Source organism: Pseudomonas sp. Pseusp3, assembly GCF_047304225.1.
Taxonomy (GTDB): Bacteria; Pseudomonadota; Gammaproteobacteria; order Pseudomonadales; family Pseudomonadaceae; genus Aquipseudomonas; species Aquipseudomonas fluorescens_CD.
The window spans coordinates 1-54,577 of sequence record NZ_JBGLYV010000042.1; the positions used below are offsets into that span (position 1 = coordinate 1).

At 59.3% G+C, this 54,577-nt stretch carries 49 protein-coding genes and 1 tRNA gene; 29 read left to right on the plus strand and 21 right to left on the minus strand.

Annotated features, from left to right (window positions below; genetic code table 11):
- Nucleotides 1-94: 94 nt before the first annotated feature.
- Nucleotides 95-1,984 carry a methyl-accepting chemotaxis protein gene (locus ACCD00_RS15880; RefSeq protein ID WP_413425945.1) on the minus strand — a complete coding sequence of 630 codons (1,890 nt, stop codon included), beginning with the start codon at nt 1,982-1,984 and terminating at the stop codon, nt 95-97.
- 188 nt (nt 1,985-2,172) lie between these two features.
- Here ACCD00_RS15880 and ACCD00_RS15885 point away from each other — a divergent pair, with 188 nt between their 5' ends.
- Nucleotides 2,173-3,660, plus strand: coding sequence for a helicase HerA-like domain-containing protein (locus tag ACCD00_RS15885; RefSeq protein ID WP_413425947.1), 1,488 nt, complete (start codon nt 2,173-2,175; stop codon nt 3,658-3,660).
- 133 nt (nt 3,661-3,793) lie between these two features.
- Here ACCD00_RS15885 and ACCD00_RS15890 read toward each other — a convergent pair whose 3' ends face one another.
- Nucleotides 3,794-4,249 (minus strand): DUF721 domain-containing protein, encoded by a 456-nt coding sequence (locus ACCD00_RS15890; RefSeq protein ID WP_057396259.1) that lies wholly within the window; start codon nt 4,247-4,249, stop codon nt 3,794-3,796.
- Between the two features lie 306 nt (nt 4,250-4,555).
- On the opposite strand from ACCD00_RS15890, the gene secA reads away from it, so the two are divergent.
- From secA to ACCD00_RS15910, 4 genes are all read left to right on the plus strand, one after another.
- Nucleotides 4,556-7,291 carry a preprotein translocase subunit SecA gene (gene secA, locus ACCD00_RS15895; RefSeq protein ID WP_413425949.1) on the plus strand — a complete coding sequence of 912 codons (2,736 nt, stop codon included), beginning with the start codon at nt 4,556-4,558 and terminating at the stop codon, nt 7,289-7,291.
- Nucleotides 7,292-7,411: 120 nt separating this feature from the next.
- Nucleotides 7,412-8,629 carry a bifunctional glutamate N-acetyltransferase/amino-acid acetyltransferase ArgJ gene (gene argJ, locus ACCD00_RS15900; protein ID WP_413425951.1) on the plus strand — a complete coding sequence of 406 codons (1,218 nt, stop codon included), beginning with the start codon at nt 7,412-7,414 and terminating at the stop codon, nt 8,627-8,629.
- A 160-nt stretch (nt 8,630-8,789) separates the two neighbouring features.
- Complete coding sequence (locus ACCD00_RS15905; protein ID WP_413425953.1) at nt 8,790-9,416, plus strand: glutathione S-transferase family protein; 627 nt, start codon at nt 8,790-8,792, stop codon at nt 9,414-9,416.
- Nucleotides 9,413-10,357 (plus strand): Nudix family hydrolase, encoded by a 945-nt coding sequence (locus tag ACCD00_RS15910; protein WP_413425955.1) that lies wholly within the window; start codon nt 9,413-9,415, stop codon nt 10,355-10,357. Before ACCD00_RS15905 ends, ACCD00_RS15910 begins: the two co-directional genes overlap by 4 nt.
- 106 nt (nt 10,358-10,463) lie before the next feature.
- On the opposite strand, the gene ACCD00_RS15915 is transcribed toward ACCD00_RS15910, so the two are convergent.
- Genes ACCD00_RS15915 through ACCD00_RS15925 form a run of 3 tightly spaced genes read right to left on the minus strand, consistent with a single transcriptional unit; the run spans nt 10,464 to nt 14,047 of the window.
- Complete coding sequence (locus ACCD00_RS15915) at nt 10,464-11,045, minus strand: cob(I)yrinic acid a,c-diamide adenosyltransferase (protein WP_413425957.1); 582 nt, start codon at nt 11,043-11,045, stop codon at nt 10,464-10,466.
- Nucleotides 11,046-11,047: 2 nt separating this feature from the next.
- Nucleotides 11,048-13,084 carry an ATP-binding protein gene (locus tag ACCD00_RS15920; protein WP_413425960.1) on the minus strand — a complete coding sequence of 679 codons (2,037 nt, stop codon included), beginning with the start codon at nt 13,082-13,084 and terminating at the stop codon, nt 11,048-11,050.
- A 45-nt stretch (nt 13,085-13,129) separates the two neighbouring features.
- On the minus strand, nt 13,130-14,047 hold the full coding sequence (locus ACCD00_RS15925; protein WP_413425962.1) for a putative 2-dehydropantoate 2-reductase: 918 nt from the start codon (nt 14,045-14,047) through the stop codon (nt 13,130-13,132).
- 135 nt (nt 14,048-14,182) lie between these two features.
- Here ACCD00_RS15925 and ACCD00_RS15930 point away from each other — a divergent pair, with 135 nt between their 5' ends.
- On the plus strand, nt 14,183-14,668 hold the full coding sequence (locus ACCD00_RS15930) for a YajQ family cyclic di-GMP-binding protein (RefSeq protein ID WP_007977344.1): 486 nt from the start codon (nt 14,183-14,185) through the stop codon (nt 14,666-14,668).
- A gap of 135 nt (nt 14,669-14,803) precedes the next feature.
- Entirely contained in the window at nt 14,804-15,646 is an 843-nt protein-coding gene (locus ACCD00_RS15935; RefSeq protein WP_057398966.1) for a mechanosensitive ion channel family protein, read from the plus strand.
- Between the two features lie 144 nt (nt 15,647-15,790).
- Here the strand turns inward: ACCD00_RS15935 and ACCD00_RS15940 are convergent, their stop codons facing one another.
- The gene (locus tag ACCD00_RS15940) at nt 15,791-17,119 is read right to left on the minus strand and encodes an OprD family porin (protein WP_413425965.1); all 1,329 of its coding nucleotides are present in this window, start codon (nt 17,117-17,119) and stop codon (nt 15,791-15,793) included.
- A gap of 910 nt (nt 17,120-18,029) precedes the next feature.
- On the opposite strand from ACCD00_RS15940, the gene ACCD00_RS15945 reads away from it, so the two are divergent.
- Together ACCD00_RS15945 and ACCD00_RS15950 are read left to right on the plus strand one after the other, a co-directional pair.
- Nucleotides 18,030-18,455 (plus strand): HIT family protein, encoded by a 426-nt coding sequence (locus tag ACCD00_RS15945; protein WP_413426002.1) that lies wholly within the window; start codon nt 18,030-18,032, stop codon nt 18,453-18,455.
- Between the two features lie 3 nt (nt 18,456-18,458).
- Complete coding sequence (locus ACCD00_RS15950) at nt 18,459-18,665, plus strand: SlyX family protein (RefSeq protein WP_322614660.1); 207 nt, start codon at nt 18,459-18,461, stop codon at nt 18,663-18,665.
- 64 nt (nt 18,666-18,729) lie between these two features.
- Here the strand turns inward: ACCD00_RS15950 and ACCD00_RS15955 are convergent, their stop codons facing one another.
- The gene (locus ACCD00_RS15955; protein ID WP_413425967.1) at nt 18,730-19,332 is read right to left on the minus strand and encodes a cold shock domain-containing protein membrane protein; all 603 of its coding nucleotides are present in this window, start codon (nt 19,330-19,332) and stop codon (nt 18,730-18,732) included.
- A gap of 592 nt (nt 19,333-19,924) precedes the next feature.
- Here ACCD00_RS15955 and ACCD00_RS15960 point away from each other — a divergent pair.
- From ACCD00_RS15960 to ACCD00_RS16040, 17 genes are all read left to right on the plus strand, one after another.
- Entirely contained in the window at nt 19,925-20,260 is a 336-nt protein-coding gene (locus tag ACCD00_RS15960; protein ID WP_413425969.1) for a ribbon-helix-helix domain-containing protein, read from the plus strand.
- Between the two features lie 136 nt (nt 20,261-20,396).
- Entirely contained in the window at nt 20,397-20,618 is a 222-nt protein-coding gene (locus tag ACCD00_RS15965) for an FmdB family zinc ribbon protein (RefSeq protein WP_007977333.1), read from the plus strand.
- Nucleotides 20,619-20,738: 120 nt separating this feature from the next.
- Nucleotides 20,739-22,514 (plus strand): aspartate--tRNA ligase, encoded by a 1,776-nt coding sequence (aspS, locus tag ACCD00_RS15970; protein ID WP_413425971.1) that lies wholly within the window; start codon nt 20,739-20,741, stop codon nt 22,512-22,514.
- A gap of 128 nt (nt 22,515-22,642) precedes the next feature.
- A complete protein-coding gene (locus ACCD00_RS15975; protein ID WP_007995641.1) occupies nt 22,643-23,389 on the plus strand; it encodes a YebC/PmpR family DNA-binding transcriptional regulator in 747 nt (248 codons plus the stop codon).
- 158 nt (nt 23,390-23,547) lie between these two features.
- Nucleotides 23,548-24,072 (plus strand): crossover junction endodeoxyribonuclease RuvC, encoded by a 525-nt coding sequence (ruvC, locus tag ACCD00_RS15980; RefSeq protein WP_008015799.1) that lies wholly within the window; start codon nt 23,548-23,550, stop codon nt 24,070-24,072.
- A 114-nt stretch (nt 24,073-24,186) separates the two neighbouring features.
- A complete protein-coding gene (gene ruvA / locus ACCD00_RS15985) occupies nt 24,187-24,795 on the plus strand; it encodes a Holliday junction branch migration protein RuvA (RefSeq protein ID WP_007995640.1) in 609 nt (202 codons plus the stop codon).
- Nucleotides 24,796-25,857, plus strand: a complete 1,062-nt coding sequence (ruvB, locus tag ACCD00_RS15990) for a Holliday junction branch migration DNA helicase RuvB (protein WP_413425974.1) — start codon at nt 24,796-24,798, stop codon at nt 25,855-25,857.
- Between the two features lie 127 nt (nt 25,858-25,984).
- Nucleotides 25,985-26,452: a tol-pal system-associated acyl-CoA thioesterase gene (ybgC, locus tag ACCD00_RS15995; protein ID WP_085714501.1), complete on the plus strand. Its 468-nt coding sequence runs from the start codon at nt 25,985-25,987 to the stop codon at nt 26,450-26,452.
- Entirely contained in the window at nt 26,442-27,137 is a 696-nt protein-coding gene (gene tolQ / locus ACCD00_RS16000; protein WP_007977321.1) for a protein TolQ, read from the plus strand. Before ybgC ends, tolQ begins: the two co-directional genes overlap by 11 nt.
- 23 nt (nt 27,138-27,160) lie before the next feature.
- Nucleotides 27,161-27,613, plus strand: a complete 453-nt coding sequence (gene tolR, locus ACCD00_RS16005; protein ID WP_162130292.1) for a protein TolR — start codon at nt 27,161-27,163, stop codon at nt 27,611-27,613.
- Nucleotides 27,613-28,692: a cell envelope integrity protein TolA gene (gene tolA / locus ACCD00_RS16010; protein WP_008015803.1), complete on the plus strand. Its 1,080-nt coding sequence runs from the start codon at nt 27,613-27,615 to the stop codon at nt 28,690-28,692. The genes tolR and tolA overlap by 1 nt, the downstream gene beginning before the upstream one ends.
- Before the next feature lie 17 nt (nt 28,693-28,709).
- Entirely contained in the window at nt 28,710-29,990 is a 1,281-nt protein-coding gene (gene tolB / locus ACCD00_RS16015; protein WP_177323544.1) for a Tol-Pal system beta propeller repeat protein TolB, read from the plus strand.
- 52 nt (nt 29,991-30,042) lie between these two features.
- Nucleotides 30,043-30,540: a peptidoglycan-associated lipoprotein Pal gene (gene pal, locus ACCD00_RS16020; RefSeq protein WP_003178634.1), complete on the plus strand. Its 498-nt coding sequence runs from the start codon at nt 30,043-30,045 to the stop codon at nt 30,538-30,540.
- Nucleotides 30,541-30,546: 6 nt separating this feature from the next.
- Complete coding sequence (gene ybgF / locus ACCD00_RS16025; RefSeq protein ID WP_413425977.1) at nt 30,547-31,386, plus strand: tol-pal system protein YbgF; 840 nt, start codon at nt 30,547-30,549, stop codon at nt 31,384-31,386.
- A 166-nt stretch (nt 31,387-31,552) separates the two neighbouring features.
- Nucleotides 31,553-32,200: a 7-carboxy-7-deazaguanine synthase QueE gene (gene queE, locus ACCD00_RS16030; RefSeq protein WP_413425979.1), complete on the plus strand. Its 648-nt coding sequence runs from the start codon at nt 31,553-31,555 to the stop codon at nt 32,198-32,200.
- Nucleotide 32,201: 1 nt separating this feature from the next.
- Nucleotides 32,202-32,894, plus strand: coding sequence for a 7-cyano-7-deazaguanine synthase QueC (queC, locus tag ACCD00_RS16035; protein ID WP_057398977.1), 693 nt, complete (start codon nt 32,202-32,204; stop codon nt 32,892-32,894).
- Nucleotides 32,895-32,957: 63 nt separating this feature from the next.
- Nucleotides 32,958-33,033: transfer RNA gene (locus ACCD00_RS16040), tRNA-Lys, on the plus strand.
- Between the two features lie 98 nt (nt 33,034-33,131).
- On the opposite strand, the gene ACCD00_RS16045 is transcribed toward ACCD00_RS16040, so the two are convergent.
- Nucleotides 33,132-34,088, minus strand: coding sequence for an alpha/beta fold hydrolase (locus ACCD00_RS16045; protein WP_413425980.1), 957 nt, complete (start codon nt 34,086-34,088; stop codon nt 33,132-33,134).
- Nucleotides 34,089-34,440: 352 nt separating this feature from the next.
- Between ACCD00_RS16045 and nadA the strand changes: the two genes are divergently transcribed.
- Nucleotides 34,441-35,499, plus strand: a complete 1,059-nt coding sequence (nadA, locus tag ACCD00_RS16050) for a quinolinate synthase NadA (RefSeq protein ID WP_008019227.1) — start codon at nt 34,441-34,443, stop codon at nt 35,497-35,499.
- A 150-nt stretch (nt 35,500-35,649) separates the two neighbouring features.
- On the opposite strand, the gene ACCD00_RS16055 is transcribed toward nadA, so the two are convergent.
- From ACCD00_RS16055 to arcD (ACCD00_RS16110), 12 genes are all read right to left on the minus strand, one after another.
- Nucleotides 35,650-36,138 carry an RDD family protein gene (locus tag ACCD00_RS16055; protein ID WP_413425982.1) on the minus strand — a complete coding sequence of 163 codons (489 nt, stop codon included), beginning with the start codon at nt 36,136-36,138 and terminating at the stop codon, nt 35,650-35,652.
- 95 nt (nt 36,139-36,233) lie between these two features.
- Entirely contained in the window at nt 36,234-36,446 is a 213-nt protein-coding gene (locus ACCD00_RS16060; RefSeq protein WP_007931076.1) for a cold-shock protein, read from the minus strand.
- Between the two features lie 402 nt (nt 36,447-36,848).
- Nucleotides 36,849-37,973: a glycine cleavage system aminomethyltransferase GcvT gene (gcvT, locus tag ACCD00_RS16065; protein ID WP_413425984.1), complete on the minus strand. Its 1,125-nt coding sequence runs from the start codon at nt 37,971-37,973 to the stop codon at nt 36,849-36,851.
- Between the two features lie 36 nt (nt 37,974-38,009).
- Nucleotides 38,010-39,386, minus strand: a complete 1,377-nt coding sequence (locus tag ACCD00_RS16070) for an L-serine ammonia-lyase (RefSeq protein WP_413425986.1) — start codon at nt 39,384-39,386, stop codon at nt 38,010-38,012.
- Nucleotides 39,387-39,587: 201 nt separating this feature from the next.
- A complete protein-coding gene (gcvP, locus tag ACCD00_RS16075) occupies nt 39,588-42,440 on the minus strand; it encodes an aminomethyl-transferring glycine dehydrogenase (RefSeq protein WP_413425988.1) in 2,853 nt (950 codons plus the stop codon).
- 11 nt (nt 42,441-42,451) lie between these two features.
- A complete protein-coding gene (gene gcvH, locus ACCD00_RS16080) occupies nt 42,452-42,835 on the minus strand; it encodes a glycine cleavage system protein GcvH (RefSeq protein WP_007996035.1) in 384 nt (127 codons plus the stop codon).
- Between the two features lie 430 nt (nt 42,836-43,265).
- The gene (locus ACCD00_RS16085; protein WP_413425991.1) at nt 43,266-44,774 is read right to left on the minus strand and encodes a sigma-54-dependent transcriptional regulator; all 1,509 of its coding nucleotides are present in this window, start codon (nt 44,772-44,774) and stop codon (nt 43,266-43,268) included.
- A gap of 203 nt (nt 44,775-44,977) precedes the next feature.
- Complete coding sequence (locus tag ACCD00_RS16090) at nt 44,978-45,340, minus strand: DUF5064 family protein (protein ID WP_008019233.1); 363 nt, start codon at nt 45,338-45,340, stop codon at nt 44,978-44,980.
- A 12-nt stretch (nt 45,341-45,352) separates the two neighbouring features.
- The gene (gene arcC / locus ACCD00_RS16095) at nt 45,353-46,282 is read right to left on the minus strand and encodes a carbamate kinase (protein ID WP_413425993.1); all 930 of its coding nucleotides are present in this window, start codon (nt 46,280-46,282) and stop codon (nt 45,353-45,355) included.
- 188 nt (nt 46,283-46,470) lie between these two features.
- Nucleotides 46,471-47,481 (minus strand): ornithine carbamoyltransferase, encoded by a 1,011-nt coding sequence (locus tag ACCD00_RS16100; RefSeq protein WP_413425995.1) that lies wholly within the window; start codon nt 47,479-47,481, stop codon nt 46,471-46,473.
- Between the two features lie 24 nt (nt 47,482-47,505).
- Complete coding sequence (gene arcA / locus ACCD00_RS16105; RefSeq protein WP_111279888.1) at nt 47,506-48,762, minus strand: arginine deiminase; 1,257 nt, start codon at nt 48,760-48,762, stop codon at nt 47,506-47,508.
- A gap of 33 nt (nt 48,763-48,795) precedes the next feature.
- On the minus strand, nt 48,796-50,223 hold the full coding sequence (gene arcD / locus ACCD00_RS16110) for an arginine-ornithine antiporter (RefSeq protein WP_111279889.1): 1,428 nt from the start codon (nt 50,221-50,223) through the stop codon (nt 48,796-48,798).
- Nucleotides 50,224-50,663: 440 nt separating this feature from the next.
- Between arcD (ACCD00_RS16110) and arcD (ACCD00_RS16115) the strand changes: the two genes are divergently transcribed.
- Nucleotides 50,664-52,091, plus strand: coding sequence for an arginine-ornithine antiporter (gene arcD, locus ACCD00_RS16115; protein ID WP_413426005.1), 1,428 nt, complete (start codon nt 50,664-50,666; stop codon nt 52,089-52,091).
- A complete protein-coding gene (locus ACCD00_RS16120) occupies nt 52,088-52,954 on the plus strand; it encodes a DNA-3-methyladenine glycosylase family protein (protein ID WP_413425998.1) in 867 nt (288 codons plus the stop codon). Before arcD (ACCD00_RS16115) ends, ACCD00_RS16120 begins: the two co-directional genes overlap by 4 nt.
- Nucleotides 52,955-53,083: 129 nt before the next feature.
- Here the strand turns inward: ACCD00_RS16120 and ACCD00_RS16125 are convergent, their stop codons facing one another.
- The gene (locus ACCD00_RS16125; protein ID WP_413426000.1) at nt 53,084-54,433 is read right to left on the minus strand and encodes a CoA transferase; all 1,350 of its coding nucleotides are present in this window, start codon (nt 54,431-54,433) and stop codon (nt 53,084-53,086) included.
- Nucleotides 54,434-54,577 lie beyond the last annotated feature (144 nt).

Here is a 54,577-nt window from a genome sequence, read left to right on the forward strand (position 1 = left end):
AATACACAGCCGCTATCGCGAGCAGGCTCGCTCCCACAGGTTCAGTGACAACTTTGTGGGAGCGAGCCTGCTCGTGAAGGGGCTGGTTCGATCGCTAAATACGGAAACTGCCTACCAACTGCTTCAGTCGTGCCGCCTGCTGCTCAAGGTCCGAGCACGCGCGCAGTGTCGATTGCAGGTTTTCCACACCTTCCTGGTTCAGCGTGTTGATCTCGGTGATGTCGACGTTGATCGACTCCACCACGGCGGTCTGCTCTTCGGTCGCGGTGGCGACCGACTGGTTCATGCCGTCGATTTCACCGATACGCAGCGTCACGCTGTTCAGGCGTTCGCCCGCGAGGTTGGCGATTTCCACGCTGTCCTGGCTGTGGCGCTGACTGTCGCTCATGGTGCTGACCGATTCACGGGCGCCGACTTGCAGCTCCTCGATCATGGTCTGCACCTGTTGCGCCGATTCCTGCGTGCGGTGTGCCAGGTTGCGCACCTCGTCCGCCACCACGGCAAAACCACGACCGGCTTCACCGGCGCGCGCGGCTTCAATCGCGGCGTTGAGCGCCAGCAGGTTGGTTTGCTGGGAAATGCTGGTGATCACTTCGAGAATCTGCCCGATGTTCACCGTTTTGCTGTTCAACGATTCGATATTGGTGCTGGAAGCGCTGAGCATGCTCGACAGCTTATTCATCGCGACAATGCTGCGATCCACCACTTGCTGGCCGTCTTCGGCCAGGCTGCGGGCATCGCTGGCCTGGCTCGAGGCCTGAGCGGCGTTGCGCGCGATTTCCTGAGCGGCGGCGCCGAGCTGGTTGATGGCGGCGGCGACGCTGCTGGTGCGCGAGGCTTGCTGGTCAGAGTTGAACATCGACGAGTTGGAAGCCGCGACCACGCGCAAGGCAACTTCGTTGACTTGCCCGGTGGCCGAAGACACTTCGCGGATCGAGCCGTGGATACGCTCCACAAAACGGTTGAACGCGGTGCCGAGGCTGCCGAATTCATCGTTGTTGACGATGGTCAGGCGCTTGGTCAGGTCGCCTTCGCCGTCAGCGATGTCGGCCATGGCGCGGGTCATGACGTGCAATGGCTGAATCAGGATGCGAATCAGCATGCCGAGCAGGGCGATGATGATGGCCACGGCAATGATGGTCGCGACAACCGCGGAGGTGCGGAATTCGCTGAGCTTCGAGAAGGCTTTGCCCTTGTCGACCGACAGGCCGATGTACCAGTTGACCGACGACAGGCCCTTGATCGGGGTGAAGGTCACGATGCGGGTTTTGCCGTCGACCTGGATTTCACTCAGGTCGCTGCTGATCGCGGGCGTATCTTGCGGGTAGACATCCTTGAGCGTCTTCATCGCCAGCGCTTTGTCGGGATGTACCAGGATCTTGCCATCGGCGCTGACCAGGAAGGCGTAGCCCATGCCATCGAAATCCAGCGCATTGAGGCTGTCGGCGATCACTTGCAAGCTCAGGTCGCCACCGACGACACCGATGTTCTGTCCATCCTTGATCACGCTATTGACGATGGAAATCACCAGTTGGCCGGAGGCCAGGTCCACATAGGGTTCAGTCAACGCCGAACCGCTGGTGCCTTGGGCGCTCTTGTACCAAGGGCGCGCACGAGGGTCATAGCCGTCGGGCATCTTGCTGTCCGGGCGAATGATGAAAGAACCGTCCTTGCTGCCCAGGTAGGCACCCATGAAAGTCGAAGTCACGGCTTTTTGCACCAGCAGACTGGATACGTTGCCCGCCTCGGGATTGAGTGCGACGGTTTGCGCCAGGTTTTCTATCAACAGGCTGCGCCCGTTCAACCAGGTCTGGATGTTGTTGGCAGTGACGCTGCCCATTTCCTGCAGGTAATTGTCCAGGTCCTCACGAATGGCATTGCGCTGCAAATAGTCGTTGTACAGCGTGAATGAGGCGAAGGCGGCAATAACGATGAGAGCGGCGGCAAGCAGGATTTTATGGCTGAAACGCAGATTTTTGTTCATGGCTTGGGGTTCCGCTAAGGTCTTTATGTCCAGCGCGTGCTTTTATGAAGGGACGCGCAACGGGCAAGGTTGAAAGCAAGTGAATTTTCCGACTCTCCTTAGGGAAATTTCTGACCAGATCGTGTCTGTCTGCTTTGTCGTTATTTCTATCGGCCGTGTAGGACCAAAGATTAATCATGGGTGACCAAATGCCTGATTCATTGCAACTCGTTATCGGCGCCGATCCCAAGGGGCAGCCAATCGCCCAGGCCATGCGCCTGGCGAACCGTCACGGTTTGATCGCGGGCGCGACCGGCACCGGCAAAACCGTCACCTTGCAACGAATGGCCGAAGCCTTCAGCGATGCCGGCGTGGCGGTGTTCGCCGCCGACATCAAGGGTGACCTGTGCGGCCTCGGTGCCGCCGGTAACCCCCAGGGCAAGATCGCCGAGCGGATTGCCGGGATGCCGTGGCTCAACTACAAGCCTCAGGCTTATCCGGTGACGTTGTGGGACATACACGGTCAGTCCGGTCATCCTTTACGCACAACCTTGAGTGAAATGGGGCCGCTGCTGCTGGGCAGCCTGCTGGAACTGACTGACAGTCAGCAGTCGGCGCTGTATGCGGCGTTCAAGGTGGCGGACCGCGAAGGTTTGTTGTTGCTCGACCTCAAGGATCTGAAGGCCCTGCTCAATCACCTGCGGGACAACCCCCAGTTGCTGGGCGACGATGCGGCATTGATGACCACCGGCTCCAGCCAGGCGTTGCTGCGGCGACTGGCGACCCTGGAGCAACAGGGCGCCGAGGCCTTGTTCGGCGAGCCGGCGCTGCAACTCGAAGACATCCTTCAACCCACCGCGGATGGCCGCGGGCGCATTCATCTGCTGGATGCCAGCCGTCTGGTGCATGAAGCGCCGAAAGTCTACGCGACGTTCCTGCTGTGGCTGCTGGCCGAGCTGTTCGAGCAACTGCCTGAGCGGGGCGATGCTGACAAACCATTGCTGGCGCTGTTCTTCGACGAAGCCCACTTGTTGTTCAACGGTACGCCGCAGGCATTGCGTGACCGTCTGGAACAAGTCGTGAGGCTGATTCGTTCGAAAGGCGTGGGCGTGTATTTCGTTACCCAGTCACCGGGTGACCTGCCGGATGACGTGCTGGCTCAGTTGGGCTTGCGCATCCAGCATGGTTTGCGTGCGTTCACCGCCAAGGAGCAGAAATCCCTGCGGGCAGTAGCGGACGGCTTCCGGCCAAACCCGGAGTTCGATGCCTTGTCGGTGCTGACTGAACTAGGGATCGGCGAAGCACTGGTCGGCACCCTGCAAGAAAAAGGTACGCCGGAAATGGTCCAGCGGGTGCTGGTAGCACCGCCGCAATCGCGGATCGGGCCGTTGACCGGTACCGAGCGTACAGCGCTGATTGCCGCTTCGCCGTTGCAGGGGCGTTATGACAAGCCGATTGACCGTGAATCAGCCTATGAGGTGCTGATGGGGCGCAAGGGCCTGGCACCGGATCCTGAAGCGGTGCCGGGCAAACCAGTGGCTGAAGAACCGAGCTTCACCGAGCAGGCCGGGGAATTCCTTGGCACGGCGGCAGGGCAGGCGTTGAAATCGGCGATGCGCCAGGCGGCCAATCAGCTTGGGCGACAGCTGGTGCGCGGGTTGATGGGGTCATTACTGGGCGGCAGTAAACGCCGCTAGCTTGAGCGGAAACAGTCAATGTGGGAGCGGGCTTGCTCCGGGCGGCGTTCCGACGAATGCGGTGTGTCATTCAACGAAAATGTCGACTGGTAAACCCATTCGCGAGCAAGCCCGCTCCCACATTGGTCCGATGTCAGGTTCTGGTTTTGGCGTGCGCCGCCAGTCGCTCCAGCGCTGCCCGCAGGTTTGGGTCGCTGATTCCGTCGGCCGTGGCCTGAATGGTCGCGGCCGCATCGTTCGACAGGTCCATGGTGTGCCCGGCTGCGCCCCGCTGGACGGTAGGCGGCTGCACCTTGAACAGGATTCGCGTGAGATTGTTGAACTCGTCAAACATCTGCAATTGCCGCTGCAGGCGCTTTTGCTGGTAACGCAGGCGAGTTGCCCAATGGCCGTCAGTGACAATCAGCAACAAACTGCCTTCGCGCCAGGAAGCCACGTGGCAATGCTCGCGAGCGGCGGGTTGCAATTGGCTTTCGAGCAAACGTTGCAGATGACCCAGGCGTTGAGCGTGGCCGAGAATGGCTTTCAGCGGCTTGGCTTCGCGTAGTAGAACGGCAGGTACTTTGGCCGTAAGTGGGCGAAATGCCATGATCAGACACCTGAAGTAACAGAGACGCCATGGTAGCAGAAAGCACCGAATGCACCCGCCCTTGCTTTTGTGGACGCTTTACCCATTAAATCAACAACTAACTTCTGCCTTGAACGGCTTGAAGTTGAGCAAAACGCCCTTATTTTAAGTGAGCCCCGTCAAAGCGCTGTGCCAGCATCGTGGAATATCGCCACTTTCCTCTCCATCGTTTCCGGGTAGAATGCTCGTTCGCATGCGGCCATGAGGGCTGCACGGGCGACTCACGGGGCCGCCCTCCATCCCTTTAGTGTGGAAGATCCTGCCGATATGTTTGCGCCTTTGTTAAAGAAACTTTTTGGAAGCAAGAACGAGCGTGAAGTCAAACGCATGCTCAAGACGGTGCAACTCGTCAATGCCTTCGAAGAGCAAATGGTGGCCCTTTCGGACGATCAATTGCGTGCCAAGACCAGCGAGTTCAAGGCCCGCATCGCCAAAGGGGAAACCCTCGACAAACTGCTGCCAGAAGCCTTTGCGGTTGCCCGCGAAGCCGGCAAGCGTGTCATGGGCATGCGCCACTTCGATGTCCAGCTGATCGGCGGCATGACCTTGCATGAAGGCATGATCGCGGAAATGCGTACCGGTGAGGGCAAGACCCTGGTGGCAACACTGGGTGTTTACCTCAACGCGCTGTCCGGCAACGGCGTGCACGTTGTGACGGTGAACGACTACCTGGCCCGCCGTGACGCCAACTGGATGCGCCCGCTGTATGAATTCCTCGGCATGACGGTCGGCGTTGTCACGCCGTTCCAGCCACCGGAAGAGAAGCGCGCTGCCTACGCCGCCGACATCACCTACGGCACCAACAACGAATTCGGTTTCGATTACCTGCGCGACAACATGGCGTTCAGCATGGAAGAAAAATTCCAGCGCGAACTCAATTTTGCCGTGATCGACGAAGTCGACTCCATCCTCATCGACGAAGCCCGTACGCCGCTGATCATCTCCGGTCAGGCCGAGGACAGCTCCAAGCTGTACATCGAGGTCAACAAGCTGATCCCGCAGTTGAAGCTGCACGTCGAGGAAGTCGAAGGCGAAGTGACCCAGGCCGGTCACTACACCATCGACGAGAAGACCCGTCAGGTCGAACTCAACGAAGCCGGTCACCAGTACGTCGAGGAAACGCTGACGCGTATCGGCCTGCTGGCTGAAGGCGAGAGCCTGTATTCGGCGCATAACCTGAGCCTGTTGACTCACGTTTACGCCGGCCTGCGCGCGCACAAGCTGTTCCATCGCAACGTCGAATACATCGTGCAGGACGGTCAGGTGGTACTGGTCGACGAGCACACCGGTCGTACCATGCCGGGTCGCCGTTTGTCCGAAGGTCTGCACCAGGCCATCGAAGCCAAGGAAAACCTGAACATCCAGGCCGAAAGCCAGACGCTGGCGTCGACCACCTTCCAGAACTACTTCCGTCTGTACAACAAGCTGTCCGGCATGACCGGTACGGCCGACACCGAAGCGTTCGAGTTCCACCAGATCTATGGCCTGCAGGTCATGGTGATTCCACCGAACAAGCCGCTGGCCCGTAAAGACTACAACGACCTGGTGTTCCTGACTGCCGACGAGAAATACGCGGCAATCGTGGCCGACATCAAGGAAAGCATGGCCGCCGGTCGTCCGGTGCTGGTGGGTACCGCCACCATCGAAACCTCCGAGCACATGTCCAGCCTGCTCGTGAAGGAAGGCATCGAACACAAGGTTCTGAACGCCAAGTTCCACGAAAAGGAAGCCGAGATCATTGCCCAGGCCGGTCGCCCGGGCGCATTGACCATCGCCACCAACATGGCCGGTCGTGGTACCGACATCCTGTTGGGCGGTAACTGGGAAGTGGAAGTGGCTTCCCTGGAAAACCCGACCCCTGAGCAGATCGCCCAGATCAAGGCCGACTGGCAGAAGCGTCACCAGCAAGTGCTCGAATCGGGCGGCTTGCAGGTGATTGCGTCCGAGCGTCACGAATCGCGCCGTATCGACAACCAGCTGCGTGGTCGTGCCGGTCGTCAGGGCGACGCCGGTTCCAGCCGCTTCTACCTGTCGCTGGAAGACAGCCTGATGCGCATCTTCGCCTCTGACCGGGTGAAGAACTTCATGAAGGCCCTGGGCATGCAGCCTGGCGAAGCGATCGAGCACCGCATGGTGACCAACGCCATCGAAAAGGCCCAGCGCAAGGTCGAAGGCCGCAACTTCGACATTCGCAAGCAACTGCTCGAGTTCGACGACGTCAACAACGAACAGCGTAAAGTGATCTATCACATGCGTAACACGTTGCTGGCCGCCGACAACATCGGCGAGACCATCGCTGACTTCCGTCAGGACGTGCTCAGCGCTACCGTCAGCGCTCACATTCCTCCGCAATCGTTGCCTGAACAGTGGGACGTCGCCGGTCTGGAAGCTGCGCTGCAGAGCGATTTCGGTGTGACGCTGCCAATCCAGCAATGGCTCGACGAAGACGATCACCTGTACGAAGAAACCCTGCGCGAGAAGCTCATGAACGAGCTCATCGCGGCGTACAACGAGAAAGAAGACCAGGCGGGCGCCGAAGCGCTGCGCAGCTTCGAGAAGCAAATCGTTCTGCGCGTTCTGGACGACCTGTGGAAAGACCACCTGTCGACCATGGACCACCTGCGTCACGGTATCCACTTGCGTGGTTATGCCCAGAAGAACCCGAAGCAGGAATACAAGCGCGAGTCCTTCACCCTGTTCTCCGAGTTGCTGGATTCGATCAAGCGCGATTCGATCCGTGTGTTGTCCCACGTTCAGGTTCGCCGCGAAGACCCGATCGAGGAGGAGCAGCGCCTGCGCCAGGAAGCCGAGGCATTGGCCGCTCGCATGCAGTTCCTGCATGAAGAGGCTCCAGGCCTGGAGCAACCGGAAGTGTTGGGCGAAGAGATTGACGTTGCGCTCGCTGCTGCACCGGTTCGCAACGAGCAGAAGCTGGGTCGCAACGAGCTGTGCTACTGCGGTTCGGGCAAAAAGTTCAAGCATTGCCACGGGCAGATTCAGTAAAACCCGTATCAAACGCTGAAATACCCGCGCCGCGACCGGCTTCTGCCGTCGCGGCGTTTTACCATTCGAACCACCGTTTCCCTTGAGCGGTGCTGACATTATTTATAAAGGAGCGCATTCATGGCTGTTGGTCTTGGTCCTTTGCCAACGTTGCACCCGGTTGCCGGTTTTGAACTCGGTATCGCCTCGGCCGGCATCAAGCGCCCGGGGCGCAAGGATGTTGTGGTCATGCGCTGTGTTGAAGGCTCCACGGTTGCCGGCGTGTTCACCTTGAACGCCTTTTGCGCCGCACCGGTGATCCTGGCCAAGCAACGCGTACAAGGCCCTGTGCGTTACCTGCTGACCAACACTGGCAATGCCAACGCCGGCACGGGCGAGCCTGGCCTGGCCGCCGCCGAGCGTACCTGCGCCAAACTGGCTGAACTGACCGGTGTCGATGCCAGCCAGGTGCTGCCGTACTCCACCGGTGTGATCGGTGAGCCGCTGCCTGTGGAGAAGATCGAAGGTGCGCTGCAAGCTGCCCTCGATGATCTGTCGATCCACAACTGGGAAGCTGCCGCCACCGGCATCATGACCACCGACACCCTGCCAAAAGGTGCCAGCCGTCAGTTCCAGCACGACGGTGTGACCGTCACCGTTACCGGCATCAGCAAAGGCGCCGGCATGATTCGTCCGAACATGGCGACGATGCTCGGCTACATCGCCACTGACGCCAAGGTTTCCCGCGACGTGTTGCAAAACCTGATGCTCGATGGCGCCAACAAGTCGTTCAACCGCATCACCATCGACGGTGATACGTCGACCAACGATTGCTGCATGCTGATCGCCACGGGGCAGGCCGCGCTGCCGGAAATCACCCGCGCCGAAGGCGAGTTGTTCGCCAAGTTGAAACAAGCGGTGTTCGAAGTGTGCATGGACGTGGCCCAGGCCATCGTCCGCGATGGCGAAGGCGCGACCAAGTTCGTCACCGTTGAAGTCAACGGCGGCGGCAATCACCAGGAGTGCCTGGACGTCGGCTACACCGTGGCTCACTCGCCGCTGATCAAGACCGCACTGTTTGCTTCCGACCCGAACTGGGGCCGTATCCTGGCCGCTGTTGGCCGTGCCGGCGTTCCGGACCTGGACGTGAGCAAGATCGACGTATTTCTCGGTGAAGTGTGCATTGCCAGCCGTGGTGCGCGCGCGGCAACCTACACCGAAGCCCAGGGCGCGGCGGTGATGCAGCAGGAAGAAATCACCATCCGTATCGAGCTGGGGCGTGGCGATTGCAGCGAAACCATCTGGACCACCGACCTGTCCCACGAATACGTGAAGATCAACGCCGAGTACCGTACTTGATACACGGTTGAAGACCGAGTCGTCCCATTCGCGAGCAAGCCCGCTCCCACAGGTTTTGTGGGCGCCACAAATCTACTGTGGGAGCGGGCTTGCTCGCGAAGGCTGACGACCAGACGCTGGATATTCTTGCTTGTTACCCTGACGAGAAGGCACCCCGAACATGAGCCTGCACCTGATCATCGGCGACAAACTGCTTTCTTCCTGGTCCCTGCGCGGCGCCCTGGCTCTGGATCTGACCGGCGCGGCCTACACCGAAGAACTGATCAAGCTGAACCAGCCGGACACCCGCGAGCGTCTGCTCAAGCATTCGCCGACTGGCAAGGTCCCGCTGCTGAAAACCGGACACGGCACCATCGCCGACTCCCTGGCGATTGCCGAATACCTGGCAGAACAGTTCCCGGGACTCTGGCCGAAAGACATTGCCGCCCGCGCCCAGGCGCGCTCGGCGTGTGCGCAAATGCATAGCGGATTCTTCGCCATGCGCGGCAACATGCCGTTTGACCTGAGCCATGACGCCCCTTTGTCGCCGGTTCCGGCTGACGTTCAGGCCGACATCGAACGCATGTCGGCACTGTGGGCCGAGTGCCGCGCTGCCGCGACTGAAGCCGGGCCGTACCTGTTTGGTCGTATCAGTCTGGCTGACGTGTTCTTTGCACCGATTGCCGTGCGCCTGCGCACCTATCAGGTGAAACTGTCTGCCATCGACGAAGCCTATGTCGAGACCCTCTACCAATGGCCGGCGTTCAAGGCCTGGCAGAAGGCCGGACTGGAGGAGTTGCAAAGGTGAAACGAGTTCATGTCGCCGCTGCCGTCATCCGCGATGGCAGTGGCCAGATCCTGATCGCCCGACGTGCCGACTCACAGCACCAGGGCGGCCTGTGGGAGTTTCCCGGGGGCAAGGTCGAGGCCGACGAGTCGGTCGAAACCGCACTGGCCCGCGAACTCCATGAAGAACTGGGCATCGTGGTCGGCGCGGCGCGCCCGCTGATCAGGATTCGGCACGATTACCCGGACAAGCAGGTGTTGCTGGATGTCTGGGAGGTTTCGGCGTTTACCGGTGAGCCCCACGGTGCCGAGGGACAGCCGCTGGCCTGGGTTGCACCGCGTGATTTGTCGAATTACCAGTTCCCGGCGGCCAATCAGCCGATCGTCGCGGCTGCAAAATTACCGGCTCAGTACTTGATCACCCCGGAGGACCTGGAAACTCCAGCGTTGCTGCGTGGTATTCAGAAGGCCATTGCTGGCGGCATCAAGCTTATCCAATTGCGTGCACCAAACGGTTACGACCCGAAATATCGTGACCTGGCTGTCGATGCGGTGGGTTTGTGTGCCGGCAAGGCGCAATTGATGATCAAGGGGCCGTTCGAATGGCTGGGCGACTTTCCGGCTGCGGGTTGGCACATTACCTCGGCGCAGCTGCGCAAATACGCAGCGGCGGGGCGACCGCTACCGGCATCGCGCTGGCTGGCGGCGTCGTGCCATAACGCTGAAGAGCTGGCGTTGGCCGAACAGATGGGGGTGGACTTCGTGACCCTGTCTCCGGTTCAACCGACCCTGACTCACCCTGGCGCCGAGCCGTTGGGTTGGGAGCAGGCGTCGAGCTTGATCGAGGGGTTCAGCAAACCGGTATTCCTGCTTGGTGGTGTTGGCCCGTCGGAGGTCGAGAAAGCCTGGGCTGCGGGTGCGCAGGGGGTGGCAGGTATTCGGGCGTTTTGGCCTGAGGCCTGATTCTAGCGGCCCCTTCGCGGGAAGGCCCGCTCCCACAGGTTTTGTGAGCGCCACAGACCTACTGTGGGAGCGGGCTTGCTCGCGAAGGGGGCCTGGCAGGCGCCGACTAAACCTCAGGTTTCGCCGCAGGCTGCCAAAGAATCTCCGCCACTCCCTGTCGCTTGGCAATCAACCGCGCGGCAACAAACAACAAATCCGACAACCGATTGATGTACGCCAGGCCAACCCCGGCCAATGGCTCAATCGCATTGAGTTGCTGACACCGCCGCTCTGCGCTGCGCGCCAGGCTGCGGCAGACATGAGCCTGGGCAATCAGCGTCGAGCCGCCGGGCAGGATGAAATTTTCCAGCGGCCCCAACTCTTCATTCCACACATCGATCGCGGCTTCCAGGCGTTCGATTTCCGCTGCATTCAACGCCTGATACACCGGCATCGCCAGTTCGCCACCGAGGTCGAACAAACGGTGCTGGCAAGGCGCCAAAACATCGATCACTTCCTGCAAACCTGAAAAGTCATGCGTTTGCGCCGCCAACCCGGCCAGCAACACGCCCACCTGACTGTTCAGCGTATCGACTTCGCCAATGGCCTCGATCCGCGGGTGATCCTTGGGCACGCGACGGCCATCGCCCAGCCCGGTCTCGCCTTTGTCGCCAGTGCGGGTGTAAATCTTCGATAAACGAAAGCCCATGGTTACCTCGATAGCAGATTGAGTTCTTGCGAGACAGGCGGTGTGCTCGCCAGGGGCAGGCGCAAGGTGAAGCAAGTGCCTTGGCCCAGGGTCGATTGCACTTCCATCTGCCCTTTGTGGTTATTGGTGATGATGAAGTACGACACCGACAGCCCAAGTCCGGTGCCCTGGCCGATTTCCTTGGTGGTGAAGAAGGGTTCGAAGGTCCGTTTGCGCACGTTCTCGCTCATGCCGATGCCGTTGTCCTCGACCTGGATTTCCGCCCACGGCGGATTCAGCCTGGTGCGCAGGATGATCCGTCCCGGCTCGCTGTCGTCTTCGCGCTGGTGAATGGCTTGCGCGGCGTTTTTCAACAGGTTGAGCAGCACTTGCTCCAGTTCGTTGGCGGTGCCGGGAACCGGTCCCAGCGCCGGATCGAACTGACGAATGATGGCCTGGCCCTTGAAGTCGAAGCCTATTGCCAGGTCGAAATCGTTACCGGCGATCTCCACCGCCTGGTCGATCAGGGCGGGCAGATCGCAGGGGGCCATCTGGCGGGTGCTGCGACGGCTGAAGCTGAGCATGTGGGTCACGATTTTGGCGGCCCGGGCACCGGCCTGCTGGATGCCGTCGAGCAACTGTGGCACTTCACGGATTTGCAGATACTGATTGACCGTCGCCAGTTCGATTCCGGCCTGTTCGGCCACTTCAAGGTTCTTCGGCAGATCAGGGGACAGGCGTCGACGAATGTTTTGCACGTTGTGCAGGATCGCACCCAGCGGGTTGTTGATCTCGTGGGCCATGCCGGCGGCAAGCCCCCCGACCGAAAGCATTTTCTCCGATTGCACCATCATCTCTTCCAGGGACAGGCGCTGGGTGATGTCGTCGATCCGGATCACCACGCCGCGCCCGGCACCGCCCATCAATGGGTAGAAAGTCAGGGCGTAGTGGCGGGGTTCGTCGTCCTTGAGCCAGGTGACACGTTCGATTTTGGCCACCGTATGCTGCTCGACCGTCTGCTTGAGTTGCGGCAGAAACGGCTTCAGTGGTTCGAAGGCAAGGAAGATGGGCTGGTTCAGGGCTTCATCGAGGCGTGTGCCGGACAGGGCGCTGGCTTCCTGGTTCCATTGCGTCACGTAGAGCTGTTCGTCGAGGGCGATCAGCGCCGACGGCATGGAGTCGATGATGCTGTTGAGGTAGTTCTGGAAGCCGGTGAGCTTTTTCTCGATCTTGCTGCGCACCTGGACTTCGAGCTCCAGTTTGCGGTTGGTATGGCGAGTTTCTTCGGCCAGACCCTGGGCCTGGTCGTAGGCCGCCTGGGAGTCGTCCCGAGCCCGCTTGAGTTGCTGCTCCCTGGCCTCGATTCGCGAGAGCATGGTGTTGAACGCCTCGGCGAGGCTGCCGATTTCATCGTGGTTTCCTCGTGAAGCGCGCAGTGCGTAGTTTTCTTCACGGGTTACCTGGCGGGACAACTCTTCGAGCTGGTGGATCGGCCGGGTAATCAGGCGCTTGATCTGGCGGGCAATGATCAGCCACAGCAACACGCTGAAGATCAGAATGCCCAGGCTGGCCGTCAGGGTCCCGGTGTAGAACGCCATTGGCAGTTCGCTCGTGGCCACCAGCAGCAAGTGCCCTGGTGCAGTGCCGGGGCGGGGCAGGGTGATGACTTGATTGGTGCGAAACTCGGTGGCCTGCCAGTCTTCGACATGGCGGAAACGCTTCGGCAGTTCCAGGTTGTCGCCATGCTGCAATTGCGCCAGTTGCTCGCCCTTGCCGTCATACAGGGCTGCCGCACGCAGCGGCGAATAGCTGTTGAGTTCCTGTAGCAGGCGCTCGGCGCTTTGTGGTGACGCCAGGGCTTCGGAGGCCAGGCTCGGGTTGGATACCAGTCGGCCGATGGTCTGCAGGGCTTGGGGTGCCATGCTTTCCTGGGAGATGTAGTACGCGGCGCTGATAAAGGTCAGGTTGGCAACCAGCAGGACGGTGACCATCAGTACCAGCAGGGCGGCCAGCAGTTTCTGGCCGACGGGCAGGTTTTCAAGGCGCTGGCGCAATGGCATCGGATTCATCGCAAAAAAGGAACAAGTGGCCAGCGTAGCCGCTGCTCAGTCGCTGGGCAATCCAAGGCTGTGCAGGCGAGCAATCAACCTTGACTCAAGCTGATTGAGGTGAGGCAGGTTCAGTTGATGACGCCCGGCAACTTTACAGGCGTAACCCAGCAGGTAGCTGATTTCTGTGCGGCGCTGGCTGGTGACGTCCTGATGCATCGAGGAGTAGTTGGCAGCAGTGGCGTGGATCACCCGTTCGACTTCCTGCTGCAGGTTTTCGGCCGCTGCCGGCTGACCACAACGCTCAAGCAACTCCACCAGTTCGCCGCACAGGGTGGCGACTTCGCAGTGATGTTGCTGTAAACCACCGTTGCGGCAGTCGTGCAGCACCGTCAGCGGATTGATCGCACAGTTAAGCGCAAGTTTGCGCCACAGCCTGGTCAGGATTTCGGTGCTCCACTCGTGGGGGATGCCGGCAGTGCTCAGGTCATCGAGCCAGATCGGCGCGACGGGATGGCTCGCATCCCCCAGCCAGGTGAAGCCATGCCCGGCAAACACCACGCGCCAATCGCCATCGCGGAAGGCCCCTTCGGTGCTCGACGCATAGATGCAGCGTGCCTGAGGAACCTGTGCGGCCACCGCTTCCTGACTGCCCAGGCCATTTTGCAGCAGAATCAGTTCGGCGTCTGGGGCCAGGCGTGGCGCCAGTCGGGCCACCGCACCTTCGGTATCGTAGGCTTTGCATGCCACCAGCAGGCGGTTGATCGGTTGGCTGCTGTTGGCTGTCTCGGCGGGCACGGCATAGTGTCGCGCCTCGCCGTGTTCCACCAGTGTCAATCCACCGGCCGCCTCATAGGCCTGCAGTCTCGCGGTGTCCCGCAGGATCAACCTGACCGGCACTCCAGCCCGTGCCAGACGTGTTGCCCATAAAGTGCCAAGGCTGCCGGCGCCCAGAACATGCCAGGTGGTAGACATCAGCTTTTTGCTCTGTTTAAGGCGTGCATCGGCAGCTCACAGTGAATGATGGGAAAGACCCGTTATAATCAGCGCGGATTTTAACCGCAAGCCAGGCGTGCTCCATCAGCACGCCTTTAAATTTGGAGAGATTACATGCCGTCGTTCGACGTGGTATCCGAACTGGACAAACACGAAGTCACCAACGCGGTCGAGAACGCCGTCAAGGAACTCGATCGTCGTTATGACCTGAAAGGCAAAGGCAGCTTCGAGTTCAAGGAAAAAGACCTGACCGTCAACCTGACCGCCGAGGCGGATTTCCAGCTCGAAGCAATGATTGAGATCCTCAAGCTGGCGCTGGTCAAGCGCAAAATCGACGTGCAGTGCCTTGAAGTCAAGGACGCGTTCGCTTCGGGCAAGCTGATGAAGCAGGAAGCGGTCCTCAAGGAAGGCATCGACAAGGAACTGGCGAAGAAGATCGTCGCTCATGTTAAGGACGCCAAGCTCAAGGTCCAGGCTGCCATTCAGGGCGAGCAGGTACGTATTACCGGTAAAAAGCGCGATGACCTGCAAGAAGCCATTGCAGTGCTGCGGGCCAAGGAATTCGGTATGCCGCTGCAGTTCAACAACTTCCGCGACTGATCTTGTACGCGGGAACCTCTTGGCGTTTGCGACGTCGCAGGCCCAGGCAACGGCAGAAACGATTGAGCTCGTCGCGGTTCAATCTTTCTGCCGCTTTTTTTATGCATGCCGGATAGCCGGAAAAGGAGCAAGCAGATGGACTTAAATGCTGAGGTAGACAACCTGGTCAAGGTCTCCCAGACCTGGATCCCGATGATCATGGAGTACGGCAGTCGTGTACTGCTGGCGGTCATCACCCTGGCCATCGGCTGGTGGCTGATCAACAAAGTCACGAAAAAGCTCGGCGGCCTGATCGCATTGCGTAATGCCGACCTGGCGCTGCAAGGCTTTATCAGCAGCCTGGCGAACATCATCCTCAAGATCCTGCTGATCGTCAGCGTGGCCTCGATGATCGGTGTGGAAACCACTTCGTTTGTAGCGGCGATTGGTGCGGCGGGCCTGGCCATTGGCCTGGCCTTGCAGGGCAGCCTGGCGAACTTCGCGGGCGGCGTGCTGATTTTGCTGTTCCGTCCGTTTCGTATTGGTGACTGGATCGAGGCTCAAGGTGTCGCCGGTACTGTCGACAGCATCCAGATTTTCCATACCGTACTGCGTACCGGTGACAACAAAACCATCATCGTGCCCAACGGTAATCTGTCGAACGGCATTATCACCAATACCAATCGTCAGCCGACCCGCAAAGTGGTGTTTGATGTAGGCGTCGATTACGAAGCGGACTTGCAGAAAGCCAGAGAAGTGTTGCTGGAGTTGGCCAAGGATCCGCGTGTTTTGACTGACCCGGCACCTCAGGCAGTCATTTCGACATTGGGTGACAGTTCGATCACTGTTTCCCTGCGTGTCTGGGTGAAGACGGCGGATTATTGGGATGTGATGTTCATGTTCAACGAACTATCCCGTGATCGTCTGAGAGAGGCCGGCATCGATATTCCATTTCCACAGCGGGTTATTCGCGTGGTTCAGGAATCTGCTGCGCAGTGATTGGTTTTCTGGTCAATGCCTGACTATTCGGTCAGGCATGTTCTGCATGGATCTGATGTTTTAAACACACTGTTGTCACACCAACGAAAAAGGCCCATCCGAAGATGGGCCTTTTTTTGATTACCGCAAACTAACTTTCTGTGATTACAGAATGTTGAGCGGGTAGTCGGTGATCAGGCGGAACTCAGAGATATCGCCTTCGCCTTCGTCAGCATTGGCGGTGTGCCATGCTTGACGGATGCGGAACGACAGATCCTTGGCTGGGCCGGATTGAATGACGTACTTGGCTTCCACGTTGGTTTCGTGGTGTTTGCCGTCTGCACCGTACAGACCGGTGTAGGTGCTGTTCGATGGAGTGTTGGTACCGTCGATGTTCCAACCATTCACGTAACGGACCATGAAGCTCAGGCCAGGTACGCCGTACTCGGCCATTTTCAGGTCGTAACGGGCTTGTACCGACTTCTCGCCAGGGGCGTTGAAGTCAGAGTACTGAATGGAGTTGGCGAGGAAAATCGAGTCGCCACCACGGTTGTTGTCACCCACACCGATGTAGTCGAACGGGGTATCGCCGTTGACCTTCTGGAAGGCCAGGGTCAGGGTGTGTGCTTTCAGGAACGAGTAAGCAGCGGCCAGGGAGTAGGCGGTGTTGCTGATGTCGCCTGCTTTAGCGTTACCGGTATCCTTGGTGTTGTAGATGTTACCGTCGAAGTTGATCGAGTTGTCGCCGCCCAGTGCGAGGGTGTAGTTCGCGTTGGCGTAGTACTGGTTCCAGACGTCTTCGAGCTTGGCACCGTAAAGCGATACGCTCAAGTCCGGGGTAATGCCGTACTTGCCACCGAAGTAGTCGATGGAGTTGGCTGTCACGCCAGCGTAGGTAGCGAACAGTTCGCCGTCACGAGCGTTGCGGTCCTGGCTGGTTGCCGAGTAGAAGTGACCGGCTTCGAGGTCAAGGTCTTTGACTTCGCTGCTCTGCAGTTGGATACCGCTGGCAGTTTGGTGAAGGATACGGGAACCACCTACAGCGAACACTGGAGAGGTGCTTGGCTGCATGTCGCCGATTTTCAGCTCGGTCTTGGAGATGCGGAACTTGGCGGCAGCGCCGGCTTTGCCCTGGCTGTTGTTGACTTCGCCATCAGAGTCCACGGACATGTTGCCGGAACCTGCATATTTGTCGGAACCGTCCAGTTTGATGGCCAGTTGGCCCCAAGCTTCAACGCCAACACCGATCAGGCCTTGGGTGTAGCCCGAGCTGTACATGCCCTGGATGCCCTGGGTCCAGTCTTTGTCATCGACTGCGCCGTTTTTCTTGTTACGGTTGTAGTAGTAGTTGCGAACCAGCAAGTCGAGTTTGCTGTCTTCAACGAAACCTTTGGCTTCGGCCTGGTCGCTTACGAAAGGTGCGGCTACTGCCAACTGAGTACTGGCTGCTGCTGCAACTGCCAGTGCGATCATGCTCCACTTCATCACGCGCATCGTGATTTGCTCCTTTGGTTTTAGAAGAGTACTGCCGTCCCACCTGTTTTATTATCTGGGCGGCTCTTTCTTTTTGTGTCGGCGCAAACTTATATCACGCCGACAATGTTGGCGATACTTGCGTATCTAACCTTTCGCCTTCTTTACGACCCTGTCGCAAACAGCGAGATAGATGTCGCAAATTTCCAGCTCCAACGCAACCGGGCTGACAACTTTAATGCTGTTTTCTGAGCCTTGGCGCCAGTAAAAAGAGTCCTGGTGAAACGTTTGAATCTCCATCGGGCTACCTTGCCGCTGTCTTTTTTACCTGAAGACCTCCGCTTCCAGCGGGTGTCACATCAGGTGATGTTGGGTATGAATGCAATAAGCATGCGCAAAATCCAGCTCTGTTGCATTTTTTTTCAAATTGACGGTCTGACGCTGTAAAAACCTCATAAAACCGGGGGTTCAAGCACGCTTGTTATGGGCTTGACGCCTTGCCTGGCATCATGTTGCACCCTTCTGGTCGACTGACTGACAACCAAAAATGTTACCGGTTCACCCCGCCAGTGAGTAAATGGCGGATGTCGAAGCGTTCAGCGTAGACCCACTGTGCGGTTTTGGTGCAAAAAATTTTTCGCCCCGTGCCGGGTTCATCCCGGTTGACCGCTTGTCTTGTGCGAACACTTCGTTGTGAATCAGTCATTTCGGCGTTTTTTGCCGGTTGATCGGTGCTGTCATGGTGCGCGGCAGCGAAAAATGTCTCATTCGGGAGCGGGCTGACAGCTTTCGCTTGCGCCAGGGACCTCTGTGCAAGGTTCGCCGTGAAGCGTGCGCCGTTCGCAGGTATGCTGCCGTCCGGTCGCTTGGTGAGCTGTCCCTCCGGATGGGCGCTAAGCTGAAAAATGATGACCCGGCGGGAGTGCACGCGGTGTTTGCTTTAGATCCACGACTTCAACAAGACACGTTACCGATCGGGGACTTTCCGCTCTGCCGGTTGCTGTTGTCCAACGATTCGAACTATCCCTGGTTCATCCTGGTACCTCGCCGTGAGGCTATCAGTGAGATATTTCAGTTGGATGATGCAGATCAGCAACAGCTTTGGAAGGAGACGACGGAGCTTTCGCAAGTGCTCAAGGACTCGTTCGACGCGGACAAATTGAATGTTGCGGCGCTGGGCAATGTCGTCAGCCAGTTGCATATGCACGTGATTGTGCGCAAGCGCGAAGATGCCGCCTGGCCAGCACCGGTTTGGGGGAAACATCCGGCAAAGCCCTATGATTCGGAGCAGGTCGCCGCCATTCGCGAACGTTTGCGCCTGATATTGACCGATGATTTTACGTTTCTGGAGGGCTGAATCATGAGCCTGGAAGAACGCGTTACCGATCTGGAAAGCCGCCTGGCCTTTCAGGATGACACCGTCCAGGCATTGAATGATGTCCTGGTCGAGCAGCAACGGGTGGTCGAGCGTCTGCAACTGCAGATGGCTGCGCTGCTCAAGCGCCAGGAGGAAATGGTCGGCCAGTTCGAGTCGTTCGAAGAGGAAGCGCCGCCGCCGCACTATTGAGCGACGCACAGGCATGAAAAAACCGCGGACAGCTCGGCTGTGCGCGGTTTTTTTCAGCTTTGAATCAGCGACGTGGCAGTGCGGCGATCACGTCTTCGGCTTGCAGGCCCTTGTCACGATTCATGACAGAGAACTCCACGCGCTGGCCTTCTACCAGAACGCGGTGACCTTCACCGCGAATGGCCCGGAAGTGGACGAAGATATCGTCGCCGGAGTCGCGGGAAATGAAGCCGAAGCCTTTGGATGTGTTGAACCATTTTACGGTGCCGGTATCGCGGTTGCTCATGTCGTAGCTTGGCGAGGCGGTGGCTGGTGACGATTTGTAGAAGCTGATACCCAGATGCAGGGCAATAGCGATCAGGGCTGCGACCAGGCTGAACAGAACGGCGGGTTGACCGGCGATGACAGGCATCGGTGCGATCAGTGTCAGGGTTTGCAGGACTACCGCCAGGACCAGCAGGGCGCTGACCAGGTTTTGCAGTTGGTGGCGCGGACCTTTGTTCCAGTAAGGGATGACAGGTGCAAGTGTGAGATTGAGCAGGCCGAAAAAGGCCAGGTACAGCGCATCAGGTTGTTGCAGGTAAGGTAAGGCTTCGGATTGCAGGCTAGGGACAAAGGACAGCAGCAAGGCCGCAGCGCCTATCAGCAGATGGACGATTTTCAACATTTTGATTAACTCACGTTAAGACAGTTCACAAGGAAGAGCTGATGGCGCACGGTTCGCTTCAAAACAATAAAGAGGCGTTGGACACGTGCCCGATATCAGCCTATGCGCCATACCGGGAAAAATAGGTGCTGGCGACACGCCGTCTATTTAACAGCAAAGCGGCAGGCTACTCAAATCAGGGCGTCCGGCGGCTCTTTTGGAGCGAATGGCCGCAGGTTGCCCGAAGTTTCGCGGCTGCGGTAAGGCGGCAGGCTTGCCGGGGTGGTTCGGCACCCATTACTCGACAAGGTCAGTGACGAACTTGCGGTTGAGGTGTTGATCCAGTGCATGCAGGTGCATGAAAAAAAACGGCCTGGATGCTTCGCACTCTACTTTCCTACACCATTCGATACTGTGCATCTGAAGGGGGCGTCACTTTGCTGTGTGGGAAATTGTCCGGAGTAGGACGTTCTCCACGGTCTGCCAAAAGTTGTTGGCTTATCCTACGTCGGCGGCCATAAAGTCGTCTGGATATACCTTTGCACCTGCGTTTTTATAAGTCGGCAGACAGTTGCTCTTAATCAAACCAGGATGGCAAAGGAGTGTCAGCGTTATGGTTTATGAAAGGCATGAAGAGGGGCGATACGGTTCGCGCAGGGATGTAAGGGTTGACCCGTTCGTTCGCGAGTTCGATATGGGGCTGGCCCAGCCTTTGTCCCGCTCCGTACGATTGAATGGCTTCGCCACCTGTTTGCGGCTTGAGCAGGTTTATTGGGATATTTTGGCGGAGATGGCCCGGGTCAACGGTTGCTCGGTCAGTAGCCTGTTATCTCATCTGGATCGCGAGGTTCACTTGCGCCACGGCGGAGTCAGGAATTTCAGCGGATTGGTGCGGGTTGTTTGTGTCGTGCACAGTCTCAAGGAAGGCGGGTGCATCGGCACGGCCTAGTCTGGACGGCGAAAGCAGCAGAGTGTCGGCCTGTGCAGTCTTACGGCTGCACAGGCCGCATTTAATGGATATAATCCCGCTCTTTGCCGCAAAACCCTGCGTGTGCGGTAGCAATCTGATCGCCGAGACAACCTCCATGCCGATGTACGATTATCAATGTGCTTCCTGTGGTCATCAGTTGGAAGCCATTCAAAAGATCAGCGATGCACCGCTGGTCGACTGCCCTGCCTGTCAGGCGCCAGAGCTTAAAAAAATGCTGTCCATGCCGGGCTTTCGCCTTAGCGGCACGGGTTGGTACGAAACCGATTTCAAGACCGGTTCCAAGAAGAATCTGGCCGGCGGCGACAAAGCTGACTAAGGTCCTGAACCTGAGTTGAACAACACGCGTGCTCTTGCATCACCCGACGACTTTTTTAAAGGCGGGGCTGCTGTAGGATCTCCAACCGAATTTCGAATTACGAGAAGTGAAACCACGACCATGATGCGCAGCCATTATTGCGGCCAACTGAACGAAAGCCTGGACGGCCAGGAAATTACCCTTTGCGGATGGGTCCACCGTCGCCGTGACCACGGTGGGGTGATTTTCCTCGATATCCGTGATCGTGATGGTCTGGCCCAGGTCGTGTTCGATCCGGACCGCGCTGAAACCTTCGCCGCAGCCGACCGCGTGCGCAGCGAGTATGTCGTGAAGATCACCGGCAAGGTTCGCCTGCGTCCTGCCGGTGCGACCAACGCCAACATGGCGTCGGGCATGATCGAAGTCCTCGGTTATGAGCTGGAAGTACTGAACGAGTCGGAAACCCCGCCGTTCCCGTTGAACGAATTCTCCGACGTCGGCGAAGAAACCCGCCTGCGCTATCGTTTCCTCGACCTGCGTCGTCCGGAAATGGCCGAGAAGCTGCGTCTGCGTTCGCGCATGACCACCAGCATCCGCCGCTTCCTCGACGAGAACGGCTTCCTCGACGTAGAAACGCCGATCCTGACCCGCGCCACCCCTGAAGGCGCGCGCGACTACCTGGTGCCGAGCCGTACTCACGCCGGTTCGTTCTTCGCCTTGCCGCAATCGCCGCAGCTGTTCAAGCAACTGCTGATGGTGGCCGGCTTCGACCGTTACTACCAGATCGCCAAGTGCTTCCGTGACGAAGACCTGCGTGCCGACCGCCAGCCGGAATTCACCCAGATCGACATCGAGACCAGCTTCCTCGATGAAAAAGACATCATGGGCCTGACCGAAGCCATGATCCGCAACCTGTTCAAGGAAGTGCTGGATCTGGAATTCGGCGATTTCCCGCACATGACCTTCGAAGAAGCCATGCGCCGCTACGGTTCCGACAAGCCAGACCTGCGTAACCCGCTGGAACTGGTTGACGTTGCCGACCAGCTCAAGGAAGTCGACTTCAAGGTGTTCAGCGGCCCGGCCAATGACCCGAAATGCCGCATCGCTGCCTTGCGCGTTCCAGGCGGGGCAAGCATGCCGCGCAAGCAGATCGACGATTACACCAAGTTTGTCGGTATCTACGGTGCCAAGGGCCTGGCGTACATCAAGGTCAACGAGCGCGCCAATGGCGTCGAAGGCCTGCAGTCGCCAATCGTGAAGAACATTCCTGAAGCCAACCTGAACGTGATCCTCGATCGCGTCGGTGCGGTCGACGGCGATATCGTGTTCTTCGGCGCCGACAAGGCGAAGATCGTCAGCGAAGCCCTGGGCGCACTGCGGATCAAGCTTGGCCACGACCTGGACCTGCTGACCTGCAAGTGGGCACCAATGTGGGTCGTCGACTTCCCGATGTTCGAAGAGAACGACGACGGCAGCTTCACCGCCTTGCACCACCCGTTCACCGCACCGAAGTGCACCCCGCAAGAGCTGGAAGCCAATCCGGCTGGCGCACTGTCCCGTGCCTACGACATGGTGTTGAACGGCACCGAACTGGGTGGCGGATCGATCCGTATCCACCGCAAGGAGATGCAGCAGTCGGTGTTCCGCCTGCTGGGCATCAACGAAGCGGAACAGGAAGAGAAATTCGGCTTCCTGCTCGACGCCCTGAAATACGGCGCACCGCCGCACGGTGGCCTGGCCTTCGGTCTGGACCGTCTGGTGATGCTGATGACCGGCGCCCAGTCGATCCGTGAAGTGATCGCCTTCCCGAAAACCCAGAGCGCGGCAGATGTCATGACTCAGGCGCCGGGCCAGGTGGACGCCAAGGCATTGCGCGAACTGCACATTCGTCTGCGCGAAACGCCCAAGGCTGAGTAAGCTTGACCTGAAGGGCGCATCTCGGGATGCGCCCTTTCCTTTTAGGCAGAGTTGTTCAAGACTTTTGTTTGTCGGCTGGCGCAATGCAGCGTAGCGGGCAATGTTTCAAAGAGAATTCGGAGCGAGTTATGGCAGGTCATTCCAAGTGGGCGAACATCAAGCACCGCAAAGAACGTCAGGATGCCAAGAGGGGCAAGATCTTCACCAAGTGGATTCGTGAGCTGACCGTTGCTGCCCGTCAGGGCGGTGGCGACCCGGGCTCCAACCCACGCCTGCGTCTGGCCCTGGACAAGGCCCTGGGTGCCAACATGAGTCGCGACATCATCGACCGTGCTGTCGCCCGCGGTACCGGCGCAGCCGACACGGACGACGTGGTCGAACTGACCTACGAGGGTTACGGTCCGGGTGGCGTGGCGGTGATGGTCGAATGCATGACCGACAACCGTAACCGCACCGCAGCCGCTGTTCGTCACGCGTTCAGCAAGTGCGGTGGCAACCTCGGGACTGACGGTTCGGTGGCCTATCTGTTCGAACGCAAGGGGCAGATCTCCTTCGCTGCCGGCGTTGACGAAGACGCGCTGATGGAAGCGGCCATGGAAGCCGACGCCGATGACGTGGTGACCAATGAAGACGGTTCGATCGACGTTTTCACCTCGTTCGCCGGCTTCTATTCCGTGCGTAACGCACTGGAAGCGGCGGGTTTCAAGGGTGATGACGCGGAAATCGTCATGTTGCCGACCACCAGTGCCGAACTCGATCTGGAAGGTGCCGAGAAAGTCCTCAAGCTGATCGATATGCTCGAAGACCTGGATGACGTGCAAAACGTCTATTCCAATGCGGAAATTCCGGAATCGGTGGCCGCACAGCTAGGCTAAAGGGCAACAATGTCCCATGTGGGAGCGGGCTTGCTCGCGAACGCGGATTTGCAGGCAACGTTGTTGCTGAATATGAAACCGCTTTCGCGAGCAAGCCCGCTCCCACATTTGTTATTCGTTGTATTGAATATCGTGCTTTTACTGAGCCTGCAGGCGTTATGACTTTAATTCTTGGTATCGACCCCGGTTCGCGCATCACCGGTTACGGTGTGGTTCGTGATACCGGCCGTGGCTGTGAGTACGTCGCCTCCGGTTGTATCCGCACCGGTGCCGGCGAGCTGCATGAGCGACTGCAGATTGTCTATCGTGGGGTGCGGGAGATCATTCAGACGTACCATCCGGTGACCATGGGGATCGAAAAGGTGTTCATGGCCCGTAACGCCGATTCCGCCCTGAAGCTGGGGCAGGCCCGTGGTGCTGCGATCGTGGCAGGTGCCGAGGAAAGCCTGGAAATTGCCGAATACACCGCAACCCAGGTCAAGCAGGCCGTCGTCGGTACCGGTGCGGCCAATAAGGAGCAGGTGCAGATGATGGTCATGCACATGCTCAAGCTGACCAGCAAGCCGCAGATCGATGCTTCGGACGCCCTGGCCATTGCCATCTGCCATGCTCATACCCGTTCCAGTCTGTTGCCCCATGGCCTGGGAGCAGCACGCAGTCGTGGCGGGCGCCTGCGTCTCTGATAGCATCAGCAAGCATTTTTATGGAGTGGGGGCGTTTCGCCTGGGTTGTCGGCGATATTCCCTCGCTCTATCAGTCGCTGGCCCAGAGCTGGCCAACGCTCAAGGATTTGTAACGTGATTGGACGTTTGCGCGGCACCCTGGCTGAGAAGCAGCCTCCACATCTGATTCTGGATGTAAATGGCCTGGGCTATGAACTTGAAGTGCCCATGACGACTCTTTACCGCTTGCCGTCGGTCGGTGAACCGCTGACCTTGCACACCCATTTGGTCGTGCGCGAAGACGCACAGTTACTTTATGGTTTTGTCGGCAAGCGTGAGCGCGATTTCTTTCGCGAATTGATCCGCCTCAACGGTGTCGGGCCGAAACTGGCGCTGGCCTTGATGTCGAGCCTGGAAGTCGATGAACTGGTTCGTTGCGTACAGTCCCAGGACACTTCGGCGCTGACCAAGGTCCCGGGTGTCGGCAAGAAAACCGCCGAACGCTTGCTGGTCGAACTCAAGGATCGCTTCAAGGCCTGGGAAACCGTACCGGCCATGTTCGCCCTGGTGCCTAACCAGCCGGATGGACCCGCTCCGGTGAACACTGCCGAAAATGACGCCGTCAGCGCCTTGATTTCCCTGGGCTACAAACCCCAGGAAGCCAGCAAGGCAGTGTCTGCGATCAAGGAGAAAGGTTTGAGCAGTGAAGACATGATCCGCCGCGCCTTGAAGGGAATGATCTAAGTGATTGAAGCTGATCGTCTGATCGCTGCCACGCACAGCCCGCGTGAGCGCGAAGAAGTCCAGGACCGGGCGATTCGCCCGGTCAGCCTGGCCGAATACATTGGTCAGCCGACCGTTCGCGAGCAGATGGAGTTGTTCATCCAAGCCGCTCGCGGTCGTAACGAGTCCCTGGATCACACGCTGATCTTCGGGCCCCCCGGCCTTGGCAAGACCACCCTCGCCAACATCATCGCCCAGGAAATGGGGGTGTCGATCAAGAGCACCTCGGGGCCCGTGCTGGAGCGGCCGGGTGACCTCGCGGCGCTGTTGACCAACCTTGAGCCTCACGATGTGCTGTTCATCGATGAAATCCATCGTCTGTCGCCCATCGTCGAGGAGGTGTTGTATCCGGCCATGGAGGATTTCCAGCTAGACATCATGATCGGGGAGGGCCCGGCCGCGCGTTCGATCAAGCTGGATCTGCCGCCGTTCACCCTGGTCGGCGCAACGACGCGGGCGGGGATGCTGACCAATCCGTTGCGAGACCGTTTCGGGATCGTCCAGCGCCTGGAGTTCTACAACAACGCCGATCTGTCGACCATTGTCAGCCGCTCGGCAAGCATCCTTGGTTTGCCGCTGGACCCGGAGGGCGCCTTCGAGATCGCCCGCCGTGCCCGTGGCACGCCACGGATTGCCAACCGTCTGCTGCGCCGGGTGCGTGATTTCGCTGAAGTTCGCGCCAAGGGGCATATCACCAAGCCGATCGCCGACCTCGCGCTGAACCTGCTGGACGTCGACGAGCGCGGCTTCGATCACCAGGACCGGCGTCTGTTGCTGACCATGATCGAGAAATTCGACGGCGGGCCGGTCGGAGTCGACAGCCTGGCCGCCGCCATCAGCGAAGAGCGTCACACCATTGAAGACGTGCTGGAGCCTTACCTGATCCAGCAGGGCTACATCATGCGCACGCCACGGGGACGGGTGGTGACGCGCTATGCCTACCTGCATTTCGGTTTAAACATTCCGTCACGATTGGGCGAAATGCCCGTGGCAGACGAGTTCCTCGATGCCAGTGACGATTAATTAACGTTGCGTGCTGATTTTTTCGGGCAATGTAGGGTCCCAGGACCGTACTTTCACGAGAAAGCCGCAGATCAATGAAAAACAGTTGCCTGGCCGGATTGGCAACCTGAGGAGTAAGCACTAGAGTATGCGCGCGCAAAACGGGCTTGAGCCTTTCGCACATCGTTGTCGCGTTTATTACGAGGACACCGATGCGGGCGGCATCGTGTATTACGTCAATTACCTCAAGTTTATGGAACGGGCTCGAACCGAGCGGCTACGAGATCTGGGCTTTGCCCAATCGCAGCTGGCAGGGGAGGACCTGTTGTTCGTCGTGCATTCCAGCGAAGCGCGCTACCACGCGCCGGCGCGACTGGATGACGAACTGCTGGTAAGCGCTGAAGTAATCGAATTGAACCGTGCCAGCCTGCGCTTCAAACAGCAGGTCAGGCGGGCAACGGATAATGCGCTGCTCTGCGAAGGGCAGTTTTTGGTGGCCTGTGTGCGCACCGACAGTTTGAAACCCCGGGCCATTCCCGAAGCTCTGCGAGCGGCCTTTGCCGACGTGAGCGGCGCGGGTACACACTCAAAGCAGGAGATAAAGCGTGGAAGCTAACGTCGTCGACCATTCCTCCATGTGGAGCCTGGTCAGCAATGCCAGTATCGTGGTGCAACTGGTAATGCTGACCCTGGTAGCCGCATCGGTGACCTCGTGGATCATGATCTTTCAGCGCAGCAACCTGCTGCGCGCCGGTCGACGTGCCCTGGAGAGCTTTGAAGAGCGCTTCTGGTCGGGTATCGACCTGTCCAAGCTGTACCGTCAGGCCGGCAGCAACCCGGACCCTGATTCGGGTGTCGAGCAAATCTTCCGTGCCGGCTTCAAGGAATTCTCCCGTCTGCGCCAGCAGTCAGGCGTTGATCCGGAAGCGGTCATGGAAGGCGTGGCCCGTGCCATGCGCGTCGCCATTTCCCGCGAAGAAGAAAAGCTCGAGCAGAGCCTGCCCTTCCTGGCCACCGTCGGTTCCGTCAGCCCGTACATCGGTCTGTTCGGTACCGTCTGGGGGATCATGAACTCCTTCCGTGGTCTGGCAACCGCCCAGCAAGCGACCCTGGCCACTGTGGCCCCGGGTATCGCCGAAGCACTGATCGCCACGGCCATCGGTCTGTTCGCTGCCATTCCAGCCGTTATCGCCTACAACCGTTTTGCTGCTCGCAGCGAAACCCTGCTGGGCCGCTACTACACCTTCGCCGACGAGTTCCAGGCGATCCTGCACCGCAAAGTGCACACCAGCGAAGAATAAGCAGGTAATTTCCAATGGCTTTAATCGCTCGAGCTCGCAAAAAGCGCAAGCCGGTCGCCGAGATGAACGTGGTGCCTTACATCGACGTGATGTTGGTGCTGCTGGTCATCTTCATGGTGACCGCGCCGATGCTCAATCAGGGCGTGAAAGTTGATCTGCCCAAGGTTTCCAGCGAAGCCTTGCCGCAGGACAACAACACCCAGGTCCTGACCATTTCCATCAAATCCGACAAGACCTACTACTGGAACCTTGGTAGCGAAGTCGACACGGACAAGCAGCAAGACCGGGCCATGACGTTGCCGCAGATGACTGACGCCGTGACCAAGATCATTCGCGTCGGCAATGAAAACGGCAAGCACACCCAAGTCTTCATTCGCGGTGACAAATCCGTCGATTACGGTTCTGTCATGGGGGCCATGGGCGGGTTGCAGAAAGCCGGGGTCGGTAATGTTGGCTTGATTACCGAGGCGCCCTGATGCAGCAACAGCGAGAGCCGTCCGCCTCGGAAAGCTACTTCTGGCCTAGTGTCTGGGCGATTGGCTTGCACGTGCTGGTGTTCGGCATGCTGTTCGTCAGTTTTGCCTTTACCCCGGAACTGCCGCCGGCCAAGCCGATTGTCCAGGCGACCTTGTACCAGCTGAAATCGAAAAGTCGGGCGACCACCCAGACCAATCAGAAGATTGCCGGTGAAGCGCAGAAATCTGCTGCGCGTCAGACCGAAGTCGAACAGTTGGAACAGAAAAAGGTCGAGCAGGAAGCGGTGAAGGCCGCGGAACAAAAGAAAGAAGAGGCGGCTCAAAAGGCCGAGGAAGCCAAGAAGGCCGACGAAGCCAAGAAAGCGGACGAGGCGAAAAAGGCTGATGAAGCCAAGAAAGCCGACGATGCGAAGAAAGCCGCGGAAGCCAAGAAGGCAGAAGAGAAACAATTGGCTGATATAGCCAAGAAGAAAGCTGAAGAAGAAGCCAAGAAAGCTGCTGAAGAAGAGGCCAAGAAAGCGGCCGCTGAAGAAGCCAAGAAGAAGATCGTCGAAGACGCGAAGAAGAAAGCCGCGGAAGACGCCAAGAAGAAAGCCGAGGCTGAAGAGGCGAAGAAGAAGGTCGCCGAGGAAGCGAAGAAGAAAGCTGCTGCCGATGCTGCGAAGAAGAAATCGCAGGATGCGGCACGTAAGTCCGCCGAAGACAAAAAGGCTCAGGCCCTGGCAGATTTGCTTTCCGACACGCCGCAGCGTCAGCAGGCCTTGGCCGATGAGCAGGGTGACGAAGTCGCCGGCAGTTTCGATGACCTGATTCGAATACGTGCAGCGGAAGGCTGGGCTCGTCCACCTTCGGCCCGCAAAGGCATGACGGTTCAGCTGCAAATCGGCATGTTGCCGGACGGTACGGTGACTTCGGTCAAGGTGCTCAAGTCCAGTGGCGACGGTCCGTTTGACGCTTCGGCCGTAGCGGCAGTGAAGAATATTGGACGATTGACAGAAATGCAGGGAATGAAGCCGAGTGATTTTGCTCCGTATCGTTCATTCAAGATGACATTCACACCTGAGGATCTAGCCCCGTGAGAAACCTCCTTCGAGGAATGCTCGTCGTGATCTGCTGCATGGCAGGGATCGCGATGGCAGATGAGAAAAACATTCTGGTCACCAGTGGCAGCGATCGGGCCACCCCGATCGCAGTTGTTCCGTTCGGCTTCCAGGGCGGTAGCGTGCTGCCGGACGACATGGCTGAAATCATCGGTAACGACCTGCGCAACTCGGGTTACTACTCGCCGATTCCAAAGCAGAACATGATCAGCCAGCCGAGCCAGGCCAGCGAGATCATCTTCCGTGACTTCAAGGCGCTGGGTGCCCAGTACGTCATGGTCGGCAGCATCGTTCCGGCGGGCGGTCGCCTGCAGGTGCAATACGCACTGTTCAACGTGGCCACCGAGCAGCAAGTGCTGACCGGCAGCGTATCGGGCGGCGTCGATCAGTTGCGCGACATGGCGCACTACATCTCTGACCAGTCGTTCGAAAAGCTCACGGGTATCAAGGGTGCCTTCTCGACTCGCCTGCTGTACGTGACGGCCGAGCGTTTCTCCGAGAACAACACTCGCTACACCCTGCAACGTTCGGACTACGACGGTGCCCGCGCCGTGACCCTGCTGCAATCGCGCGAGCCGATCCTGTCGCCGCGTTTCGCACCGGATGGCAAGCGCATCGCCTATGTCTCCTTCGAGCAGAAGCGTCCGCGGATCTTCATGCAGAACATCGACACCGGTCGCCGTGAGCAGATCACCAACTTTGAAGGCCTGAACGGTGCGCCAGCCTGGTCGCCGGATGGCAATCGCCTGGCGTTCGTGCTGTCGAAAGACGGCAACCCGGACATCTACGTGATGAACCTGGGTTCGCGTCAGATCAGCCGCGTCACCAACGGTCCTGGCATCAACACCGAACCGTTCTGGGGCAAGGATGGTTCGACCATCTACTTCACTTCCGACCGTGGCGGCAAACCGCAGATCTACAAGACCAGCGCGGGTGGTGGCGGTGCCGAACGCGTGACTTTCGTCGGCAACTACAACGCCAACCCTAAATTGTCGGCTGATGAAAAGACGCTTGTCATGATTCACCGTCAGGATGGCTTCACCAATTTCAAGGTGGCGGCCCAGGATTTGCAACGCGGTAGTGTAAAAATCCTCACTGATAGCACTCTGGACGAGTCGCCTACTGTCGCGCCCAACGGCACCATGGTAATCTACGCCACCCGCCAGCAGGGCCGGGGAGTCTTGATGCTCGTGTCCATCAATGGACGCGTAAGGCTCCCGCTTCCTACCGCACAAGGCGAAGTCAGAGAACCTTCCTGGTCCCCTTACCTGAACTGACGCGGCGCTATACGTTTTACTTAACACACTGGGGTTCATTAGGAGTTTCACGATGGAAATGCTGAAGTTTGGTAAATTTGCTGCGCTGGCACTGGCCATGGCTGTAGCTGTAGGTTGCTCGTCCAAAGGCGGCGACAATGCCGGTGAAGGCGCGGTAGATCCAAACGCTGGTTACGGCGCAAACACTGGTGCAGTTGACGGCTCCCTGAGCGAAGAAGCTGCTCTGCGCGCAATCACCACTTTCTACTTCGAATACGACAGCTCGGACCTGAAGCCAGAAGCCATGCGCGCTCTGGACGTTCACGCCAAAGACCTGAAAGCAAACGGCGCTCGCGTTGTTCTGGAAGGCAACACCGACGAACGTGGTACTCGTGAGTACAACATGGCACTGGGCGAGCGTCGTGCGAAAGCCGTTCAGCGCTACCTGGTACTGCAAGGTGTTTCCCCAGCTCAGCTGGAACTGGTTTCCTACGGCGAAGAGCGTCCAGTTGCTACCGGCAACGACGAGCAGTCCTGGGCTCAAAACCGTCGCGTCGAACTGCGTAAGTAATTCGTCATGCGAACGTGCCGTCGTGCTGTAACTGTTCTGGCTCTCAGCCTCGCGCCGCTTGCGGTGTGGGCTGCGGTTCCTGTGGTCGATGACAACTCCGGTTATAACAATAGCGGGAGCAGTTATCCGCCTGCAGGTTACGGTACGAACGGCGCCTATGCCGGGGGAGGGGTTTCGACCCCTGTCTCGGCACAGGGCGAGCTGTTCAACCAACTGCAATCAATGCAGCAACAGATCGAGCGCCAGCAAGGTGCAATTGAAGTTCTGCAAAACGATGTAGCGCGCATGAAGCAGGAAAACCTGGAGCGATACCAGGATCTTGATCGGCGCATAGGAACCGGCGTTGCACCAGCCGCGACTCCTGAAAATTCTTCCACCGGTGGTGATTTGAGCGCCGCCGGTGCAGCCGCAGGTGCGGCAGCAGGCGCAGCCGCCGCTCAAGCACCTGCTGCGGGTAGCGAGCCGGCAGATCCGGCGAAGGAAAAGCTCTATTACGATGCTGCCTTCGACCTGATCAAGGCCAAGGACTTCGACAAGGCCAGCCAGGCTTTCTCGGCGTTCCTGCGCAAATACCCGAACAGTCAGTACGCGGGCAACGCCCAATACTGGTTGGGCGAAGTGAACCTGGCCAAAGGCGATCTGCAAGGCGCAGGTCAAGCGTTTGCCAAGGTTTCGCAGCTGTATCCCAAGCACGCCAAAGTGCCGGACTCGCTGTACAAGCTCGCTGACGTAGAGCGTCGCCTGGGTCACACCGACCGGGTCAAGGGCATTCTGCAGCAGGTGGTGTCCCAGTATCCGGGCACGTCCGCCGCCCAGTTGGCCCAGCGCGATCTGCAGAAAATGTAAGGCTGCCTGGCCCGTTTTGAAGAAACCCGCGCTTGTCGCGGGTTTTTTCGTTAGAATTCATCCCCTTTTTCTGAAACACGCTTTTTGGGATCTGCGCATTGCCGGGGTTCCTTGAAGTGCCTGACGGAGGCGGACAGCCTGTTTAGCTGTTACGCCCGTGGCGACTATGCAAGACACATTGAGAATCACCGAAGTTTTCTACTCGTTGCAGGGTGAAACTCGGACCGCCGGCCTGCCCACTGTTTTTGTGCGCCTGACCGGTTGCCCGTTGCGTTGCCAATACTGCGACAGCGCCTACGCGTTCACAGGCGGAACCATTCGCACGCTCGACGACATCCTCGAGCAGGTCGCCGGTTTCCGTCCGCGATACGTCTGTGTCACGGGCGGCGAGCCCCTGGCGCAACCCAACGCCATTCCCTTGCTCAAGCGCTTGTGTGACGCCGGTTACGAAGTGTCGCTGGAAACCAGTGGCTCCATTGATATCTCGGCGGTAGATTCCCGGGTCAGTCGCGTTGTCGACCTGAAAACCCCGGGTTCGAAGGAAGCACACCGCAATCGCTACGAAAACATTGAGCTGCTCACGGCCAACGATCAGGTGAAGTTTGTCATCTGCTCGCGGGAGGACTATGACTGGTCCGTTTCCAAGCTGATCCAGTACGGTCTGGACCAGCGGGCCGGTGAGGTCCTGTTCTCGCCAAGTCACCACGATCTCAATGCGCGGGATCTGGCGGATTGGGTGGTGGCGGACAACCTGCCAGTGCGTTTGCAATTGCAGCTGCATAAATATCTATGGAATGACGAGCCGGGGCGCTGAAATGACTGAACAACTGAACACTCCTGAAAAACGTGCGGTCATCCTGCTGTCCGGTGGCCTGGACTCGGCGACCGTCGTGGCCATGGCGCGCGCCGAAGGCTATAGCTGCTACACCATGAGCTTCGACTATGGTCAGCGGTCCCACGCCGAATTGCACGCTGCCGAACGCGTGGCCCGAGACCTGGGGGTGGTCGAGCACAAGGTGATCGGTCTGAACCTGAACGGCATGGGCGGCTCGGCGCTGACCGACAGCAGTATCGACATTCCGGAAGAGTTGGGAGAGGGCATTCCGGTGACTTACGTGCCTGCGCGTAACACGGTGTTCCTGTCCCTGGCCCTGGGCTGGGCTGAAGTGCTCGGTGCGCGCGACATCTTCATCGGCGTCAATGCGGTGGATTACTCCGGTTACCCGGACTGTCGTCCCGAGTTCATCGAGTCGTTCGAGCGCATGGCCAACCTGGCAACCAAAGCCGGCGTGGAAGGCAATGGCTTCCGGATCCAGGCACCGCTGCAAAACCTCAGCAAGGCTCAGATCGTCCAGGCGGGCGTGAAGCTTGGCGTGAACTATGGGCTGACCGTTTCCTGCTATCAGGCAGACGATGATGGTCGTGCGTGCGGCAAGTGCGACAGCTGCCGACTGCGTGCAGAAGGCTTCGCGGCGGCCGGAATCAGCGATCCAACACCTTATTTTTGATTTATTTTAAAATAGGTGTTGAATAGTCCTTAAAAATCAGTATTATACGCGCCACCACACAGCGGGTCGTTAGCTCAGTTGGTAGAGCAGTTGGCTTTTAACCAATTGGTCGTAGGTTCGAATCCCACACGACCCACCATTTTTAGCTGTTTTAAAAGTCTGGAAGGCCCACGCAAGTGAGGATTTCCGGATTTTTTTTTGCCCGCAAAAAAGTGCCCGTGCCACCGCTGCATTGGGCTAGTCGCTCGTTGCAAGGAAAGCGTCCAGTGCTTGAAGCGTCTCGGCCGGGCGTTCGATCATCGGCAGGTGGTTGCACCCTTCAAGGATGGCCGAGTCGTTCGCTGAACCGGCAGGAAGACCGTTACGCAACGTGTCCAGTGCCGAGACATCAATCACTTTATCCTCGCGACACCAGATGCCGAGTACCGGCATGTTCAATTTTATCAGCCGGTGGTCGAGGGCGAGCCATTGCGAGGAGGGGCGAATCTGCGCCAGGGTGGATTCGATAATCGCTCGCTGTGCGCGGTTGGCAAGGATTGCTTCCTGCACTTGCCGGTCAGACATCTGTGGAGGGTTCAGATAGACGAGGCGGGCGGTGCGTTCAACGCCAGCGCGATCATCGTAGATAAATGGATTGCCTCCAGCATTCAACTCCCGCATGAAATCATTGTCTTTGAAGCTCAGCCCCAGTGCGCCTACCAATACCAGCCGGCTGACGCGCTGCGGTTGATCGGCTGCATACACGCCGGCGATGGCTCCACCCATTGAATGCCCGATGAGGGTGAAGTTCTCGGCTTCGAGCGCCAGGATAAACTCATGGAGCCGGGTCGCTTGCGCCTCGATGTTGTAGCTGGAATATTCATTGTCAGTGGAGGCTCCCCAGCCTGGGAGGTCGGGGATGATGACGTGGAAACGCGAACTCAATGCCTTGCCAAATTCGAACCAGGCTTGTTTGCTTGATGAAAAGCCGTGGATCAGGATCACCGTTGGCCCCTGCCGCTCGCTTTCGTAATACGACCAGGCGCTGTTGCCTGCCTGGATCAGGCGCGCGCAGAGGGGTGGGGTTTCACAATGCCGGGTTGTCGAGGCTGGATTCAGATCCTCACCCGCCAGGACGAGTGTTGAAGACATCAGCCATGCCGTGAGCAGCAAGGTTGAGGCGGTCATGATCTTGATCAGGCGTTGGATCGACATGAGTTCAGTCCTTTGGTTGTTCCAGTTTCGGTTGGCCGGTTTCCTTTAGCCGGCTTAACGCTTCTATCAGTCCTTGCGCAGGTTAGTGGCAAAGCCATTCAGGTTTTGTGCGATAACTGCAACGGCGAATGTTTTTCCTCAAGGATCAAGGCCATAGGCCTTGTATCAGGGCGCGTCTATTCATCACCCTGGTCAGAATCATCTTTTGCATCCGTCGGATATTCTGTAGCCTTGCGCAGCTTCAACGCTGTCCGTGCCTGATGAATACCCACTTTCCCGGCGGTACCCCGAAGGGTCCGGAGCCGGGTGTATACTCGACTTTCGCGCGAATGCGCCTGCAGGTCTTGCGAACATGACGCAAATTTCCGAACGCCTTCTGGTTCAAGCCCACCTCGACGCCAAACAGCCCAAGCCGCTGACCGCCGATGAAGAGGCTTATTACCGTGCTGCCATCGCTGCCGAGCTCAAGGCTCAGGACGCAGTGCTGGTAGCCCACTTCTATTGTGATCCTGTCATTCAGGCGCTGGCCGAAGAGACGGGCGGCTGTGTTTCCGATTCGCTGGAAATGGCCCGCTTCGGCAACGCCCATCCAGCCAGGACCGTGGTCGTCGCCGGCGTGAAGTTCATGGGCGAGACCGCCAAGATCCTCAACCCGGAAAAGCGCGTACTGATGCCGACGCTCGAAGCGACCTGTTCGCTCGACCTGGGGTGCCCGGTGGACGAGTTTTCCGCGTTCTGCGACCAACACCCGGAGCGCACGGTGGTGGTGTACGCCAACACTTCCGCTGCGGTAAAAGCCCGAGCGGATTGGGTTGTGACCTCAAGCTGTGCGCTGGAAATCGTCGAAAGCCTGATGGACAACGGCGAGACCATCATATGGGGCCCGGACAAGCACCTGGGAACCTACATCCAGCGTCAGACCGGTGCCGACATGCTGCTGTGGGACGGTGCCTGCATCGTTCACGAAGAGTTCAAGTCCAAGCAGCTTGAAGACATGAAGGCGCTGTACCCGGATGCGGCGATTCTGGTGCACCCTGAGTCGCCGACATCGGTGATCGAGTTGGCCGATGCCGTAGGCTCCACCAGTCAGTTGATCGCGGCGGCACAGAGCTTGCCGAACAAGACGCTGATCGTTGCGACTGACCGCGGCATCTTCTACAAGATGCAGCAGCTGTGCCCGGACAAGGTCTTTATCGAAGCCCCGACGGCGGGTAACGGCGCGGCATGCCGCAGTTGTGCGCATTGCCCCTGGATGGCCATGAACACCCTTGAGCGGACGCTGAAGGCGTTGAAAGAAGGGGCGAACGAGATCTTTGTCGATCCGGCCCTGATCCCGCAGGCGATTCGGCCGCTCAAGCGCATGCTTGATTTCACCGCCGCAGCGCGGATGAAATTGGCGGGTAACGCCTGAGATCTTTCAGGCAAGCCGCAAAAACTGTGGGAGCGGCGGTGCGGCGATCCGACTTGCTCGCGAAGGCGGTGTATCAGTCGACATCGAGGTTGGCTGAGGCACCCTCTTCGCGAGCAAGCCCGCTCCCACATTGGTTTTTGTGTTCAGGGATTACTTGCTTTTCTTCGGAATCCGCACCAGCCGGGTGTTGGAATACATGTCATGCCAGCTGCGTTTCTGTTTGTCGAACAGCGACCAGATGAACCCAAGGCCAACACACAGCAGTGAAGCGATCGACACGACAAAGCGCAACAGCGCCTGCCACAGGCTGATGGACGAGCCATCGGCATTCTGCACCCGGATACACCAGACCTGCATGCCCAGGGTCTGACCGGACCAGGTCCAGAATTTGGCGAAAAAGCCGAACAGTACGAACAACAGAATTGTGGAGAGCAGGGGATCACCGTCCAGCGCACCCGCTTCGGTCAGGGTGCGCATCCTTTCTTCGCCGATGATCGCCATCTGGACCATCTTGTAGATGCCGCTGGTGACGATCAGCAGGGCGGTGCACAGCAGGAAGTCATAGAACATGGCTGCCAGACGACGACCCAGGCCAGCGGCAGGAAAGTCGCCCTGGGGGGTAAGCAGGTGTTTCGACATGACAGGCTCTCGGCGAAAAAAGAAGCCATTTTACGGATTTACGCGCACAAAAAAGCCCCTGATGTCAGCATCAGGGGCTTTTTCGTTACAGAAGATTAGCCTTCTGCTTGTACTTCGTCAGCCTGCATGCCTTTCTGGCCCTGCACGGCGATGAAGGTCACTTTCTGGCCTTCTTTCAGGCTCTTGAAACCGTTGCCCTGAATAGCGCGGAAATGCACGAACAGATCCGGACCGCTTTCTGGAGTGATAAAACCAAAACCTTTCTCGTCGTTAAACCACTTGACGGTACCGCTCTGACGTTGGGACATTTCTTATTTCCTTTGACGCAAAAATTAATGACAGTCTCTTTCTCATGAAAGAGTACTGGGGCTGGTTGCAGGAGAGTAAGAAGACGTCGAACGGGATGTAGCTAACTTGTAGGCTACTGCCCAGGTCACGATTCCAAGCGACCCATGCAAACACAGTGAACAAACTCTACGCCAACTACGGGAGAAAAAACAAGCCCTGTGAAGGCCCCGTATTTCCTCAGGTTGATGGCAAAGTCAGTCCACTAGCGAGGCCTTATACGCTAACGTTGTTCAAATGCTTTCGAACGTTATAAGCAAAGTTCATAATCGAAGCTTAGAGCCAAACAATGCACTATTTTATGGCGGTTGCGTTACACATTAGTGCGCTGTTAACGCAACCGCGTTACTTATAGGAACATTCAATCAGCCGCGATAGTAGCGTTGTGGAACAAATGGCATTTTGCTTACAAGCAAAGGCACCTTTTTCCCACGAACGATCGCCCAGACGGGGGTGTCCAGTGCGATATATGCGCTGTCGACATAACCCATGGCCAGCGGCCCGCCCAGGGTCGGCCCGAAACCGCCGCTGCAGACGCTACCGATGATGTCGCCGGCTTCGTTGACGATCTCGGCACCCTCACGCACCGGCGTGCGTTCTTGCGGTAACAGGCCGACGCGTTTGCGGCTGACACCTGCCTGTTGCTGGGCGAATACGCTTTCGGCGCCCGGGAAGCCGCCGGCACGAGCACCATCGGCACGACGTGGCTTGGAGATGGCCCACAGCAGGCTTGCTTCGATCGGGCTGGTCTCGGTGTTCATGTCATGGCCGTACAGGCACAGACCGGCTTCCAGGCGCAGGGAGTCGCGGGCGCCAAGGCCGATGGCAGCCACTTCCGCTTCAGCCAGCAGCGCACGAGCCAGGGTTTCGGCGTTGGCAGCGGGTACGGAAATTTCGAAACCGTCTTCACCGGTGTAACCCGAGCGGCTGACAAAGCAGTCCACGCCCAGCAGTTTCACGCGGGCGAACTGCATGAAGGTCATCTTCGCCACTTCCGGGGCCAGACGCGCCAGTACGGTAACCGCCGCCGGGCCTTGCAGGGCGAGCAGGGCGCGCTCTTCGAACAGCGGCTCGATCGTGCACTGGTCGCCAATGTGCTTGCGCAGATGCGCCAGGTCCTGGTCCTTGCAGGCGGCGTTGACCACCAGGAACAGTTCGTCGTTGCCCAGGTTGGCGACCATCAGGTCGTCGAGGATGCCGCCGGTGGCGTTGGTGAACATCGCGTAACGCTGCATGCCCACTGGCAGGTCGATGATGTCCACTGGCACCAGGGTTTCCAGAGCCTTGGCGGCATTGGCACCGGTCAGGCGGATCTGGCCCATGTGCGAGACATCGAACAGCCCGGCCTGGTCACGGGTGTGCTGGTGTTCTTTCATCACGCCCAGCGGGTATTGCACGGGCATGTCGTAGCCGGCGAACGGCACCATGCGCGCGCCGAGTTCGATGTGCAGTGCGTGCAGCGGGGTTTTCAACAGTTGTTCGGTGGACATATTCAGCTCCTGAAGAAGGGTGCAGATGAGCGCACATCAGCACTCGATAATGTTGACCGCCAAACCGCCACGGGCGGTTTCCTTGTATTTGCTTTTCATGTCGGCGCCGGTCTGGCGCATGGTGCGGATGACCTTGTCGAGGGAGACGAAGTGTTGCCCGTCGCCGCGCATGGCCATGCGCACGGCATTGATGGCTTTGACCGAACCCATGGCGTTGCGCTCGATGCAAGGCACTTGCACCAGCCCGCCAATCGGGTCGCAGGTCAGCCCGAGGTTGTGTTCCATGCCGATTTCCGCGGCGTTCTCCACTTGTTGCACGCTGCCGCCCAGCACTTCGCACAAGGCACCGGCGGCCATCGAACAGGCAACGCCGACTTCACCCTGGCAGCCGACTTCGGCGCCGGAAATCGAGGCGTTTTCCTTGTACAGAATGCCGATGGCGGCGGCAGTGAGCAGAAAGCGCACCACGCCGTCGTCAGTCGCGCCGGGGATGAAGCGCATGTAGTAATGCAGCACCGCCGGAATGATCCCGGCCGCGCCGTTGGTGGGCGCCGTTACGACGCGCCCGCCGTTGGCGTTCTCTTCGTTGACCGCCAGGGCGTAGAGGTTGACCCAGTCGAGCACCGACAGCGGATCGCGTAACGACGATTCCGGGTTCTTGCACAATTGCCGATGCAGCGCGGCGGCCCGGCGCTTGACCTTCAGCCCGCCGGGCAGGATGCCTTCATTGCGGCAACCGGCGGCCACACAGTCCTGCATCACTTGCCAGATGTTCAGCAGGCCGGCGCGGGTTTCCGCTTCCGGGCGCCAGGCGCTTTCGTTGGTCAGCATCACCTGGCTGATGGACAGCCCGTACTTGACGCAATGACCGAGAAGATCCTTGGCGCTTTTGAACGGGAAGGTCAGGGGCGTGGCGTCTTCGACGATGCGGTCGGCGCCGGCGGCGTCCTCGTCAACCACAAAACCGCCGCCGACCGAGTAGTACTCGCGGCTGCGCACTTGCAGGCCGGCGGCGTCGAAGGCGCGGAAGATCATGCCGTTGGGGTGATAGGGCAAGGGTTTGCGAATCATCGCCAGGTGTTCTTTCTCGTTGAACGCAATGCTGTGTTCACCGAGCAGGTTCAAGCGACCGCTACCGCGAATGTCTTGCAGACGGGCGGCGACGGTTTCAGTGTCCACGGTGTCCGGATGCTCGCCTTCCAGGCCGAGCAATACCGCCTTGTCGCTGCCGTGGCCCTTGCCGGTGGCGCCGAGCGAGCCGTAGAGCTCGACTTTGACGCAGGTGGTGGCCGTCAGCAGCCCTTCACGACGCAAACCTTCGACGAAACGCGCAGCGGCGCGCATCGGGCCGACGGTGTGGGAGCTGGAGGGGCCGATGCCAATCTTGAACAGGTCGAACACGCTTAACGACATGGTGGTTCTCCGGTTTCTTGTTATAGGAATTGGCGGAAACAGGGGGGTATCGCAGATCCCCGTGGGAGCGGGCTTGCTCGCGAAAGCGGTGGATCAGTCACCATCAATGTTGTCTGACCCACCGCTTTCGCGAGCAAGCCCGCTCCCACAAGGGGATATGCGGTGTTCTTGAGAGGGGCGGGCAAGCCGCCCCTCATTGGTTTAAGCGTAGCTTTCGATCGACGGGCAGGCGCAGACCAGGTTGCGGTCGCCAAACACGTTGTCGACGCGACCGACCGGTGGCCAGTACTTGCCTTCGATCAGCGACGCAACCGGGTAAACCGCTTGCTCACGGCTGTACGGGTGCGACCACTCGCCGACCAGTTCCTTGGCAGTGTGCGGAGCGTTTTTCAGCGGGTTGTCGTCCTTGTCCAGGGTGCCGTTTTCCACCGCGCGGATTTCTTCGCGGATGCGGATCATGGCATCGCAGAAGCGGTCCAGTTCTTCCTTGGATTCGCTTTCGGTCGGCTCGATCATCAACGTGCCAGCCACCGGGAACGACATGGTCGGCGCGTGGAAGCCGAAGTCGATCAGGCGCTTGGCCACGTCATCGACGCTGATGCCGCTGCTGTCTTTGAGCGGACGCAGGTCGAGGATGCACTCGTGCGCCACCAGGCCGTTGCTGCCGGTGTACAGCACAGGGTAGTGCTCTTCGAGGCGACGGGAGATGTAGTTGGCATTGAGGATCGCCAACTGCGATGCACGCTTGAGACCCGCGCCGCCCATCATGCGAATGTACATCCAGGTGATCGGCAGAATGCTTGCGCTGCCGAACGGTGCCGCGCAAACGGCGCCTTCCTTGCGCTCCATCTGTGCGTGGCCCGGCAGGAATGGCGCCAGGTGCGATTTCACGCCGATCGGGCCGACACCCGGGCCGCCACCGCCGTGCGGAATGCAGAAGGTCTTGTGCAGGTTCAGGTGCGAAACGTCGCCGCCGAACTTGCCCGGTGCGCAGAGGCCGACCATGGCGTTCATGTTGGCGCCGTCGATGTACACCTGGCCGCCGTTGTCATGAATGATGCCGCAGATTTCGCGGATGCCTTCTTCGAACACACCGTGGGTCGACGGGTAGGTGATCATCAGCGCAGCGAGGTGTTCGCGGTGCTCGATGGCCTTGGCGCGCAGGTCTTCGATGTCGACGTTGCCACGGGCATCGCAAGCGGTGACGACGACACGCATGCCGGCCATTTGTGCAGTGGCCGGGTTGGTGCCGTGGGCCGACGACGGGATCAGGCAGATGTCGCGACGGTCTTCGCCACGGCTCTGGTGGTAGGCACGAATCGCCAGGAGACCGGCGTATTCACCCTGGGAACCGGCGTTTGGTTGCAAGGACACCGAGTCATAGCCGGTCGCAGCGCAAAGCATGGCTTCCAGTTCGTCGGTCAGTTGCTGGTAGCCGGCGCTTTGCACGGCCGGGGCGAACGGGTGCAGGGCGCCGAACTCGGCCCAGGTCACCGGGATCATTTCGCTGGCGGCGTTGAGTTTCATGGTGCACGAACCCAGCGGGATCATGGTGCGGTCCAGCGCCAGGTCCTTGTCCGCCAGTTTGCGCAGGTAACGCATCAGCTCGGTTTCCGAGTGATAGCGGTTGAACACCGGGTGGCTGAGGATCGGCGACTGACGCACCAGCGCGGCCGGGATGGTGCTCTGTACCGAGGCGGCGAGGGCGGTGAAGTCCGGCAGGGCCTTGCCGTCGGACAGCAGGCTCCACAGGGTTTCAACGTCGGCCTGAGTGGTGGTTTCGTCCAGGGACAGGCCCAGGCGCTCGCCATCGACCACGCGCAGGTTGATGCGCTGGGCATGCGCCTTGTCGTGCAGGGCGGCGGTTTGAGCGCCGGTCTTCACGGTCAGGGTGTCGAAGAAGCTCGCTTGCTCGACGTTCAGACCCAGTGCGCTCAAGCCTTTGGCCAGGATTGCAGTCAGGTGATGCACGCGATTGGCGATCTGCGTCAGGCCTTTTGGACCGTGGTACACGGCATACATGCTGGCGATGTTGGCCAGCAGTACTTGCGCGGTGCAGATGTTGCTGGTGGCTTTCTCGCGACGGATGTGTTGCTCGCGGGTCTGCATGGCCAGGCGCAGGGCCGGGTTGCCGAAGCGGTCTACCGAAACACCGACCAGGCGGCCCGGCATGTCACGTTTGAATGCGTCTTTAGTGGAGAAGTACGCTGCGTGTGGGCCACCGAAGCCCAGCGGCACGCCGAAGCGTTGTGCGCTGCCGATGGCCACGTCGGCGCCGAATTCGCCAGGGGCGGTCAGCACGGTCAGGGCCAGCAGGTCCGCAGCCACGGCGACGAGGGCGTTGGCAGCGTGGAAGCGTTCGGTCAGCTCGCGGTAATCGAACACGTCACCGTTGCTCGCCGGGTATTGCAGCAGGGCGCCGAAGAATGGCGTCACGTCGCTCAGTTCACGCTCGTCACCCACCACCACGTCGATGCCCAGAGGCTCGGCACGGGTGCGCAGTACGTCGAGGGTCTGCGGGTGGCAATGCACGGAGGCGAAGAAAGCGTGGCTGCTTTTGTTCTTGCTCAGGCGTTTGCAGAAGGTCATGGCTTCGGCAGCGGCGGTGGCTTCGTCGAGCAGGGAAGCGTTGGCGATCGGCAGGCCGGTGAGGTCGCTGATCAGGGTCTGGAAGTTCAGCAGCGCTTCGAGACGGCCCTGGGAGATTTCTGGCTGGTACGGGGTGTAGGCGGTGTACCAGGCCGGGTTTTCCAGCAGGTTGCGCAGGATCGGCGACGGCGTGTGGGTGCCGTAGTAGCCTTGGCCGATGTAGGTCTTGAACAGCTGGTTTTTAGTTGCGATGGACTTGATCAAGGCCAGGGCATCGGCTTCGCTCAGGCCGTCTTCCAGGCCGAGGACGCTGGTGCCCTTGATGCTGTCGGGAATCACGCTGGCGCTCAGGGCTTCCAGGGAGTCGAAACCGAGGCTGTTGAGCATCGCTTGCTCGTCACCGGCGCGCGGGCCGATGTGACGGGCGATGAATTCGTTGGCGGTGGTCAGATTGATTTGAGTCATGTCGGTGCTCCTCAGGCTTCGGCTTGGGCTTTGATCAGGCGGTCGTAGGCGTCCTGATCCAGCAGTTGGCCGACGGCGGCGGCGTCGCTTGGTTTGAAACGGAAGAACCAGCCTTCACCCAGCGGATCTTCGTTGACCAGTTCCGGGCTGCTGTCCAGCGCCGGGTTCACTTCCAGTACTTCGCCATCCAGCGGCATGTACACGCCGCTGGCGGCCTTTACCGATTCCACGGTGGCGGCTTCGGCGCCTTTGTCGTAGGACTGCAGCTCAGGCAGTTGAACGAAAACCACGTCGCCCAGGGCGTTCTGTGCGAAAGCGGTGATGCCGACGGTGACGCTGCCGTCAGCTTCGGTGCGCAGCCATTCGTGATCTTCAGTAAAACGCAACTCGCTCATGGAAACTCCTAAGGGGCCAGACTCGTCTGGTGGACGCGATTGAATGCTTGGGCGATGCCCTGGTTATGGAGGACTACATAGCAAGAACGCGGCCAACGTTGTTTTTATTGTTATTGATCAATGATTTAGGTGGTTTCGACAAACGCTGAAATTCAATCACTGTAGCGAAATCGATACGGCGTATGTCAAGGATAAAAGCCGAGGTGGATCAAAGCCTTGCACAGCCGTGATCGGAGAGGGGTGTAGCGATATCGTTCCGCTGTAGCGCTTTCAGTACAGGTGGAGGTCGTTTTTGAACCCGGTTTTGAATTTGACGAAGCTCATGTGGGAGCGGGCTTGCTCGCGAAAGCGTAGTGGCAGGCGACGATGTATTGACTGATGTACCGCCTTCGCGAGCAAGCCCGCTCCCACAGGGATCTGCGGTGAGGCCTCAAGCCTTGCCCGGAATCCCGTACTTGCGCAACCGATGGGCAATCGCGGTATGGGAGGTTTGCAGGCGGGTCGCGAGTTGCCGGGTCGAGGGATAGCTGACGTAGAGTTTTTCCAGCAGGGTTTTCTCGAATTCGTCCATGGCCTGCTCGAGGCTGTCGACGTCATGGTCGCTCTGGCGGGCCACCGAGGTGCCGGCGATGTCGAGGTCGCCAATGTCCACCAGACTGCTTTCGCAGATCGCCGCGGCGCGGAAGATCACGTTCTGCAATTGCCGCACGTTGCCCGGCCAGCGGTTGCCCAGCAGCGCCGGGTAAGTGCCCGGCGCCAGGCGACAGACCGGGCGCTGGATCTGCGCGCAGGCCTGCTGCATGAAGTAACGGGCCAGTAGCAGAATATCCTGGCCGCGCTCGCGTAGCGGCGGCACTTCAACGTTGAGGACGTTGAGGCGATAGAACAGGTCTTCGCGGAACAGGCCTTCGCTGACCATTTTTTCCAGGTCGCGGTGGGTCGCACTGAGAATCCGTACGTTGACCTTGACCTCACGGTCACCGCCGACCCGGCGAAAACTGCCGTCGTTGAGGAAACGCAGCAATTTGGCCTGCAGATACGGCGACATCTCGCCGATCTCATCGAGAAACACCGTGCCCTGGTTGGCCAGTTCCATCAGCCCTGGCTTGCCACCTCGTTGCGCGCCGGTAAAAGCGCCGGGGGCGTAGCCGAACAGTTCACTTTCGGCGAGGTTCTCCGGTAATGCCGCGCAGTTCAATGCCAGAAACGGCGCGCTGTGCCGGGCGCTGATGGCGTGGCAGGCGCGGGCCACCAGCTCCTTGCCGGTGCCGGTTTCGCCCTGGATCAACAGCGGTGCGTCGAGGGCCGCCACCCGCTGGGCGCGCGCCTTGAGGGTGCGGATCACCGGGGATTCGCCGAGCAGTGCATCGAAACCTTCGGCATGGTCATGGTGCAGCGCGGACAGGCGTTCGCCGATGCGGTTCGGTTGGTACAGGGTCAGTAAGGCGCCGGCGTCGGTGATCGGTGTGGCGTCGAGCAACAAGGTCTGGCCGTTGACGGTGATTTCCCGCAGCGGCAGGCGAAAGCCGTGTTCGAGCAGGGTGTCGAGCAAGGCCGGGTCGGCAAACAGGTCGGCCACGCTTTCGCCGTCGGGTTCGCGGCCGTACAGGGCGATCAGGGCCGGGTTGGCCAGCAGCACCTTGCCGTCGCTGTCCAGCGCCAGCACCGGGTCGGTCATGGCGGCCAGCAACGCGTCGAGCTGCAGGTGCCGGCGCTGGCCGGGCAGGATGTCGACCACCGTCACCGCTTGCACGCCACGCACGCTGAACAGGGCATCACGCAGTTCCTCGAGGACTTGCGGGCTCAGGGTCGGAGCGTCGATGTAAACATTGGGCGGGACCATTTCCACCGCATCCAGGTTCAGATTGCGCCCGCCGAGCAGGGCCAGGACTTCCTGGGTGATACCGACGCGGTCGATGAAGCTGACGTGGATACGCATGGGGCGGTTTCGGGTTCTGCAGTGCGGAGGGTGGCAAGTATGCCTTGGGGCGGGCTAATGGTGAAATCCTGCGCGGACTTCAATGGGGCGATGATCCTCCTGTGGGAGCGGGCTTGCTCGCGAAAGCGGTGTATCAGTCGCCAAGGATGGTGTCTGACACGACGCCTTCGCGAGCAAGCCCGCTCCCACAGGGGAAATGTGGGTTACTCGAATTTCTCGAGATCTATCGGGTCGCCGGACTTCATATTCAGCTGTTTGCGTATGTCTTCAAACATCAGATCGTAGTGCTTGTGTGTCGAACCGATCTGACTATGGGTCTTTGGAATACCGTACTTCTCGGCGATTTTCGTCACGTTGCTGGCGAAGTTGTAGGCCTCCTCCTTGGGCAGGAAGAAGGGCTCTGACATGACCTTGCCCTGAATGCTGCCGTGCATGGTGAACTGGATGCCTTTTTCGCCTTTGGCATTCTTGCTGACTTCATAGTCGAGGTGCACGTTGTAGCTGACATCGTCCGGTGTCAGCGCATGACGCTCGATGTGCAAGTGACCTGGCTCAAACTGTGCCATGGGCGTCTCTCCTTACAAGTAGGTAATGCCAGGTGTTGCCGTGCTGATGCGCGTGCCGGCCGTGCCCTGGACGATCGCTTCGATATCCGCGAGTGAGCCGATCACCGCGACCTTTCCAGTATGGCGTGCGAATTCGCAGGCTGCCTGCACCTTCGGTCCCATCGAACCGGCAGCGAAGCCAAGTTTTTCCATTTCGTCGGGATGCGCCTGGGCGATGGCTTTCTGCGTGGGTTTGCCAAAGTCGATGAAAGCGGCGTTGACGTCAGTGGCGATCACCAGCAGGTCGGCTTCAAGCTGTTCGGCCAGCAGCGCCGAGCACAGGTCCTTGTCGATGACCGCTTCGACGCCTTCGAGTTTGCCGGGGGACGTATACATGGTCGGAATGCCGCCGCCACCGGCACAGATCACGATGCTGCTTTTTTCCAGCAGCCATTTGATCGGACGGATTTCGAAGATGCGTTTCGGTTTCGGGCTGGCGACCACACGGCGGTATTTGTCGCCGTCCGGGGCAATGGCCCAGCCTTTTTCGGCGGCGAGTTTTTCCGCATCGGCCTTGCTGTAGACCGGGCCGATGGGTTTGGTCGGGTTTTTGAAGGCCGGGTCATTGGCGTCGACTTCGACCTGGGTCAGCAGGGTCGCGAAGGGCACCTCGAAGTCCAGCAGGTTACCCAGTTCCTGTTCGATGATGTAGCCGATCATGCCTTCGGTTTCGGCGCCGAGCACGTCCAGCGGGTAAGGGGTGACGGAGGTGTAGGCCGCCGCCTGCAAAGACAGCAGGCCGACCTGGGGGCCATTGCCGTGGGCGATGACCAGTTGGTTGCCGGGATGAATCTTGGCGATCTGTTCGGTGGCGATCCGGATGTTGGCGCGCTGGTTGTCAGCGGTCATGGGTTCGCCCCGGCGGAGCAGGGCATTACCGCCCAGAGCAACGACGATACGCATGGTGCAGTCCTTCTAAAAGAGAAGTCACAATCAACCCGATCTCCCGGTTGGAATCGGACCAGTGTGGGAGCGGGCTCGCTCGCGAAGACGGAGTGTCAGTCGACATCATTGTTGCCTGATACACCGCTTTCGCGAGCAAGCCCGCTCCCACATTGACCGTGTTCCGTCTGTGGGAGTCGGGTGAGCCGTTAGAGATCCGCCAGCGTCGACACCAGAATCGCCTTGATGGTGTGCATGCGGTTTTCCGCTTGCTCGAAGGCGATGCAGGCCGGCGACTCGAATACGTCATCGGTCACTTCGATGCCGTTCTTCAGGTGCGGGTACTGCTCGGCAATCTGCTTGCCGATCTTGGTGTCGCTGTTGTGGAACGCCGGCAGGCAGTGCATGAACTTGGTGCGCGGGTTGCCGGTGGCTTTCATCAGTTCGGCGTTGACCTGGTACGGCAGCAGTTGCTGGATGCGTTCGGCCCAGGCTTCGACCGGCTCGCCCATCGACACCCAGACGTCGGTGTGGATGAAATCCACGCCCTTGACAGCGGCTTTCGGGTCTTCGGTGAGGGTGATGCGCGCGCCGCTTTCTTCCCCGTATTGTTTGCAGCGAGCCACCAGGTCGTCTGCCGGCCACAGGGCTTTGGGCGCGCAGATGCGCACGTCCATGCCGAGCTTGGCGCCGATCAGCAGCAGCGAGTTGCCCATGTTGTTTCGCGCATCGCCGAGATAGGCATAGCTGATCTCGTGGATGGGCTTGTCGGCGTGCTCACGCATGGTCAGCACGTCGGCGATCATTTGCGTCGGGTGATACTCGTCGGTGAGGCCGTTGAACACCGGTACGCCGGCGTACTTTGCCAGCTCCTCGACGATTTCCTGCTTGAAGCCACGGTACTCGATGGCGTCGTACATGCGCCCGAGCACACGGGCGGTGTCCTTCATGCTTTCCTTGTGACCGATCTGCGAGGAGTTCGGGTCGATGTAGGTGACATTGGCGCCCTGGTCATAGGCTGCGACTTCGAACGCGCAGCGGGTGCGGGTCGAGGTCTTTTCAAAGATCAGCGCGATATTGTTGCCCTTGAGATGCTGCTGTTCGGTGCCGGTGTACTTGGCACGCTTGAGGTCGCGGGACAGGTCGAGCAGGTAGCGCAATTCGCGAGGGGTGTGGTGTTCCAGGCTCAGCAGATTGCGGTTATGGATATTGAACGCCATTTTGGATCTCCTAAGGTGAGCAGGTTAGTAGTCAATCGGATCGCGGATGATCGGGCAGGTCATGCAATGGCCGCCGCCCCGTCCCCGGCCGAGTTCGCCGGCGCTGATGGTGATCACTTCCACGCCTGCCTTGCGCAGCAGGGTATTGGTGTAGGTATTGCGGTCGTAGCCGATGACCACGCCTGGCTCCACGGCCACCACGTTGTTGCCGTCGTCCCATTGCTCGCGTTCGGCGGCAAAGCTGTTGCCGCCGGTTTCCACCACACGCAGGGCCTTGAGGTTGAGGGCCTGGGCCACGGTGTCGAGGAAGTTGGTTTCTTCACGGCGGATGTCGATGCCGCCCGCTTTGCTTTCATCGGGACGCAGGGTGAAGGCGACGATCTGGTTCACCACTTCCGGGAAGATCGTGACGAGGTCGCGATCACAGAAGCTGAACACCGTGTCCAGGTGCATCGCCGCGCGGGATTTAGGCAGGCCGGCGACGATCACTTTCTCGACGGCCTTGTTTTTGAACAGGTTCACCGCCAGTTGGGCAATGGCCTGCCGCGACGAGCGTTCGCCCATGCCGATCAACACCACGCCGTTGCCGATCGGCATCACGTCACCGCCCTCGAGGGTGGAGTTGCCGTGGTCCTTGTCCGGGTCGCCGTACCAGATCTGGAAGTCGGCGTTGGTGAACTCGGGGTGGAATTTGTAGATGGCGGTGGTCAGCAGGGTTTCCTGGCGGCGTGCCGGCCAATACATCGGGTTGAGGGTGACGCCACCGTAGATCCAGCAGGTGGTATCGCGGGTGAACTGGGTGTTGGGCAGCGGCGGCAGGATGAAGCTGGAGTTGCCGAGGAAGTCGCGGAACATCTCGATGGCCTTGCCACCGAAACTGGTGGGCAAGTCATCGCCCGAAACGCCGCCGATCAGGAACTCGGCGATCTTGCGCGGCTCCAGGCTACGCAGCCACGAGGTGGTTTCGTTGATCAGGCCCAGGCCCACCGAATTGGCGGTGATCTTGCGTTCCAGGATCCAGTCCAGCGCTTCGGGAATGGCGACGATGTCGGTCAGCAGGTTGTGCATTTCCAGCACATCGATGTTGCGTTCGCGCATCTTGGTGACGAAGTCGAAGTGGTCGCGCTTGGCCTGGGCCACCCACAGCACGTCATCGAACAGCAGTTCATCGCAGTTGTTCGGGGTCAGCCGCTGATGGGCAAGTCCCGGGGAGCAAACCATGACTTTGCGCAGTTTGCCGGCTTCGGAATGGACGCCGTACTTAACTTTTTCCTTGGTCATTACAGTGATCCTCCAGATGTCAAAACAGGGTAGTTACAGAGTCAGGAAGCCGTCGTAGAGTCCGTAGGCCGCCACCACGGCGCCCACGACCACCGCAGCGAAAATCAGCTTCTCGACGTTGGTGAAAACCGGTTTGTTGATTTCCAGCTTGGCCTTGGCGAACAGGATCACGCCGGGGGCGTAGAGCAGGGCGGACAGCAGCAGGTATTTGATGCCGCCGGCGTACAGCAGCCAGATCGCGTAGATCAGGGCCACCGCGCCGATGATCAGATCCTTCTGCCGTTCGCCCGCCGCGCCTTCGTAGCTTTCGCCACGCACCGCCAACAGCAAGGCATAGGCTGCCGACCACAGGTAGGGCACCAGAATCATCGAGGTGGCGAGGTAGATCAGCGACAGGTAGGTGCTGGCCGAGAACAGTGTGATGATCAGGAAAATCTGCACCATGGCGTTGGTCAGCCACAGGGCGTTGACCGGTACATGGTTGGCGTTTTCCTTGCGCAGGAACTCCGGCATGGTGTGGTCCCTGGCGGCGGCGAACATGATCTCCGCGCACAGCAGCACCCACGACAGCAATGCCCCCAGCAACGAGATGATCAAACCGACGCTGATCAGCACCGCGCCCCAGTGACCGACCACATGCTCCAGCACGGCGGCCATTGACGGGTTCTGCAGTTTGGCCAGTTCCGGCTGGGTCATGATCCCCAGCGACAGCACGTTGACCAGGACCAGGAACAGCAGCACGGTGACGAAACCGATCACGGTGGCTTTACCCACATCGCTGCGTTTTTCCGCCCGGGCCGAAAAGATGCTCGCGCCTTCGATGCCGATGAACACCCATACGGTGACCAGCATCATTTTGCGCACCTGGTCCATCACGCTGCCCAGGTCCGGGTTCTTCAGGCCCCAGATGTCGGCGGTGAAGATGTCCAGCTTGAAGGCGAACAACGCGATCAACATGAACAGCAGCAGCGGCACAATCTTGGCGACGGTGGTCACCAGGTTGATGAACGCCGCTTCCTTGATGCCTCGCAGGACCAGGAAGTGTACGGCCCAGAGCAGCACCGAGGCGCCGATCACGGCAGCAGGGGTATTCCCCTCCCCAAATAGCGGAAAGAAATAGCCCAGGGTGCTGAACAAAAGTACGAAGTACCCCACGTTGCCCAGCCAGGCGCTGATCCAGTACCCCCAGGCGGACGAGAAGCCCATGTAGTCGCCGAAACCGGCCTTGGCGTAGGCGTAGACCCCACCATCCAGGTCGGGTTTGCGGTTGGCCAGGGTCTGGAACACGAACGCCAGGGTGAGCATGCCGACGGCGGTGATCGCCCAACCGATCAGAATGGCGCCGACGTCCGCACTCGCGGCCATGTTTTGTGGCAAGGAAAATATACCGCCACCAATCATTGAACCCACGACTAACGCAACCAGTGCGCCGAGTTTCAGTTTTCCGGGTGCTTCAGACATTGCATGACTCCAATGCAGGAGAAGAGAGGCAACAGACTAATTCTGTTGACTGTTCATTCAACTGATTTAGATCACTAAATGAGAGCGTTCCCAGGTTGTTGGCGGAGTGCCATCATTTACAATGCTTTTGCTTGTAATGCTTGTTTTAGAGCCTTTTCAAGATTATTTAAGTGTTTTTTGAGTTTGTTTCGAATTATGACGCTAGTTTGTTTTTCAGAATCTGCAAATTTTCTTCATGCATTTTTTGTACAGAATTGATGTATTAAAAAAACGTATAAAACAAATGATTATATCGACGTCCCTATAGCCGTTTTGTGCAAGTTAAAAGACGTTTATTGGCGTTATCCAATAAACGTTATTACTCTTCAGCAGTTTAGTTGAAGCCCGCCATGTGACGATCCCGCGGCAGGTGTCGCCCCCAAAGAAATGGAGATGCAATGATGTCGCAATCACCGAGCAAGCTTCGCCTGAGCGCGTTGATCGCGTTGGTGGTGGGGTCGATGATCGGCGGCGGGATTTTTTCCCTGCCGCAAAACATGGCGGCCAGGGCCGATGCGGGAGCGATCCTGATCGGTTGGGCAATCACTGCCGTCGGCATGCTCACCCTGGCGTTCGTGTTCCAGACCCTGGCCAATCGCAAGCCGGAGCTGGACTCCGGGGTGTATGCCTACGCCAAGGCCGGTTTTGGCGACTACATGGGCTTTTCTTCGGCCTGGGGGTACTGGATCAGCGCCTGGCTGGGCAACGTCGGCTACTTCGTGCTGCTGTTCAGCACCCTCGGGTATTTCTTTCCGGTCTTTGGCGAAGGCAACACACCGATAGCGATCGCCTGCGCTTCGCTGCTGCTGTGGACCGTGCATTTTGTGGTGATGCGCGGGATCAGGGAGGCTGCGTTCATCAATCAAGTGACCACCGTGGCCAAGATCGTGCCGCTGATCATGTTCATCGTGATCGCCGCCGTGGCGTTCAAGGCGGACGTCTTTACCCTCGATATCTGGGGCCGCAACAACCCGGAGTTTGGCAGCGTGATGGATCAGGTCCGGCACATGATGCTGGTCACCGTGTTCGTGTTCATCGGGATCGAGGGGGCCAGTGTCTATTCGGCCCGGGCGCAGAAACGTTCCGATGTAGGTCGGGCAACGGTGATCGGGTTCATTGGCGTGTTGGCGCTACTGGTGCTGGTGAACGTGCTGTCGCTGGGGATCATGACCCAGCCGGAGCTGGCGAAACTGCAGAACCCCTCGTTGGCGGCGGTGCTTGAACACATCGTCGGCCCCTGGGGGGCGTTGCTGATCAGCGTCGGCCTGGCGATCTCGTTGTTGGGTGCCTTGTTGTCCTGGGCGCTGTTGTGCGCCGAAATCCTGTTCGCCACGGCGAAAGACAAGACCATGCCGGCATTCCTGACCAGGGAAAACGCCAACCGTGTGCCAGTCAATGCGATGTGGCTGACCAACGCGATGATCCAGCTATTCCTGCTGATTACGCTGTTTTCCGCCGGTACTTACACCAGCCTGATTTATCTGGCGTCTTCCATGATTCTGGTGCCGTACCTGTGGTCGGCGGCCTATGCGGTGTTGTTGTGCGTACGCGGTGAAACCTACCAGCAGGCGCCGGCCGAGCGAAGCAAGGATCTGCTCATTGGCGCCATCGCCTTGAGTTACGCGGTGTGGTTGCTGTACGCCGGTGGCCTGAAATATTTGCTGCTGTCGGCGCTTCTGTATGCGCCGGGCGTGATCCTGTTTGCCAAGGCACGCCGTGAGCAGGGCATGCCATTGTTCACGGTCATCGAGAAAGGCATTTTCACCGCTGTCATTGGGGGCGCCGGGCTGGCGGCTTATGGGCTGTATAGCGGGGTGCTGAGTCTGTGAAGGTGTTGCTTGCGTATCAGCCACCCTATGACTGGCCGGCGATGCTGGGCTTTTTATCGGCACGGGCGATTGCGGGACTGGAAACGGTGGCCGATGGCGTTTACTCGCGCGGCATCGAACTGAAGGGTATGCACGGTACCCTTTCCATTCGGCCTGCTACGTCTGATGCCCTTGAGCTGACGCTGGATTTTCCCGACCCGAACGGTGTGCCCGAAATCGTCGCAAAAGTGCGGCGGATGTTCGACCTCGACGCTGATCTCGCCACGATCCATCGGCATTTAATATCCGTTGATCCGCTGATGGCCCGGTTGATTGCCCAGCGCCCCGGGCTGCGTGTACCGGGGGCGTGGGACGGTTTGGAGCTGGCGATCCGCGCGGTGCTGGGGCAGCAGATTACGGTGGTGGCGGCGATTCGCCTGGCAGGGAAACTGGTGGCGCAATATGGCGCACCGCTGGGTAGACCGTTGCCGGGATTGAGCCATGTGTTCCCCACGGCTGACGTGTTGGCGGGGGCCGATCTGGCTGCGTTGGGCATGCCGAAAAGCCGGGGCCGGACGTTGTCGGGTGTGGCTCAGGCATTACTCGATGATCCGCGATTATTCGAGCCCGGTCGCGAGGGGGGCGTAGCGCGGTTGCTGGCGTTGCACGGGATTGGTGACTGGACGGCGCAATACATTGCGTTGCGACAGTTGCGGGAGATGGATGGGTTTCCCAATGGCGACGTGGGGTTGATCAATGCGTTGGCGGTATTGGAGGGGGGGCCGGTGACAGCGAAACAGTTGCAGTTGCGGGGTGAAGGCTGGCGGCCCTATCGAGGGTATGCGGCGCAATTGCTGTGGACTTCGTTGAGTCGGGTGGACTGAGCTGATCCGGAATTTGTACTGGCAGTCCTGACGTCTTCGCGAGCAAGCCCGCTCCCACAGGGACTGCGTTTTTCCTGACTATCGCGATCAAATGTGGGAGCGGGCTTGCCCGCGAAGGCGATCTGGCCGTCACCACCAATGTGCGCGATGCGAACCCAGTTCCGTTGCCGGTAGCGCCCACTGCAACGGCGTCCCGGTTATCTTCAAAGGTGCGTGTAACCGATGTGCCGGCCCCCACGGTGTCTGCTCCACCATCAACCCCTGATCCTGCTCATCTTCCGCACGTAACGCTTCATTCGTCCCTGGTCCCTGCTCGATCAACAACTTCGCCGTACGCGCCAACGACAACCGCGCCGAGCCCCCCGTACCGTCGCTCAACCGCTGCGCCAACAACCTGATCGCACTGGCCGCCATCAAATACCCGGTGGCGTGATCGAGGGCCTGCACCGGCAACGGCGTCGGCTTGTCCACCTGCTTCCAGCGCATGCCCGCTTCGGCAATGCCACTGCTCATCTGCACCAGGCTGTCGAAGCCCCGGCGGTTTTGCCAAGGGCCACTCCAGCCATAGGCGCTCAGGCAAACATCAATCAGGTCCGGATTCAGTTGTTGGCGCTCATCCGTGCCGAAGCCAAGTCGCTGCAGCGCATCGGCACGATAGCCATGGAGCAGAATGTCGGCGTCCTTGAGCAGGCATTCGAATACGGCGCGGTCGGACTTGTCGTTCAGATCAAGACGCGCGCAACGTTTTCCCAACGTGACTTCCGGCACCACTCCCGGCTCGTTCCAGGTCGGCGGATCGATGCGCAAGACATCGGCGCCGAGGCCAGCCATGAAGCGACTGGCGATGGGGCCGGCGAGTACTCGGGTCAAGTCCAGCACCTTGATGCCCGCCAGTGGTTGAGTAACTGAACCAGTCCACGGTTTGCGGTTCTGGCCTGGGTCGTTGGCAAATAGAATCAAGGGCTCGGCATTGACCGCCTGTCCCTGAGGATGGGCCTGCCATTGATCCCAGGTACGCATTTGTGCGGCACAACCACCGGCATCGACCACCGCCTGTTCCAGCTCGTTCTTCGTCCATTGCGCCACTTTGCCGGCCATCGTTGCACGATCGGTACAGGCACCGAGCACGCTTTCAGCAGCGGCGCGGTGATGGGGCGCGTTGGTGTGCAGGCGAATCCAGCCATCGCGGGCGGCGTAGTCACCGGCCACCGGGTCCCACAGCGGTGGAACGTTCCAGCCGATCGGGCGAATCGAGGTGGCGAACCAGAAGGACGCCAGGCGTCGGTCAACTTCAAGGTCGGGCAGGCGTCCGGTTTGCTGGTGCAGCAGTTCGCTGGCGGCCTGGCCGGCGGCAGCAATGCTGGAGCAGGCCAGGTCAGTGACGGCAAACGCCGAGGGCAGGGCGCCGCTGGACGTGAATGGAATCCTGGTGTGAGGCAAACCGAGTGCGGATTGAATGGACGTGAGCAGATCAGTCATTGAAGAGCCCTCCGGAGCGAGAGCCCGATCTTAGTCCAAAACAGGTGACAAGCCAGATGAAACCTGTGGGAGCGGGCTTGCTCGCGAAGACGATCCATCATTCAACGATGATGGTGACGGTTACACCGCTTTCGCGAGCAAGCC

Excerpts from the sequence above, each read along its gene's own strand:
- ACCD00_RS15880 (WP_413425945.1), bottom strand. The coding sequence starts at position 1,984 with ATGAACAAAAATCTGCGTTTCAGCCATAAAATCCTGCTTGCCGCCGCT.
- ACCD00_RS15885 (WP_413425947.1), top strand. The coding sequence starts at position 2,173 with ATGCCTGATTCATTGCAACTCGTTATCGGCGCCGATCCCAAGGGGCAG.
- ACCD00_RS15890 (WP_057396259.1), bottom strand. The coding sequence starts at position 4,249 with ATGGCATTTCGCCCACTTACGGCCAAAGTACCTGCCGTTCTACTACGC.
- secA (WP_413425949.1), top strand. The coding sequence starts at position 4,556 with ATGTTTGCGCCTTTGTTAAAGAAACTTTTTGGAAGCAAGAACGAGCGT.
- argJ (WP_413425951.1), top strand. The coding sequence starts at position 7,412 with ATGGCTGTTGGTCTTGGTCCTTTGCCAACGTTGCACCCGGTTGCCGGT.
- ACCD00_RS15905 (WP_413425953.1), top strand. The coding sequence starts at position 8,790 with ATGAGCCTGCACCTGATCATCGGCGACAAACTGCTTTCTTCCTGGTCC.
- ACCD00_RS15915 (WP_413425957.1), bottom strand. The coding sequence starts at position 11,045 with ATGGGCTTTCGTTTATCGAAGATTTACACCCGCACTGGCGACAAAGGC.
- ACCD00_RS15920 (WP_413425960.1), bottom strand. The coding sequence starts at position 13,084 with ATGCCATTGCGCCAGCGCCTTGAAAACCTGCCCGTCGGCCAGAAACTG.
- ACCD00_RS15925 (WP_413425962.1), bottom strand. The coding sequence starts at position 14,047 with ATGTCTACCACCTGGCATGTTCTGGGCGCCGGCAGCCTTGGCACTTTA.
- ACCD00_RS15930 (WP_007977344.1), top strand. The coding sequence starts at position 14,183 with ATGCCGTCGTTCGACGTGGTATCCGAACTGGACAAACACGAAGTCACC.
- ACCD00_RS15935 (WP_057398966.1), top strand. The coding sequence starts at position 14,804 with ATGGACTTAAATGCTGAGGTAGACAACCTGGTCAAGGTCTCCCAGACC.
- ACCD00_RS15940 (WP_413425965.1), bottom strand. The coding sequence starts at position 17,119 with ATGCGCGTGATGAAGTGGAGCATGATCGCACTGGCAGTTGCAGCAGCA.
- ACCD00_RS15950 (WP_322614660.1), top strand. The coding sequence starts at position 18,459 with ATGAGCCTGGAAGAACGCGTTACCGATCTGGAAAGCCGCCTGGCCTTT.
- ACCD00_RS15955 (WP_413425967.1), bottom strand. The coding sequence starts at position 19,332 with ATGTTGAAAATCGTCCATCTGCTGATAGGCGCTGCGGCCTTGCTGCTG.
- ACCD00_RS15960 (WP_413425969.1), top strand. The coding sequence starts at position 19,925 with ATGGTTTATGAAAGGCATGAAGAGGGGCGATACGGTTCGCGCAGGGAT.
- ACCD00_RS15965 (WP_007977333.1), top strand. The coding sequence starts at position 20,397 with ATGCCGATGTACGATTATCAATGTGCTTCCTGTGGTCATCAGTTGGAA.
- aspS (WP_413425971.1), top strand. The coding sequence starts at position 20,739 with ATGATGCGCAGCCATTATTGCGGCCAACTGAACGAAAGCCTGGACGGC.
- ACCD00_RS15975 (WP_007995641.1), top strand. The coding sequence starts at position 22,643 with ATGGCAGGTCATTCCAAGTGGGCGAACATCAAGCACCGCAAAGAACGT.
- ruvC (WP_008015799.1), top strand. The coding sequence starts at position 23,548 with ATGACTTTAATTCTTGGTATCGACCCCGGTTCGCGCATCACCGGTTAC.
- ybgC (WP_085714501.1), top strand. The coding sequence starts at position 25,985 with ATGCGCGCGCAAAACGGGCTTGAGCCTTTCGCACATCGTTGTCGCGTT.
- tolA (WP_008015803.1), top strand. The coding sequence starts at position 27,613 with ATGCAGCAACAGCGAGAGCCGTCCGCCTCGGAAAGCTACTTCTGGCCT.
- tolB (WP_177323544.1), top strand. The coding sequence starts at position 28,710 with ATGCTCGTCGTGATCTGCTGCATGGCAGGGATCGCGATGGCAGATGAG.
- pal (WP_003178634.1), top strand. The coding sequence starts at position 30,043 with ATGGAAATGCTGAAGTTTGGTAAATTTGCTGCGCTGGCACTGGCCATG.
- ybgF (WP_413425977.1), top strand. The coding sequence starts at position 30,547 with ATGCGAACGTGCCGTCGTGCTGTAACTGTTCTGGCTCTCAGCCTCGCG.
- queE (WP_413425979.1), top strand. The coding sequence starts at position 31,553 with ATGCAAGACACATTGAGAATCACCGAAGTTTTCTACTCGTTGCAGGGT.
- queC (WP_057398977.1), top strand. The coding sequence starts at position 32,202 with ATGACTGAACAACTGAACACTCCTGAAAAACGTGCGGTCATCCTGCTG.
- ACCD00_RS16045 (WP_413425980.1), bottom strand. The coding sequence starts at position 34,088 with ATGTCGATCCAACGCCTGATCAAGATCATGACCGCCTCAACCTTGCTG.
- nadA (WP_008019227.1), top strand. The coding sequence starts at position 34,441 with ATGACGCAAATTTCCGAACGCCTTCTGGTTCAAGCCCACCTCGACGCC.
- ACCD00_RS16055 (WP_413425982.1), bottom strand. The coding sequence starts at position 36,138 with ATGTCGAAACACCTGCTTACCCCCCAGGGCGACTTTCCTGCCGCTGGC.
- ACCD00_RS16060 (WP_007931076.1), bottom strand. The coding sequence starts at position 36,446 with ATGTCCCAACGTCAGAGCGGTACCGTCAAGTGGTTTAACGACGAGAAA.
- gcvT (WP_413425984.1), bottom strand. The coding sequence starts at position 37,973 with ATGTCCACCGAACAACTGTTGAAAACCCCGCTGCACGCACTGCACATC.
- ACCD00_RS16070 (WP_413425986.1), bottom strand. The coding sequence starts at position 39,386 with ATGTCGTTAAGCGTGTTCGACCTGTTCAAGATTGGCATCGGCCCCTCC.
- gcvP (WP_413425988.1), bottom strand. The coding sequence starts at position 42,440 with ATGACTCAAATCAATCTGACCACCGCCAACGAATTCATCGCCCGTCAC.
- gcvH (WP_007996035.1), bottom strand. The coding sequence starts at position 42,835 with ATGAGCGAGTTGCGTTTTACTGAAGATCACGAATGGCTGCGCACCGAA.
- ACCD00_RS16085 (WP_413425991.1), bottom strand. The coding sequence starts at position 44,774 with ATGCGTATCCACGTCAGCTTCATCGACCGCGTCGGTATCACCCAGGAA.
- ACCD00_RS16090 (WP_008019233.1), bottom strand. The coding sequence starts at position 45,340 with ATGGCACAGTTTGAGCCAGGTCACTTGCACATCGAGCGTCATGCGCTG.
- arcC (WP_413425993.1), bottom strand. The coding sequence starts at position 46,282 with ATGCGTATCGTCGTTGCTCTGGGCGGTAATGCCCTGCTCCGCCGGGGC.
- ACCD00_RS16100 (WP_413425995.1), bottom strand. The coding sequence starts at position 47,481 with ATGGCGTTCAATATCCATAACCGCAATCTGCTGAGCCTGGAACACCAC.
- arcA (WP_111279888.1), bottom strand. The coding sequence starts at position 48,762 with ATGACCAAGGAAAAAGTTAAGTACGGCGTCCATTCCGAAGCCGGCAAA.
- arcD (WP_111279889.1), bottom strand. The coding sequence starts at position 50,223 with ATGTCTGAAGCACCCGGAAAACTGAAACTCGGCGCACTGGTTGCGTTA.
- arcD (WP_413426005.1), top strand. The coding sequence starts at position 50,664 with ATGTCGCAATCACCGAGCAAGCTTCGCCTGAGCGCGTTGATCGCGTTG.
- ACCD00_RS16125 (WP_413426000.1), bottom strand. The coding sequence starts at position 54,433 with ATGACTGATCTGCTCACGTCCATTCAATCCGCACTCGGTTTGCCTCAC.